At 59.3% G+C, this 55,254-nt stretch carries 58 protein-coding genes, 2 tRNA genes and 1 pseudogene (1 of these 61 only partly in view); 33 read left to right on the top strand and 28 right to left on the bottom strand.

The genetic code is table 11. The features are described 5' to 3' along the window. Positions 1 to 810 carry the 3' portion of a substrate-binding domain-containing protein gene (locus tag ACFORG_RS20105; protein ID WP_386737363.1) on the top strand. Its footprint begins 9 nt before the window's first position, so 810 of the gene's 819 nt are visible here — the last part of the coding sequence; its start codon lies beyond the left edge, outside the window; its stop codon occupies positions 808 to 810. Between the two features lie 27 nt (positions 811 to 837). Continuing rightward, positions 838 to 1,728, top strand: a complete 891-nt coding sequence (locus tag ACFORG_RS20100) for a substrate-binding domain-containing protein (protein WP_386737362.1) — start codon at positions 838 to 840, stop codon at positions 1,726 to 1,728. A 96-nt stretch (positions 1,729 to 1,824) separates the two neighbouring features. On the opposite strand, the gene ACFORG_RS20095 is transcribed toward ACFORG_RS20100, so the two are convergent. Beyond that, positions 1,825 to 2,412, bottom strand: a complete 588-nt coding sequence (locus ACFORG_RS20095) for a riboflavin synthase (RefSeq protein WP_386737361.1) — start codon at positions 2,410 to 2,412, stop codon at positions 1,825 to 1,827. Between the two features lie 164 nt (positions 2,413 to 2,576). On the opposite strand from ACFORG_RS20095, the gene ACFORG_RS20090 reads away from it, so the two are divergent. From ACFORG_RS20090 to ACFORG_RS20080, 3 genes are all read left to right on the top strand, one after another. Beyond that, positions 2,577 to 3,869 carry a capsule biosynthesis protein gene (locus tag ACFORG_RS20090; protein WP_386737360.1) on the top strand — a complete coding sequence of 431 codons (1,293 nt, stop codon included), beginning with the start codon at positions 2,577 to 2,579 and terminating at the stop codon, positions 3,867 to 3,869. A 97-nt stretch (positions 3,870 to 3,966) separates the two neighbouring features. Beyond that, a complete protein-coding gene (locus ACFORG_RS20085) occupies positions 3,967 to 5,100 on the top strand; it encodes a polysaccharide biosynthesis/export family protein (RefSeq protein WP_386737359.1) in 1,134 nt (377 codons plus the stop codon). Positions 5,101 to 5,103: 3 nt separating this feature from the next. After that, the gene (locus ACFORG_RS20080; protein WP_386737358.1) at positions 5,104 to 7,104 is read left to right on the top strand and encodes a capsular polysaccharide biosynthesis protein; all 2,001 of its coding nucleotides are present in this window, start codon (positions 5,104 to 5,106) and stop codon (positions 7,102 to 7,104) included. Here ACFORG_RS20080 and ribD read toward each other — a convergent pair whose 3' ends face one another. From ribD to ACFORG_RS20015, 13 genes are all read right to left on the bottom strand, one after another. Continuing rightward, on the bottom strand, positions 7,105 to 8,205 hold the full coding sequence (gene ribD / locus ACFORG_RS20075) for a bifunctional diaminohydroxyphosphoribosylaminopyrimidine deaminase/5-amino-6-(5-phosphoribosylamino)uracil reductase RibD (protein ID WP_386737357.1): 1,101 nt from the start codon (positions 8,203 to 8,205) through the stop codon (positions 7,105 to 7,107). A gap of 10 nt (positions 8,206 to 8,215) precedes the next feature. Next, on the bottom strand, positions 8,216 to 8,689 hold the full coding sequence (gene nrdR / locus ACFORG_RS20070) for a transcriptional regulator NrdR (protein WP_386737356.1): 474 nt from the start codon (positions 8,687 to 8,689) through the stop codon (positions 8,216 to 8,218). 120 nt (positions 8,690 to 8,809) lie between these two features. Then, positions 8,810 to 9,226, bottom strand: coding sequence for a secondary thiamine-phosphate synthase enzyme YjbQ (locus ACFORG_RS20065; RefSeq protein WP_386737355.1), 417 nt, complete (start codon positions 9,224 to 9,226; stop codon positions 8,810 to 8,812). A gap of 12 nt (positions 9,227 to 9,238) precedes the next feature. Continuing rightward, on the bottom strand, positions 9,239 to 9,649 hold the full coding sequence (locus tag ACFORG_RS20060) for a hypothetical protein (RefSeq protein ID WP_386737354.1): 411 nt from the start codon (positions 9,647 to 9,649) through the stop codon (positions 9,239 to 9,241). 28 nt (positions 9,650 to 9,677) lie between these two features. Next, complete coding sequence (locus ACFORG_RS20055) at positions 9,678 to 10,058, bottom strand: hypothetical protein (protein WP_386737353.1); 381 nt, start codon at positions 10,056 to 10,058, stop codon at positions 9,678 to 9,680. A gap of 161 nt (positions 10,059 to 10,219) precedes the next feature. Further along, the gene (gene rpoD, locus ACFORG_RS20050; protein WP_386737351.1) at positions 10,220 to 12,211 is read right to left on the bottom strand and encodes an RNA polymerase sigma factor RpoD; all 1,992 of its coding nucleotides are present in this window, start codon (positions 12,209 to 12,211) and stop codon (positions 10,220 to 10,222) included. 112 nt (positions 12,212 to 12,323) lie between these two features. Then, positions 12,324 to 14,276, bottom strand: a complete 1,953-nt coding sequence (dnaG, locus tag ACFORG_RS20045) for a DNA primase (protein WP_386737350.1) — start codon at positions 14,274 to 14,276, stop codon at positions 12,324 to 12,326. 77 nt (positions 14,277 to 14,353) lie between these two features. After that, complete coding sequence (locus tag ACFORG_RS20040; RefSeq protein WP_386737349.1) at positions 14,354 to 14,650, bottom strand: hypothetical protein; 297 nt, start codon at positions 14,648 to 14,650, stop codon at positions 14,354 to 14,356. Between the two features lie 37 nt (positions 14,651 to 14,687). Then, complete coding sequence (locus ACFORG_RS20035) at positions 14,688 to 15,233, bottom strand: sarcosine oxidase subunit gamma (RefSeq protein WP_386737348.1); 546 nt, start codon at positions 15,231 to 15,233, stop codon at positions 14,688 to 14,690. Further along, on the bottom strand, positions 15,226 to 18,159 hold the full coding sequence (locus tag ACFORG_RS20030) for a sarcosine oxidase subunit alpha family protein (protein WP_386737347.1): 2,934 nt from the start codon (positions 18,157 to 18,159) through the stop codon (positions 15,226 to 15,228). Before ACFORG_RS20030 ends, ACFORG_RS20035 begins: the two co-directional genes overlap by 8 nt. Continuing rightward, positions 18,156 to 18,419: a sarcosine oxidase subunit delta gene (locus ACFORG_RS20025; RefSeq protein ID WP_386737346.1), complete on the bottom strand. Its 264-nt coding sequence runs from the start codon at positions 18,417 to 18,419 to the stop codon at positions 18,156 to 18,158. The genes ACFORG_RS20030 and ACFORG_RS20025 overlap by 4 nt, the downstream gene beginning before the upstream one ends. 54 nt (positions 18,420 to 18,473) lie before the next feature. Next, the gene (locus ACFORG_RS20020; RefSeq protein ID WP_386737345.1) at positions 18,474 to 19,727 is read right to left on the bottom strand and encodes a sarcosine oxidase subunit beta family protein; all 1,254 of its coding nucleotides are present in this window, start codon (positions 19,725 to 19,727) and stop codon (positions 18,474 to 18,476) included. Between the two features lie 239 nt (positions 19,728 to 19,966). Further along, entirely contained in the window at positions 19,967 to 21,397 is a 1,431-nt protein-coding gene (locus ACFORG_RS20015) for a Glu/Leu/Phe/Val family dehydrogenase (protein ID WP_386737344.1), read from the bottom strand. Between the two features lie 342 nt (positions 21,398 to 21,739). Between ACFORG_RS20015 and ACFORG_RS20010 the strand changes: the two genes are divergently transcribed. From ACFORG_RS20010 to ACFORG_RS20000, 3 genes are read left to right on the top strand one after another with little or no spacing between them, the layout of a single operon-like run. After that, entirely contained in the window at positions 21,740 to 23,317 is a 1,578-nt protein-coding gene (locus tag ACFORG_RS20010; RefSeq protein WP_386737343.1) for a TadE/TadG family type IV pilus assembly protein, read from the top strand. Further along, entirely contained in the window at positions 23,314 to 23,850 is a 537-nt protein-coding gene (locus ACFORG_RS20005; RefSeq protein ID WP_386737342.1) for a TadE/TadG family type IV pilus assembly protein, read from the top strand. Before ACFORG_RS20010 ends, ACFORG_RS20005 begins: the two co-directional genes overlap by 4 nt. Then, positions 23,850 to 24,404, top strand: a complete 555-nt coding sequence (locus ACFORG_RS20000; RefSeq protein WP_386737341.1) for a TadE/TadG family type IV pilus assembly protein — start codon at positions 23,850 to 23,852, stop codon at positions 24,402 to 24,404. The genes ACFORG_RS20005 and ACFORG_RS20000 overlap by 1 nt, the downstream gene beginning before the upstream one ends. Here ACFORG_RS20000 and ACFORG_RS19995 read toward each other — a convergent pair. Continuing rightward, positions 24,401 to 24,880, bottom strand: coding sequence for a hypothetical protein (locus ACFORG_RS19995; RefSeq protein ID WP_386737340.1), 480 nt, complete (start codon positions 24,878 to 24,880; stop codon positions 24,401 to 24,403). The genes ACFORG_RS20000 and ACFORG_RS19995 overlap by 4 nt on opposite strands. Positions 24,881 to 24,980: 100 nt before the next feature. On the opposite strand from ACFORG_RS19995, the gene ACFORG_RS19990 reads away from it, so the two are divergent. The 3 genes from ACFORG_RS19990 to ACFORG_RS19980 all read left to right on the top strand — a co-directional run bounded on the left by ACFORG_RS19990 (position 24,981) and on the right by ACFORG_RS19980 (position 27,518). Then, positions 24,981 to 26,150 (top strand): 4Fe-4S double cluster binding domain-containing protein, encoded by a 1,170-nt coding sequence (locus ACFORG_RS19990; protein ID WP_386737339.1) that lies wholly within the window; start codon positions 24,981 to 24,983, stop codon positions 26,148 to 26,150. A gap of 104 nt (positions 26,151 to 26,254) precedes the next feature. Beyond that, complete coding sequence (locus ACFORG_RS19985) at positions 26,255 to 27,166, top strand: pirin family protein (protein ID WP_386737338.1); 912 nt, start codon at positions 26,255 to 26,257, stop codon at positions 27,164 to 27,166. Positions 27,167 to 27,218: 52 nt separating this feature from the next. Beyond that, on the top strand, positions 27,219 to 27,518 hold the full coding sequence (locus ACFORG_RS19980; RefSeq protein ID WP_386737336.1) for an antibiotic biosynthesis monooxygenase family protein: 300 nt from the start codon (positions 27,219 to 27,221) through the stop codon (positions 27,516 to 27,518). Here ACFORG_RS19980 and ACFORG_RS19975 read toward each other — a convergent pair whose 3' ends face one another. After that, positions 27,519 to 28,106: a TetR/AcrR family transcriptional regulator gene (locus ACFORG_RS19975; RefSeq protein ID WP_386737334.1), complete on the bottom strand. Its 588-nt coding sequence runs from the start codon at positions 28,104 to 28,106 to the stop codon at positions 27,519 to 27,521. A 191-nt stretch (positions 28,107 to 28,297) separates the two neighbouring features. On the opposite strand from ACFORG_RS19975, the gene ACFORG_RS19970 reads away from it, so the two are divergent. The 7 genes from ACFORG_RS19970 to ACFORG_RS19940 all read left to right on the top strand — a co-directional run bounded on the left by ACFORG_RS19970 (position 28,298) and on the right by ACFORG_RS19940 (position 34,262). Next, positions 28,298 to 28,540 carry a hypothetical protein gene (locus tag ACFORG_RS19970; protein ID WP_386737333.1) on the top strand — a complete coding sequence of 81 codons (243 nt, stop codon included), beginning with the start codon at positions 28,298 to 28,300 and terminating at the stop codon, positions 28,538 to 28,540. 86 nt (positions 28,541 to 28,626) lie between these two features. Then, positions 28,627 to 29,913 carry a homoserine dehydrogenase gene (locus tag ACFORG_RS19965; RefSeq protein WP_386737332.1) on the top strand — a complete coding sequence of 429 codons (1,287 nt, stop codon included), beginning with the start codon at positions 28,627 to 28,629 and terminating at the stop codon, positions 29,911 to 29,913. A gap of 81 nt (positions 29,914 to 29,994) precedes the next feature. Beyond that, the gene (gene glpX / locus ACFORG_RS19960; RefSeq protein WP_386737330.1) at positions 29,995 to 30,960 is read left to right on the top strand and encodes a class II fructose-bisphosphatase; all 966 of its coding nucleotides are present in this window, start codon (positions 29,995 to 29,997) and stop codon (positions 30,958 to 30,960) included. Between the two features lie 115 nt (positions 30,961 to 31,075). Then, positions 31,076 to 32,824, top strand: coding sequence for a single-stranded-DNA-specific exonuclease RecJ (gene recJ / locus ACFORG_RS19955; RefSeq protein WP_386737329.1), 1,749 nt, complete (start codon positions 31,076 to 31,078; stop codon positions 32,822 to 32,824). Between the two features lie 101 nt (positions 32,825 to 32,925). Further along, positions 32,926 to 33,000, top strand: a tRNA-Glu gene (locus tag ACFORG_RS19950). A 25-nt stretch (positions 33,001 to 33,025) separates the two neighbouring features. Then, a tRNA-Glu gene (locus tag ACFORG_RS19945) sits at positions 33,026 to 33,100 on the top strand. 76 nt (positions 33,101 to 33,176) lie between these two features. Next, on the top strand, positions 33,177 to 34,262 hold the full coding sequence (locus tag ACFORG_RS19940; RefSeq protein ID WP_386737328.1) for an AI-2E family transporter: 1,086 nt from the start codon (positions 33,177 to 33,179) through the stop codon (positions 34,260 to 34,262). Positions 34,263 to 34,265: 3 nt separating this feature from the next. Here the strand turns inward: ACFORG_RS19940 and ACFORG_RS19935 are convergent, their stop codons facing one another. The 5 genes from ACFORG_RS19935 to ACFORG_RS19915 form a co-directional block, all read right to left on the bottom strand. Continuing rightward, positions 34,266 to 35,246 (bottom strand): YihY/virulence factor BrkB family protein, encoded by a 981-nt coding sequence (locus ACFORG_RS19935; RefSeq protein ID WP_386737327.1) that lies wholly within the window; start codon positions 35,244 to 35,246, stop codon positions 34,266 to 34,268. Between the two features lie 105 nt (positions 35,247 to 35,351). Further along, positions 35,352 to 36,335, bottom strand: coding sequence for a hypothetical protein (locus tag ACFORG_RS19930; protein ID WP_386737326.1), 984 nt, complete (start codon positions 36,333 to 36,335; stop codon positions 35,352 to 35,354). Further along, on the bottom strand, positions 36,325 to 36,726 hold the full coding sequence (locus tag ACFORG_RS19925; protein WP_386737325.1) for a phage holin family protein: 402 nt from the start codon (positions 36,724 to 36,726) through the stop codon (positions 36,325 to 36,327). Before ACFORG_RS19925 ends, ACFORG_RS19930 begins: the two co-directional genes overlap by 11 nt. Beyond that, a complete protein-coding gene (locus ACFORG_RS19920; RefSeq protein ID WP_386737324.1) occupies positions 36,723 to 37,205 on the bottom strand; it encodes a hypothetical protein in 483 nt (160 codons plus the stop codon). The genes ACFORG_RS19925 and ACFORG_RS19920 overlap by 4 nt, the downstream gene beginning before the upstream one ends. Before the next feature lie 182 nt (positions 37,206 to 37,387). After that, positions 37,388 to 38,581, bottom strand: a complete 1,194-nt coding sequence (locus ACFORG_RS19915; RefSeq protein ID WP_386737323.1) for a DUF2254 domain-containing protein — start codon at positions 38,579 to 38,581, stop codon at positions 37,388 to 37,390. Between the two features lie 103 nt (positions 38,582 to 38,684). Here ACFORG_RS19915 and ACFORG_RS19910 point away from each other — a divergent pair, with 103 nt between their 5' ends. Beyond that, the gene (locus tag ACFORG_RS19910) at positions 38,685 to 38,945 is read left to right on the top strand and encodes a DUF7218 family protein (protein WP_386737322.1); all 261 of its coding nucleotides are present in this window, start codon (positions 38,685 to 38,687) and stop codon (positions 38,943 to 38,945) included. A gap of 1 nt (position 38,946) precedes the next feature. Here ACFORG_RS19910 and ACFORG_RS19905 read toward each other — a convergent pair whose 3' ends face one another. After that, the gene (locus ACFORG_RS19905) at positions 38,947 to 39,609 is read right to left on the bottom strand and encodes a flavodoxin reductase (protein ID WP_386737321.1); all 663 of its coding nucleotides are present in this window, start codon (positions 39,607 to 39,609) and stop codon (positions 38,947 to 38,949) included. A gap of 102 nt (positions 39,610 to 39,711) precedes the next feature. Here ACFORG_RS19905 and ACFORG_RS19900 point away from each other — a divergent pair, with 102 nt between their 5' ends. The 4 genes from ACFORG_RS19900 (at position 39,712) to ACFORG_RS19885 (ending at position 43,698) form a co-directional block, all read left to right on the top strand. Beyond that, positions 39,712 to 40,695, top strand: coding sequence for a DNA topoisomerase IB (locus tag ACFORG_RS19900; RefSeq protein ID WP_386737320.1), 984 nt, complete (start codon positions 39,712 to 39,714; stop codon positions 40,693 to 40,695). A gap of 36 nt (positions 40,696 to 40,731) precedes the next feature. Beyond that, on the top strand, positions 40,732 to 41,670 hold the full coding sequence (locus ACFORG_RS19895; RefSeq protein ID WP_386737319.1) for an amidoligase family protein: 939 nt from the start codon (positions 40,732 to 40,734) through the stop codon (positions 41,668 to 41,670). Then, positions 41,670 to 42,386 carry a gamma-glutamyl-gamma-aminobutyrate hydrolase family protein gene (locus ACFORG_RS19890; RefSeq protein ID WP_386737318.1) on the top strand — a complete coding sequence of 239 codons (717 nt, stop codon included), beginning with the start codon at positions 41,670 to 41,672 and terminating at the stop codon, positions 42,384 to 42,386. The genes ACFORG_RS19895 and ACFORG_RS19890 overlap by 1 nt, the downstream gene beginning before the upstream one ends. 280 nt (positions 42,387 to 42,666) lie before the next feature. Then, entirely contained in the window at positions 42,667 to 43,698 is a 1,032-nt protein-coding gene (locus ACFORG_RS19885) for a PRC-barrel domain-containing protein (protein WP_386737317.1), read from the top strand. Between the two features lie 60 nt (positions 43,699 to 43,758). Here ACFORG_RS19885 and ACFORG_RS19880 read toward each other — a convergent pair whose 3' ends face one another. The 4 genes from ACFORG_RS19880 to ACFORG_RS19865 are packed head-to-tail and all read right to left on the bottom strand — an operon-like array spanning position 43,759 to position 47,746. Beyond that, the gene (locus ACFORG_RS19880; RefSeq protein ID WP_386737316.1) at positions 43,759 to 45,267 is read right to left on the bottom strand and encodes a phospholipase D family protein; all 1,509 of its coding nucleotides are present in this window, start codon (positions 45,265 to 45,267) and stop codon (positions 43,759 to 43,761) included. Positions 45,268 to 45,292: 25 nt separating this feature from the next. Then, complete coding sequence (locus tag ACFORG_RS19875; protein WP_386737315.1) at positions 45,293 to 47,044, bottom strand: sensor histidine kinase; 1,752 nt, start codon at positions 47,042 to 47,044, stop codon at positions 45,293 to 45,295. Then, complete coding sequence (locus ACFORG_RS19870; RefSeq protein WP_386737314.1) at positions 47,041 to 47,598, bottom strand: RNA polymerase sigma factor; 558 nt, start codon at positions 47,596 to 47,598, stop codon at positions 47,041 to 47,043. The genes ACFORG_RS19875 and ACFORG_RS19870 overlap by 4 nt, the downstream gene beginning before the upstream one ends. Beyond that, the gene (locus ACFORG_RS19865; RefSeq protein WP_386737313.1) at positions 47,588 to 47,746 is read right to left on the bottom strand and encodes a NepR family anti-sigma factor; all 159 of its coding nucleotides are present in this window, start codon (positions 47,744 to 47,746) and stop codon (positions 47,588 to 47,590) included. The genes ACFORG_RS19870 and ACFORG_RS19865 overlap by 11 nt, the downstream gene beginning before the upstream one ends. Positions 47,747 to 47,836: 90 nt before the next feature. On the opposite strand from ACFORG_RS19865, the gene ACFORG_RS19860 reads away from it, so the two are divergent. Then, a complete protein-coding gene (locus ACFORG_RS19860) occupies positions 47,837 to 48,661 on the top strand; it encodes a response regulator (RefSeq protein WP_386737312.1) in 825 nt (274 codons plus the stop codon). A gap of 71 nt (positions 48,662 to 48,732) precedes the next feature. On the opposite strand, the gene ACFORG_RS19855 is transcribed toward ACFORG_RS19860, so the two are convergent. Continuing rightward, entirely contained in the window at positions 48,733 to 49,230 is a 498-nt protein-coding gene (locus tag ACFORG_RS19855) for a Dps family protein (RefSeq protein WP_386737311.1), read from the bottom strand. Positions 49,231 to 49,349: 119 nt separating this feature from the next. Here ACFORG_RS19855 and ACFORG_RS19850 point away from each other — a divergent pair, with 119 nt between their 5' ends. From ACFORG_RS19850 to ACFORG_RS19840, 3 genes are read left to right on the top strand one after another with little or no spacing between them, the layout of a single operon-like run. After that, positions 49,350 to 50,201 (top strand): formate/nitrite transporter family protein, encoded by an 852-nt coding sequence (locus ACFORG_RS19850; protein WP_386737310.1) that lies wholly within the window; start codon positions 49,350 to 49,352, stop codon positions 50,199 to 50,201. Between the two features lie 21 nt (positions 50,202 to 50,222). Further along, positions 50,223 to 50,405, top strand: a complete 183-nt coding sequence (locus ACFORG_RS19845) for a hypothetical protein (RefSeq protein ID WP_386737309.1) — start codon at positions 50,223 to 50,225, stop codon at positions 50,403 to 50,405. Continuing rightward, positions 50,405 to 50,617 (top strand): hypervirulence associated TUDOR domain-containing protein, encoded by a 213-nt coding sequence (locus tag ACFORG_RS19840; RefSeq protein WP_386737308.1) that lies wholly within the window; start codon positions 50,405 to 50,407, stop codon positions 50,615 to 50,617. The genes ACFORG_RS19845 and ACFORG_RS19840 overlap by 1 nt, the downstream gene beginning before the upstream one ends. Positions 50,618 to 50,675: 58 nt before the next feature. Here the strand turns inward: ACFORG_RS19840 and ACFORG_RS19835 are convergent, their stop codons facing one another. After that, positions 50,676 to 51,404, bottom strand: coding sequence for a Crp/Fnr family transcriptional regulator (locus ACFORG_RS19835; RefSeq protein ID WP_386737377.1), 729 nt, complete (start codon positions 51,402 to 51,404; stop codon positions 50,676 to 50,678). 101 nt (positions 51,405 to 51,505) lie between these two features. On the opposite strand from ACFORG_RS19835, the gene ACFORG_RS19830 reads away from it, so the two are divergent. The 6 genes and pseudogenes from ACFORG_RS19830 to ACFORG_RS19805 all read left to right on the top strand — a co-directional run. Continuing rightward, entirely contained in the window at positions 51,506 to 51,868 is a 363-nt protein-coding gene (locus ACFORG_RS19830; RefSeq protein ID WP_386737307.1) for a hypothetical protein, read from the top strand. A 65-nt stretch (positions 51,869 to 51,933) separates the two neighbouring features. Continuing rightward, entirely contained in the window at positions 51,934 to 52,104 is a 171-nt protein-coding gene (locus tag ACFORG_RS19825; protein WP_386737306.1) for a DUF1328 domain-containing protein, read from the top strand. Between the two features lie 91 nt (positions 52,105 to 52,195). Beyond that, on the top strand, positions 52,196 to 53,536 hold the full coding sequence (gdhA, locus tag ACFORG_RS19820; protein ID WP_386737305.1) for an NADP-specific glutamate dehydrogenase: 1,341 nt from the start codon (positions 52,196 to 52,198) through the stop codon (positions 53,534 to 53,536). 323 nt (positions 53,537 to 53,859) lie between these two features. Continuing rightward, positions 53,860 to 54,054: a hypothetical protein gene (locus tag ACFORG_RS19815; protein ID WP_386737304.1), complete on the top strand. Its 195-nt coding sequence runs from the start codon at positions 53,860 to 53,862 to the stop codon at positions 54,052 to 54,054. Positions 54,055 to 54,115: 61 nt separating this feature from the next. Next, positions 54,116 to 54,313 carry a CsbD family protein gene (locus ACFORG_RS19810; protein ID WP_386737303.1) on the top strand — a complete coding sequence of 66 codons (198 nt, stop codon included), beginning with the start codon at positions 54,116 to 54,118 and terminating at the stop codon, positions 54,311 to 54,313. A 588-nt stretch (positions 54,314 to 54,901) separates the two neighbouring features. Then, a pseudogene (locus ACFORG_RS19805) lies at positions 54,902 to 55,254 on the top strand (transposase); the annotation flags it as partial.

Here is a 55,254-nt window from a genome sequence, read left to right as displayed (position 1 = left end):
AAGATCCTCGGCACGGTTGCTTTCAGCCTTCTGCTGGCCGGTACTGCAACCGCGCAGGACAAATCGATCATCGTACAGTCCACGACCTCGACTGCAAATTCAGGTCTCTACGACCATATCCTGCCATTGTTCGAGCAAAAGACCGGTATTCGCGTCAACGTCGTCGCAGTCGGCACCGGCCAAGCCATCCGAAACGCGCGCAACTGCGATGGGGACCTGCTGCTTGTACATGCAAAAAGCGCCGAGGAAGCTTTTGTGGCGGAAGGGTTCGGAACGGCGCGTACCGATCTGATGTATAACGATTTTATTCTTGTCGGACCCGAGGCCGACCCCGCCAGCATTGACGGGATGGATGAGGCCGCGGCTGCCCTTGCGCGAATATCGGAAAGCGAAGCGCTCTTCGCATCGCGTGGGGACGACAGCGGCACCCACAAGAAGGAAGTTGCGCTGTGGACCCGAGCGGGCATAGATCCCACAAAAGCCAGTGGCACCTGGTACCGCGAAACAGGCTCTGGCATGGGTGCGACGCTTAACGCCGCGATCGGCATGGGCGCGTACGCAATGACGGACCGGGCAACCTGGATCAGCTTTGCCAACAAGCAGGACTACGCGATCCGGGTCGAGGGCGACAGCGACCTGTTCAATCAGTATGGCGTGATCCCCGTGAATCCCAAGAAATGCCCGAACGTGAATGCAGAGGCCGCGCTGACCTTTGCCGACTGGTTGATGTCGGATGAAGGTCAAGGCGCCATTGCCAGCCATGAAGTCGGCGGACAACAATTGTTTTTTCCAAATGCGCCCCAAGAGTGAACCAGTTCAAGGAAGGCTCTGACCATCATGACCGACACCGGCTTTCCCGATCACGAATACCTGACCGTCAAGGAATTGGCTGAACTGCTGCGCCTGAAAGAACGAAAGGTTTATGACCTGGCCGCTTCGGGCGCCGTCCCCTGCTCTCGTGCGACAGGCAAACTGCTCTTTCCGGCGGAAGAGATACGCGCCTGGATCGCGGGCGCAAAAACCGGCGGTGTCGGCAGTGCGCCCGTCAAGCTTCCGCCCATCGTACTGGGCAGCCACGATCCGCTTCTCGATTGGGCAATCCGGCAATCACGCTGCGGCTTGGCCACGTTTTTCGATGGCTCGCTCGACGGGTTGGACAGGTTCTTGCGCGGAGAGGGAATGTCGGCCGGGCTGCATGTTCATGACCCGGAAAACGACAGTTGGAACACGTCACTGGTTGCGCAGGCCGCAGCGCAGCGTAACTCGGTGCTGATCTCCTTCGCTGTACGCCGACGGGGCCTTGTCTTCCGCCCCGACGCAGGACCGTTCCGCGAATTGGCGGATGTTGCAGGCTGCCGAATCGTCCCACGACAGCCTGAATCAGGGACAGACAGGCTTTTCCGTCACCTTGCCGAGCGTGCGGGGGTCGACATCGGGCAGTTGGAGTTTGCCGAAACAGCACGGACCGAGGATACGGCGGTCGAGGCCGTGCGAAGGGGCACCGCGGATGTGGCATTCGGCCTGGAAGCGGTGGCGCAAAGTTATGGCCTTTCATTTCTGCCGATTATCGACGAACAGTTCGGCTTGCTTGTCGACAGGAAAGCCTGGTTCGAACCGCCGTTCCAGACGCTGCTTCAGTTTCTCAAAGGTGACGCCTTCGCGCGACGCGCAACTGAAACCGGCGGCTATGACGTTGGCGAACTAGGCACTGTCCTCTGGAACGGATAGCCTAGAACCACCTATGCCTTTGGTCTCGCGAACGCGTCTTCGAACTCGTACCGGGGTGTGCCAGCAACCGACGCAGGCCTGGCCGGAAAGGAAACCTCAGCCGATCTCGGCCAATCGTGCGACGTAGCGGGCAAGTGTATCGATCTCCAGATTGATCCGATCACCTGTTTTGGCATCACCCCAAGTGGTGACTTCCTTGGTGTGCGGAATGAAATTGATACCGAACTCCGTTCCATTCACCTCGTTCACGGTCAGCGACGTCCCGTTCAATGCAACCGACCCTTTAGGAGCGATAAATCGTGCGAGCGCATCCGGGGCGCGCAAGGTCACCCGTGTGCTGTCGCCTTCATCCTTCATACCAACGATTTCGGCCACGCCGTCGACATGCCCCGAAACGATATGGCCGCCCAGCTCATCCCCGACCTTGAGCGCGCGCTCGAGGTTCACGCGCTTTCCAGGCGTCCAAGTGTCAAGATTCGTCTTGGAGACCGTTTCAGCGCTTATCTCTACGTCGTACCAATCGGGTCCCAGATCCACCACGGTCAGACACACACCGTCGCTCGCGATCGACGCACCTATGTCAATCGTCGCGGTGTCATAGCTCGTCCGGATCCGGGCGCGCAGATCGCCTGCCTGCTCGGTTTCGACGACGGTGCCGATATCGGTGACGATGCCAGTGAACATGATGCGGACTCCCTTACCGGTTCAGAGCTCTGCCCCACGAGGTAAACAGCCACCCGGCCCTCGGCAAGCCCGGCTTGCAGCGCCGCCCGTATGGAGCCATAGTTTTGCCGGATTGACGCGTTACCACTGGCCGGATCACAGCAATGAGACGACAAGGAAGGATCATGCCCGGCTCGGCGACCCGAAAACGGGTCTTCTTATTCCTGCAAGGCCCCCATGGACCGTTTTTTAACGGGCTCGCCAAGATGCTTCGCAGGGCGGGAACCGAAGTATGGCGCGTCGGCTTCAATGCTGGAGACCGCGCATTCTGGTTTGATCGGGAAAGTTATATTCCGTACCTTGGCACCTCCGACGACTGGCCCGCAACGTTGGAGAATCTGCTGAACGCCAAGGGCGTGACGGATCTGGTTCTTTATGGCGATACGCGTCCCGTTCATGCCAAGGCAGTCAAGATCGCCCGATCCCGTGGCCTGAAAATCCATGTGTTCGAGGAGGGGTACCTGCGCCCTTGGTGGGTCACCTATGAACGCGATGGCTCGAATGGCAATTCGCGCCTGATGGACATGAACGTAGCCGACATGCAGACGGCGCTGGAGTTGTCCGACATGGAAGCCCCCTTGCCGCCGTCTCACTGGGGCGACATGCGCCAGCATGTGTTCTATGGCGCGCTTTATCATTGGTTCGTGATGTTTCGAAATGGCAGGTATCGCAATTTTCGTCCTCATCGCAGCCTGACGGTTGCCAAGGAATTTCAGCTCTACCTGACACGCCTGCTGCTCATGCCTGCCCACTGGGCCGAACGCCAATTCGAAACGATGCGCATCCGGAACGGCGGTTTCCCCTACCATCTCGCCTTGCTGCAACTGGAGCATGACAGTTCTTTCCAGGCCCATTCGCCGTTTTCTTCGATGACCGAATTTCTCGAAGAGGTTTTCGAGGGCTTTGCTGGCAGTGCCCCAAAACACCATCACCTGGTGGTCAAGGCTCATCCGCTGGAAGATGGGCGCGTCCCGATCCGGCGCGAAGTCAGACGGTTGGCGAAGCTGCACGGCCTCAAGGGACGCGTCCATTACGTGCGCGGCGGTAAACTTGCCCAACTTCTCAACGATACGCGCACGGCCGTGACGGTCAATTCGACCGCAGGCCAGCAAGTGCTGTGGCGCGGCATCCCGATCCGCGTCTTCGGTCGCGCCGTCTATGCCAAACCGGAATTCGTCTCGTCCCAGCCTATCCGAGATTTCTTTGCGGCAGCCCAGCGGCCTGATGCCCGCGCGTACAAGGATTATCGCCGGTTCTTGCTGGAAACGAGCCAGGTGCCGGGCGGGTTCTATTCCCGAAAGGGCCGCCGCCAATTGCTGCGTCAGGTGGTCGACATGATGCTGTCGCCGGAAGATCCTTATGACGCGCTGAAATCCGGCACAGCGGCCCCAAGGCAACAGTTGCGGCTGGTGAACTGACGGCTTCTGCCCGCGGGACTGGATTTTTCATCCGGATTCCGATAGCTTGACCCAAAAAACCGAGGCAGAAACATAACAAGGTCGAGGAGACCGAGCAGTGAAATCCCTTACCGTTCAATGGGCAAAGCCCATTGCCCTGCTTGCTGCGTTGGGCATCGTGGGCGCGTGCTCACTGCCCAAAGTGGGCCCAAACAAGCGCGAAATCTTTGCCGGCTCCGTCCAACGCGAAGGCGATGCATTCATCGTGTCAGTGAACGACCGCGTTACACGCGCCACCGCCGTCGTACCCGCCTTTGGCTTCTCTGATACGTTCAAGAATGCCGGAACCCTGACGTCGGACACGATCCGACCAGGTGATGTGCTTGGCTTGACGATCTGGGAAAACGTCGATGACGGGCTTCTGGCGGGAGAAGCCACCAATGCAACCGTCCTCGAAGAAGTGCAAGTCGACAGCGCTGGCTTTATCTTCGTTCCTTACGCCGGTCGCGTTCGCGCCTCTGGCAACACTCCCGACCAATTGCGCGAAATGATTACCTCCAAGCTCGAGGATCAGACCCCGGACCCGCAGGTCCAGGTGCGACGCCTTGCAGGGGACGGATCTACCGTTTCACTGACAGGTGCAATCGGTGCGCAAGGCGTCTACCCAATTGAACGCCCGACCCGTACCTTGGCAACGATGCTGGCACAGGCCGGCGGTGTCACGATCGAACCCGAAATCGCCGAGGTTACCGTGATCCGCGGTCATGAACAGGGCAAGATCTGGTATCAGGATCTTTTCAACCACCCCGAACTCGATATCGCGCTGCGTGGCGGTGACAAGATTCTCGTCGAACAGGACACGAGGTCCTTTACCGCGCTCGGCGCGATGTCCAGCCAGTCCCGCGTACCGTTCGAAACGCAGGACCTGTCAGCGCTTGAGGCCATTGCACAGGTCGGTGGTTTGCTCTCGCTTTCGTCGGATCCCACTGGGGTTTTCGTGTTCCGCAACGAACCTGCGGAGATCGCAGGCCAGGTGCTTGGCCGTACCGACCTTCAAGGAGCGCAGCGCATGGTCTACGTGCTCAACCTGACCGAACCAAACGGGCTGTTCATGGCGCGTGATTTCGTTGTCCGCGACGAAGACACCATCTACGTCACCGAAGCGCCTTATGCGCAGTGGACCAAAACGATCTCGCTCATTTCGGGCGGCCTGACGCCGCTTGCCAACATCGCGTCTATCACCGGAGGCTGATAGGTGCGGTCAGTCCCGCAAGGTTCAGCCGAGGGCAATCGCTCTCGGCTGTTCGTTTACAACGGCGGTTTCCTGACCCAAAAGCGCGTTCGCCGGATCCTGAGCCTGTCCGGCTACGACATCCGGCTCGGCCTTCCCGGACCCGGGGACGCAGTAGCGATATGGGGCGCCAGCCCCACCGCGTCTCGAGGACGTGCCATCGCAGCGAAATACGACGTGCCGGTCATTACAGTCGAAGATGCGTTTCTGCGATCCCTTCATCCCGGACGGGCGGGGGAACCGCCGCTTGGCCTCAGCATTGATCATGCCGGGGTTCATTTCGACGCGCGTCATCCTTCGGATCTCGAAACCTTGCTCGCCACCCATCCCCTCGACGACACCGCCCTCCTTGACGCGGCACGCGCAGCAATGGCGAGGATTGCAGAGCTTGAACTCAGCAAGTACAGCGGGTTCGACCCCTCAGCGCTGGCCCCTGACCCCGGTTATGTATTGGTAATCGACCAGACACGCGGCGACGCCTCCGTAACTGCGAGCAACGGGGACGACGCCCTTTTCCGCGAAATGCTGGTTTTCGCGCAAGAGGAAAACCCCGGCGCCCGCGTGATCATCAAGAGCCACCCTGAAACGCTCAAGGGCTACCGTGCTGGTTACTTCGGACCTGAGCATACCAACGACCGCATCGCATTGCTCACGGAGAATGTCAGCCCGCGCGCCCTGCTCGAGGGCGCGGTAGGTGTCTATACGCTGTCCTCCCAAATGGGGTTCGAGGCTATTCTTGCCGGGCACAAACCACGAGTGTTCGGCCAACCTTTCTATGCCGGATGGGGGCTGACGCAGGATCAAAATCCCGTCCCCCGGCGCGAACGTCGTTTGACCCGCGCGCAATTGGTTGCCGCCGCGCTGATCATCTACCCGCGCTGGTATGATCCCTATCGTGACAGGTTGTGCGAGTTGGAACAGGTTCTGGACACTCTGGAGTCGCAGGTTCGAGCGTGGCGGCAGGATCATGCAGGCTGGACAGCATCAGGCATGCGCCTATGGAAACGGAACCACCTACGAAACTTCTTTGGCGGGCATGGAAAACTGAGTTTTGTTCCAGATAAACCCCAAGACGATGCTCGCCCGCATATGTGTTGGGCAAACCGGGCCCCACCCGACACATCGGTCACGCGCGTCGAAGACGGTTTTCTGCGGTCCAGAGGATTGGGAGCAGAGCTGGTCCCGCCGCTATCTCTGGTCACGGACGAGTTGGGCATCTACTACGACCCAACGCGGCCAAGCCGGTTGGAACAGCTGATCGCCACGCGCGAGACACTGCGCCCTGATCAGGAACGGCGCGCCGAACGGCTGATCGCGAAGATCGTCGATCTCGGGATGAGCAAGTACAATCTTGGCGGCGAGCAGCCCAATTTGCCCGCGGGCTACCGCGTCCTTGTTCCCGGACAGGTCGAGGACGATGCGTCGATCCTGAAAGGCGCAGGAGACGTTTGCGATAACCTCGCCCTTCTACGTGCAGTTCGGACCGCGCATCCCGAGGCCGTGATCGTCTACAAACCTCATCCGGATGTCGAAGCCGGGCTCAGGGATGGCAAGATCGAGGCCGAAGGTTTGGCCGATGTCGTTGCCAAACACTCAGACCCGGTAGGTTTGTTGGCGCAGGTGGATGAACTGTGGACGATGACGTCACTCATGGGGTTCGAGGCACTATTGCGGGGCGTAAAGGTCACAACCCTGGGAGCGCCCTTTTATGCAGGATGGGGTTTGACAGACGATCGCGGACCGGTCCCGGCGCGTCGCGGAGCACGTCCCTCGCTGGCGGGGCTGGCCCACGCAACCTTGATCGATTACCCGCGGTATCGTGATCCGGTAACCGGTCTGCCCTGCCCTGCCGAAGTGGCCATCGACCGGCTGAGTCGCGGAGAGATTCCGCATCCCGGCCTTGCCAACCGTACAGTCTCAAAACTCCAGGGGTTGCTGGCAACCTACGCGCATATATGGCGCTGATCAGCGCAGCGAACGACGCCAGCGATGCATCACGTCGCGACCTGCGGGCCGGGTTTCAACAAGGTCAAAGCGTGCCGCTGCATCCAGACTGTCCAGCCCCAATGCACCAATCGCGGGCAGGCCTTCGGCACCAATTGCGAACCCCGCCGAGAACCCCACCAACTCATCCACCAGATCTTCTGCGAGCAACGACGCAGCAAGAGCCGAGCCGCCCTCGCAAAACACGCTGGTCAACCCGGCACTTCCAAGTTGCCGCAGCAGATCGGCTGCATCCAATTGCACGCCGTGGACGGCGCAAGGCAACAGTCGCGCCCCCAATCCCTCCCAGGCTCGCAGCCGTTCGGCATCCGCTCCGGCGCCGTGACATAGCCATACAGGCACTTTCCGTGCGGTTCTCGCAAGTTGTCCCATCAGCGGCAAGTCCAGATGACGGGAGGCAACTACCCTTACCGGCTGATGCTTGTAACCCAAATCCCGGACCGTCAGGGCGGGATCGTCGGAACGGGCCGTCCCGGCCCCGACCATCACTGCATCATGGCGTGCTCGTTCCCCGTGAACAATCCGTCGCGCCTCGGGACCCGTGATCCATTTGCTCTGCCCCGTCGCCGTTGCGATACGGCCATCGAAACTCCCTGCGATTTTCAGCGTCACCGATGGCCGGCCCTGCTCGGTCTTTAGGAAGAACCCCGCATGTTCGCGCTCGGCCTCGGCCCTTAGAACCCCTGTCGTCACCTCGATCCCGGCGGCGCGCAGCATGGCAAAGCCCTGACCCGAAACTCTCGGGTCGCTATCCTCGACCGCACAGACGACGCGACCAACGCGAGACTTGATCAGCGCCTCGGCACAGGGCGGCGTCTGACCATGATGTGCGCAGGGCTCGAGGCTGACATATGCGGTCGCCCCTCTTGCTTGCGATCCGGCCTGCGCCAATGCCTCGGTCTCGGCGTGGGGTCTGCCACCCGGCTTGGTCCACCCCCGCCCGACAATCCGAGCGTCACGCACGATTACGCAACCGACAGCCGGGTTAGGCCAGCAAGTTCCTTGGCCGCGCCTTCCCAATGACAGGGCAAGCGCCATGTATCGTGTGTCAGTATCGGTCACGCTGGCTCGTTCAGCTTTCGTCTGTCGGAGGCTTGGGCGGGCGCAACTCGTGGACGAAATCCTCGAAATCGTCGGCCGCCTGGAAATTCTTGTAGACGCTTGCAAAACGGACATAAGCAACCGTGTCGATCCGCGCCAGCGCTTCCATCACGATCTCACCGATTTTTTTCGACGGAATGTCCGTCTCGCCCATGCTTTCCAGCCGCCGCACGATGCCCGAGATCATCTGATCGATACGTTCAGGTTCGATTGGGCGTTTCTGCATCGAGATACGGATGGAACGCTCCAGTTTGTCACGATCGAAATCTTCGCGTTTGCCCGAAGACTTGATCACCACCAGATCGCGCAACTGAACCCGCTCGTAAGTGGTAAACCTACCCCCACAGGCCGGGCAGAACCGTCTTCTGCGGATTGAAACATGATCCTCGGCGGGCCGAGAATCCTTTACCTGAGTGTCGATATTTCCGCAAAACGGGCAGCGCATCCGCCGTCTCCTCGTCCCTGATCCGCCTCTGTTGTGAGCGCTTCGTCCCACTTATCCACAACTATAGGGGAGCCGCCAAGTTTTGGGTAGACGGAAATTCATGCCGCTAGATAAAGCGGCTCACCCAATATGTGCGACGATTCTGCGCGACTGCGGCGCCGACCGGTGTTCGAATAGGTAAACGCCCTGCCATGTACCCAGGAGCATTCGCCCAGCCTGCACCGGAATGGACAAAGAAACAGGCAAAAGCGCCGACTTAATATGTGCCGGCATGTCATCAGGCCCCTCGTAGGTATGGCGCAGGTATGACATTGCGGGGTGGTCTGATGGTGGCACCAACCTCTCGAAAAAGGCCGAAAGATCCGTCTGAACCTCCGGGTCGGCATTCTCTTGAACGAGAAGAGAGCAAGAGGTGTGTCGCACGAAAAGGGTCAGTAACCCGTCAGCATTGAACTGTGCCAACCAATTTGCCACGGTCCCTGTAACCTCAATCAAGCCGGGTCCGTATGTTTCGAAGACGAACTGGTTTAGCGCCACGATGTCGAGACTTCAGAAAGATCGCGGCATCGGCTCGCAAAACCCGTTGGCCTGCGAAATCGACATGCTGTCGCCCGGTTTCAGTCCCGTGCGGATACCACCAGGCGGAAGCGGTGCTACCCCCGCCCTGTCCGGATACAGTGTGAACTGGACAGCGGTGCGCCGCCCAGTCGCTACGCTTGGCCCATATCCCCTTACGATGTAGACCCGATCCCTCCAGCCTGCACCCAGCGCACGACGGGCAAATTCCGAAGCGGAACACCAATAGTCCGTCGTCCTGGAGCGTCCGCGAGGGACAACCTCGAACACGTTCTCGTTGAGCTGATACACTCTTTGGCCGACGATCGACGTGAAGGCGAATGCCGGCATCGCTCCGAGCGACAGCGCGGCAACCGCAATCACCTTTCCAATCCGAAGAGACATCAACCTCGCTCCTTTTCCAACAGTCGGTTCATTGACAGGACGCCACCGCCACACCCGCAGTCATATAGTCGCCCTCAACAAGAACATGCATATTTGCGCCGGCCCCGATCGGCAGAATCCCATGGCGCCGGGGATTTACGATGAAGCGTGCACGGATGGCGTCGGTCAATATCTCCTGCCGACCCTCGACATCCAGCAACAGTATCTGTGTTCCGGTGGAATAGCCCAGCGTATTCAGTGCATACCGCCCAGCGGCACACCAGAAGGCCGCACGGTTTGGGACGCCAGCTATGACGACGTCATCGCCGGCTATCGAAGCAGGCTCAACCGTATAGACCGTCGCTGCATGCGCTGAACCCGCAAAGACCGCGGCGATAAGTGCAAGATGACGCGTGATCTTGGATACCATGCCAAACCTCCCTATCGTTGCCTGATCTTATTCCAACCGCGCGCTTGGGCAAGATGTTCCAGCCACACGGTAGTTCACAACCGATGCGCCGCCGAAAAACGGCAAAAACAAAAGGCGGCCACGCCGGGCCGCCTTGGTGTTTTCCATAGCAACGAGGATCGTCACTGATCGAGGAAAGAACGTAGCTTGCGCGAGCGGCTAGGATGCTTGAGCTTGCGAAGCGCTTTGGCTTCGATCTGCCGGATACGTTCACGGGTCACGCTGAATTGCTGGCCGACCTCTTCCAGAGTGTGGTCAGTGTTCATCCCGATACCAAATCGCATCCGCAATACCCGTTCTTCGCGAGGCGTGAGCGATGCAAGAACGCGTGTCGTCGTCTCCTTGAGATTTTCTTGAATGGCGCTGTCCAATGGCAGCACGGCATTCTTGTCCTCGATGAAATCGCCAAGCTGGCTGTCTTCCTCGTCCCCGATGGGCGTTTCGAGAGAGATCGGTTCCTTGGCGATCTTCATCACCTTGCGGACCTTTTCCAGCGGCATCTGCAGCTTTTCTGCCAATTCTTCCGGCGTCGGCTCGCGACCGATTTCGTGCAGCATTTGGCGACCGGTGCGTACCAGTTTGTTGATCGTTTCGATCATGTGCACAGGAATGCGGATCGTGCGCGCCTGATCTGCGATCGACCGCGTTATCGCCTGGCGGATCCACCAAGTCGCGTAGGTCGAGAACTTGTAGCCCCGACGATACTCGAACTTGTCCACCGCCTTCATAAGGCCGATGTTCCCTTCCTGAATAAGATCAAGGAATTGCAGGCCGCGGTTAGTGTATTTCTTGGCGATGGAAATCACCAGGCGCAGGTTCGCCTCGACCATTTCCTTCTTGGCCTGACGTGCCTCTTTCTCACCCTTCTGGACCTGCTGAACGATCCGGCGGAATTCGCTGATGTCCAGGCCAACATACTGGCCCACCTGCGCCATGTCGGCACGCAGTTCCTCGACCTTGTCCGACGACCGTTCGATGAACGCCTGCCAGCCGCGTCCGGGCTTCTCGGACATTTCAGCCAGCCAGTTCGGATCAAGCTCGCGCCCGCGATAGGCCTCGACGAATTCGCGACGATTGATGCGTGCCTGGTCCGCAAGCTTCACCATCGCGCTGTCGATCTGCATCACGCGGCGATTGATGCCATAGAGCTGGTCAATCAAGGCTTCGATGCGGTTGTTGTGCAGATGCAGCCCATTCACGAGCACGACGATTTCGGAGCGCAGCGCTTGATACTTCGCCTCATCATCGGAGCTGAACGTCCCATCCTCGTTCAAGGTTGCCGAGATTCGACTGTCCTGCATCTCGCTCAGTTGGGCAAAATCGTTCGAAATCCGCTCAAGCGTGGTAAGCACCTGATCCTTGAGCGCGGCCTCCATCGCAGCAAGCGACATGTTTGCCTGATCGTCATCCTCGTCATCGTCTTCCTTGGCGATCGGGTTGCCGTCAGCATCCAGTTCCGGGCCTTCGTCCTTGTTGGCGGGCTTGGCTGTCTGCACGGCGGACGGATCGACCACCGGTTCGTCGACGTCGCCGTCTTCATCCAGTTGGTTGCCGAACGTCGCTTCAAGGTCGATGACATCGCGCAGCAGGATCTCTTCGGACAAGAGTTCGTCATGCCAGATGGTAATCGCCTGGAATGTCAGGGGGCTTTCGCAAAGCCCCGCGATCATCGTGTTCCGGCCTGCCTCGATCCGCTTGGCGATGGCAATTTCGCCCTCGCGGCTGAGGAGTTCAACGGACCCCATCTCGCGCAGGTACATACGCACCGGGTCATCGGTGCGGTCCAGTTTCTCGGTCTGCTGACCCGCAACCGCAACCTCCCGTGCGCCTTCCGTGGTCACAAGGTCGGTCGTGCCTTTCTGCTCTTCTTCCTCGGCCTCTTCATCTTCGATGATATTGATGCCCATTTCGGACAGCATCGACATCACGTCTTCGATCTGCTCGGAGCTGACCTGATCGGGCGGCAGAACCTGATTGAGCTGATCGTAGGTGATGTATCCTTTCTCGCGAGCCTCGGCGATCATCTTCTTGACCTGAGCCTGGCTCATGTCTAGCGAGATTTCCTGCTCCTGATCCTCAGGTTTGCGTTCCTCGGTGTTATCCTTGGCGGCCATTCAGTGCTCCTGCAGGGATGGGGCGATTCGTTGCGTCCGAATCATTAGCGCTCTGAGCTGATTCGGCCACCCGTGTACCCAAATTTCTCTACCTATTCCTTAGGAAAACGCCCTACGGGCGCTTCCGCGCGAAGTTGATTCCGGCCATGATCGCCTCGAATGCCTCGCGTTCGCTACGGTCGATTCGGGCCCCGTTTTCGGCAACCTCGAATACCGCGCGATCCTCGTTCTGGCTGCGATGCGCGCGGTTGCGTGCCTCGGCCGCCTCCTTGAGACGCCAGGTCACAGCTTCGTCCGTCGACCCGTCCAAGTCCTCCTCGGCTTCGGCGATCTCTGCCGTCAGCCCCCGTTGCGCGTTTAGTTTTGCGAGTTCCTCCGCCAGCGTCATTTCGGCCAGCTCTACATCGCCTGGTCTGCGCACACACGGGCTGATAGCCACATGGCGAAGCGACATCAGCTTTTCAAGGGGACCATCGCCATGTGTTTCGCGAATGCGTTCTTGCAGTGACAGTGGATCATCGATCCCGTGTCGGAGGATCACATCGCGCAGAGCTGCGAAATCCGCGTCTCGGCATTCCAGCTCCTCAATCTGATGTTCAAAATGCACAATGACCTGCGGGGTCAATATGGCCGTCGCGAGAATGACCGCCTCACGGACCCGGACGAGCGTGTCCTCGCCCTTGCTGGCCAAGATCGACGCGCGAGTTTCAGGGCTGGCAACAGGTGGCGGCGCCCATTTCCCGCGCTTACCCTGTGGCGTCCATTGTGACTGATTGCGCTGCGGGCGGAATAGCTGCCAGCGCAGATCCTTTATTTCCTGACCGTAGTGGGCCCGGATAGACGGGTCCTTGATCTGCTTGATCCGTTCCCGCAAAGCTTTATCCAGGGCAGCTTTTCGCTCCGGGCTGTCAAAGACCTTGTCTGCGGTCTCTCGCTGCCAAAGCAAACGCACCATCGGGATTGCCGCATCAAGGACTGCCTCGACCGCTTTGGCCCCTTCGGCCCGCAGCAAATCGTCCGGGTCCTTGCCTTCAGGCATGAGAGCGAAGCGGATCGACTTGCCAGCCTCGAGCATAGGCAGAGCGAGGTCGATCACACGCATCGCGGCCCGCATACCCGCCGTGTCGCCATCTAGGGCTATGATGGGTTCATCCGCGATCCGCCACAGCAACTGCAACTGGTGTTCGGTAATCGCGGTTCCCAATGGAGCCACCGAAGCGCCAAAGCCCGCCTCGGCCAAAGCAATGACATCCATGTAGCCTTCGGCCACGATGAGCGGCTGGCCTTGACCCGCTGCCTGCCGGGCCGGGCCGTGGTTGTACAGGCTCCGGCCCTTATCGAACAACAGCGTTTCCGGAGAGTTGAGGTATTTTGCGTTGTCGTCCGGGTCCATCGCCCGACCGCCAAAGGCGATACACCGTCCTCGCACGTCCCGAATGGGAAACATGATGCGGTTGCGGAACGTGTCATATGGCCTTCCACCCTTGGACGATGGCTTGCCAAGGCCCGCGTCAATTATCAGGTCCTCTGCCACGCCCTTGGCACGCAGGTGATCCCACAAGTTCTGCCATCCGGACGGGGCGAACCCGATCTCCCACCGGTCCAGAGCGGCGGTATCTAGGCCGCGCCGCGCCACATAGTCCCGTGCCGCACTGCCAGCCACGGTCTTGAACTGCAGGCGAAAGAACTGAACCGCCTGCTCCATGATTTCGGCCAGCTGAGCGCGGCGATCCAGTTTTTCCTGCGCCTTCGGATCGCGTTGAGGCATCTCCATGCCAGCTTCGCGGGCTAGGATCTCTACCGCCTCCATGAACGAGACATTCTCTGTCTCCTTCACGAAGGAAAGCGCGTCACCCTTGGCGTGGCAACCGAAGCAATAATAGAATCCCTTACGATCATCGACGTGAAAAGACGCCGTTTTTTCGTGGTGAAAGGGACAAGGCGCCCATAGGTCACCTTTTCCCTGGTTCGATTTCCGCGCATCCCACATGACCTTGCGGCCCACGACGGAGGCAAGGCTGGTCCTGCTGTGCAGCTCATCAAGAAACCCGGGTGGTAGGGACATGACCTGAACTTGTCACAAAGAGCGGCGCGCGCCAAGCAGGAGCGACGCCTGCCCACGCCCGCAAAGCCGCAATCGGATTATTGCTTCATGCAGAGGTCAAGCCAAGCTGCCGACAGGTCCTTGGTGCGGATCGTCTTCATTTTCTGCTCATAGACCCAAGGCGCGATCAGCGGAATCGCTGCGTTGTAGTTTTCGGGCCATGTCGGGTTGGTCGCAGCCACGGCCGCCGGCACGTCACGTTCCTTTACACGGTCAAGCCGCGCCTGCTGGATGGCGGCGACGACCTGCGACTGGTAGGCACAACTCTCGCTCTTGGTGTCGGCGGCAAGCGCGGGGCTGGTCAGCAAGGCGGCAACAAGGGCAAGGCGGATCATGCGGCATCTCCTGAATCGGTCTGGTGCGAGCCGCACCTTACCCTCGCGCTGCCACGGCTTCCATCGCCGTTTTCAAGTCGTGAACCAGACTGGCCGCCATCGAACGGAAAGCGAGGATCAAAAAAGCATCGTCAGGCAATCGCGTGATCGAAACCGAAATATGAAAAAGCTGCGTTCGGGCGGTCTGACCACGAGAGAATGCAGCTGGACGAAGATCCATGGGTACAAGTCTGGCCAGCACGTCCTCGCACTGGTCTCCCTCCATGCGAACTACTGCCCAGGCATCGGATTGATCCACGAGAAAGCATTCTTTTTTCAGATGCTTGTCGGGTGCCTCGCCTTTTATCAGGACTTCGTCATGCCCGAACCAGATGGCAGAAATCCTAGACCCGAAATTCGCGCGCCCCGGCTTCGGCCATTTGACGCCATGGGATATCTCCAGGGCCGTCGCGGCATCGGTGGCGCGACCTTTTCGCGAGGTCAGTACCGTCAGAACGGATTGCGGCTCCTCAGTCAGCGTGACGTCGCCGATGCTGAGAGGCAGCAACCCGGCGCAGGCGGCCTTTGCTGTCAGCTTATCCACGGACACGCCCTCCCTCGGGGTCGAAGAAGACAGGTTCGACGACCTCGCACAGTGTGGTGACCCCGCGCAGACCATCAACCATTTTTACGATCTCTCCTTTGCGCGCCATTCCCTGACGCAAGAAACCCAAACCGATCATGCTGCCCAATGCAGGAGAATTCGCGACCGAGGTCACGTATCCCTGATCGTTCATTCGCTTGGCCGCATCCTTTTCGCCATAAAGATGCGCTCCGCACAAAAGCTGTCCGTTGGAATCAACCGGCTTCAACCCGACCAAGCGCTCGCGCCCCTCCTCCAGCAGTCCCGGCCGATGCGCCATGGTCTTGCCAATGCAGTCCTTTTTCGCGGACACCATCCGCTCCATACCGACATCGAACGCCGTAACGCGGCCATGTATCTCCGCATGAGTGATGAAGCCCTTCTCGATGCGCAGCACGTTCAGGGCCTCCATGCCGTAGAGCCCGCCACCCAGTTTTTCGGCACGTTTGGTAAGGATATCGAAAAGGCTGGCACCATAGCGCGCAGGTACGGCGATCTCGTAGGCATGTTCACCGGAGAAGGAGATCCGGAACAACCGTCCCGCCACGCCGAGAACCGAAACTTCTCCGCAAGCCATGAAGGGCCAATCGGCATCTGTCAGCGGTCTTTCCAAAATCCCGTTGAGCAATTCGCGTGACTTCGGACCAGCGACGGCGAACTGGGCCCATTGCTCCGTGACGGAGGTGAAAGCCACGTCCAGATCGGGTCGCAGCCCCTGATGCACGAACTCCAGATGCCGCATCACTTCGCCGGCAGCGGCGGTCGTCGTGGTCATCAAGTAGTGCTCGTCACCCAACCGCGCGGTTGTGCCGTCATCCATGACATGACCGTCCTCGCGCAGCATGAGGCCATATCGTACCCGGCCGGGTTTCAGGGTTGAAAACATGTTCGTATAGACGAAATCCAGAAATTTCCCCGCGTCTGCCCCCTGGATGTCGATCTTGCCCAATGTTGAAACATCGCAGACGCCGACGCTTTCCCGAACCATGCGCACCTCGCGGTCGCAGGCCTCGCGCCAAGTCGGTTCACCATCGCGCGGGAAATAGCTTGGGCGATACCACAAACCCGCCTCGATCATTGGCGCGCCACGAGCGACCGATGCCTCGTGCGAGGTCGTGAAGCGTTGGGGTTTGAACCCCATGCCATCAGCGCCGGCACCCATGGCCGAAATAGCAACGGGTGAATATGGCGGGCGAAATGTCGTTGTCCCCGTCTCGGGAATATCACGTCCTGTTGCGTCCGCCAGGATTGCCAGGGCCGCGACGTTGGAGTTCTTGCCCTGGTCCGTCGCCATACCCTGCGTCGTGTAGCGCTTCATGTGCTCGACGGAACGGAAATTCTCTCGTGCGGCCTGCCGAACATCTTTCACAGTGACATCATTCTGGAAATCGAGCCACGCGCGCCCTTTGCCCGGAACCGTCCAGAGAGGTGTGATATCGTACGAGCCGTCCTCGGCGCGCGGTGCCTCCATATCCGGAGACTCGCGACCAAGATCCGATGCAACCTCCTTGGCAGCGGCGAGACCCTCTTGCAAACAGCCGAACGTCGAAAAGCGCCCGTTCGCAGCACCGACTGCCCGCAATCCCGGTACGGCATCTGGCGATGGCACAAAGGCCGCAATGTCGCGGCGCCATTCGGGTCGCCCGTTCATGTGGCAAGTCAGATGCACCGACGGGTTCCACCCACCTGTCATTGCGAGGCAGTCGGTTTGAATGCTTTCTTCCCGACCCGGCAGCCGGATTTTCACACTTTCAAGCCCTTTTCGCCCGGTGCTGCCACACACCATGGCCCCGCGCCAGACCGGGTATTCCTTTGCCTCGGGTCCATCATGGCGAGAGTCTATGACCCCAGCCACGTGAACGCCCGCCGCCATTAGATCGCGCGCTGTCCGGTGGATATCGTCCGTGTTCCCGAAAACGGTCACACGCTCTCCTGCGCTAACACCCCAGCGGTTGAGGTAAGCCCGCAGCGCGCCAGCCGTCATGATCCCCGGGCGGTCGTTATCCCGAAACGCGACCGGACGCTCCAAAGCGCCTGCCGCCAGAATCGCGCGCTTTGCCACGATCCGCCAAAACGTCTCGACCGGGGCGCCCTTGGGACGCTCGCCGGTATGGTGCAGGACACGCTCGACACCGGCATAGGTACCCTGGTCATAGGCCCCGACCACGGTTGTTCTGGTCATGAGCCGAACGTTATCCATCCCTGCAAGTTCGGACAAAACATCGTCCGCCCAGACATGCCCGGGCTTGCCATCGACCTCTTCGACCTCGGCCAAAAGGCGCCCCCCCATCCGGGAGCCTTCATCGGCAAGGATCACATCCAACCCGGCCCGCCCCGCAGCGAGCGCAGCCATGAGCCCCGCGGGTCCCGCCCCTATCACCAGCAGGTCGCAGAACGCCCAAGCTCTTTCATAAGTGTCCGGGTCAGGTTGTCCCGAAAGCGCTCCCAGTCCAGCAGCGCGACGTATCGCCGGTTCATACAGCTTTTCCCAGAACGCCCGAGGCCACATGAAAGTCTTGTAGTAAAAGCCCGCCCCCAAAAACGGCGCGAACAGATCATTGACCGACAGCAGATCCAGGTCGAGCGATGGCCAGCGATTTTGGCTGCGCGCTACAAGGCCGGGAAAGATCTCCTGCACCGTGGCGCGAATGTTCGGATCCCGTGCCGCGCCCTCACCTATGGTGACAAGAGCGTTCGGCTCTTCACTTCCAGCAGTCAGAACGCCACGCGGGCGGTGATACTTGAAGGATCGGCCCATGACACGCACTTCATTGGCCAGCAGGGCTGACGCCAGTGTATCGCCAGCAAATCCTTGGAGTTTACGACCGTCGAAACTGAAATTGACCGGCTGCGACCGGTCGATCAGGCCTTTGCCCTCGATCCTCATCGCGCTGTCTCCCTCGCCAGTTCGGTTTCAATGACCTCATGCGTTACGGTATCGCGGGTGACGACGAGCCAAGCGCCGCATCCACCTTCGTGGTACCAAAGGTCACGGGTTGTGCCTGCCGGGTTCTCGCGAGTGTGGACATAGGCATCCCATGCATCTTCACCCGCGTCCGGAGAAGGCCGGTTCAGTTCAATGGCATGACCCTTGTAGGTGAACTCGCGTCGATCGCGCTCACCGCAGAGCGGACAGGTAATTCTCATGCCAGCACCCCCTGCATCTCGCCTTTGAAATTCGTCATCGCCGCTCTCCGCCGATCAATGCAGGTTGTGTTGAGAGCCCTTGCCCTCTTCGTCGAGAATGCCACGCCCGGTGCGAAACCGGTCGAGACGAAAGCCGGTGGCATTCTCGTGATACTGTCCGGTCGCGATCAGGTGGGCAAAGACGTGACCCGAGCCCGGCACAGCCTTGAACCCGCCATAGTTCCACCCACAATTGAGATAGAGCCCGTCGATATGCGTCTTGTCGATAACCGGCGAGCCGTCAGGCGACATGTCCATGATGCCGCCCCAACTGCGAAGAACCCTGGCCTTTCCGATCATCGGCATCAAGGCCACACCTGCCTCCATCACACTTTCAACTCCGGGAAGGTTTCCGCGTGCGGCATAGGACGCATAAAAGTCGATGTCACCGCCAAACACGAGACCGCCCTTGTCGGACTGGCTGATGTAGAAATGGCCCATGCCAAAGGTCACGACATGATCGATGCAAGGTTTCAGCCCCTCGGTGACAAACGCCTGCAGGACATGGCTTTCGATCGGTAGGTGCATCCCCGCCATCGCCGCGACCTGGCTGGACCGGCCCGCGACGACCATCGCAACCTTCTTGGCCCGGATCGCTCCGCGTGTGGTCTGAACGCCTGTGACACGACCATCTGAAATATCGATCCCGGTCACTTCGCAATTCTGGATAAGGTCGACACCGCGGCTGTCGGCGCCGCGTGCATAACCCCATGCCACCGCGTCATGACGGGCCGTACCGCCGCGTGGATGGTACAGGCCACCGTAAATGGGGAACCGCAGATTGTCATAATTCAGATAGAGCAGCATATCGCGAAGCTCATCCCGGCCCAAAAGCACCGCGTCGTCGCCTTGGCTTAGCATCATGTTGCCTCGCCGCGCCGCCGCATCGCGCTGACCGTCGGAGTGGAACAGGTTGATAATGCCCCGCTGCGAATGCATCACATTGTAATTCAGGTCTTCTTCGAGCCCTTCCCACAGCTTGAGAGAATGCGAGTAGAACTGCGAATTGCCATCCAGAAAGTAATTGGCCCGCACGATCGTCGTATTGCGCCCTACATTTCCGCCGCCGAGATACCCCTTTTCAAGGACAGCCACGTTCGTCAGGCCATGTTCCTTGGCAAGGTAGTAAGCGGTCGATAAGCCATGACCGCCGCCGCCGATGATGATGATGTCATAGTCCGCCTTGGGTTCCGGATCGCGCCAGTGCGGCGTCCAGCCCCGGTTGCCGGTCAAACCTTCCTTGAGAACCCTAAGGCCCGAAAACCGCATTACACTCTCCCCGTCAACCGCATGGCACGCATGCTGCGACCCTCGGCACTATCGTCCGGCAAAGCGCATCGGAAATCGACGAAAACTGTCGCACGCGCGACAGACATGACCACCCTGCCCGTTGCTTGTGTTGATCATGTCAAGTGCAAAGGTGTCAAACCCAAAGCAGTGCGCTTGAGATCCAGGACGCGAGAGGACCAATCGAACCTCCCGCACCCGGGCTTTTCGTAACTTTGGGGTCAGAGTCCCTTTGCGCGATAGCTCTTGGCGACCCGGTCAATTGAGACGATGTAGGCCGCCGTGCGCAGATCCTCTACATCCGAACGGTCGTGCCAGACTTCGCTCATCGATTGGTATGCAATGCGCATCGTGTCATCGAGGCCAGAGCGAACCAGTTCAAGCTCGTCAGCCCCTTTGAGGTACTTCGTCTTGAAGTTCGGCGACATCGACCAGGCATCGCCAAGATATCTGTCCAGCCGCTCCAACTCCTTCACGATCAGTTCGTGCCGTGCCTCTTCCTGGCGACGCTGCATCCGACCAAACCGAATATGGCTGAGGTTCTTTACCCATTCGAAATAGGAAACCGTAACGCCGCCGGCATTGGCATACATGTCAGGGATGATGACTGCGCCCTTCTTGCGCAGGATCTCATCGGCCCCGGCGGTGATCGGTCCATTCGCCGCCTCGATTATGAGCGGTGCCTTGATCCGTTCGGCATTGGTCAGGTTGATGACCCCCTCCAACGCAGCCGGTACAAGGATGTCGCAATCCTGCTCCAACACGGCCGGCCCTTCTGCCGTGTGCGTGGCATCGGGATATCCGGTCACGCCGCCATGCTTGGCGATCCACTGATGAACTGCGTCGACGTCGAGTCCCTCGGGATCGAACAGGGCGCCATCGCGTTCGATGATACCGGTGACAATGGCGCCATCCTCTTCCGACAGGAACTTGGCCGCGTGGTACCCCACATTTCCGAGTCCCTGAACAATGACGCGCTTTCCTTCAAGGCTACCTGTCAGGTTGGCCTTGGCGGCATCCTCAGGGTGGCGAAAGAACTCGCGCAAGGCGTACTGGACCCCCCGACCGGTCGCCTCGACACGCCCGGCAATACCGCCGGCGTTCAACGGCTTGCCGGTCACACAGGCCCGCGCATTGATGTCGGTGGTGTTCATGCGCGCATATTGGTCCGCGATCCAGGCCATTTCACGCTCGCCAGTTCCCATATCCGGAGCGGGCACGTTCTGAGCAGGGTTAATCAGGTCGCGCTTGGCCAACTCATAGGCGAAACGGCGGGTGATACGCTCCAACTCGTCCTCTTCGTATTCGCGCGGATCAAGGCAAAGCCCGCCCTTGGAGCCGCCGAACGGCGTTTCGACTAGCGCGCATTTGTACGTCATGAGCGCCGCGAGCGCCTCGACTTCGTCCTGGTTCACCGAAGGCGCGTAGCGGATCCCTCCCTTGACGGGCTCCATATGCTCGGAATGAACGGAGCGATAGCCGGTGAATGTATGAACCTGCCCACGCAGCCGTACCCCGAACCGCACGGTGTAGGTCGCGTTGCAGACGCGTATCTTTTCCTCAAGCCCGGGCGGAAGATCCATCAGGGCGACCGCCCGGTTGAACATGAGGTCGACGCTTTCGCGGAAACTCGGTTCGTTCATCGGTATCATCTGTGCCTCCAACAGCTTGGCGACTCGGTGCCGCTCATGACGCTTTGTCGCAGCCCGACAATAACGGTTAGATGAAGAACTGCGAGAATTTTCAGCAGCTTGCAAAACCGAATAAACACCTGTGAAGGGAATCGTTCCGGATTGTGGCGAAATTCGGGCATTGTCCGCTCGAAAGAGACAAACAGCCCCGCCCCTTCAGAACTGTCGAACGAAAACCCCGTCATATTCGACATTTAGCGCTTTTCTCGCCGCCTTTTCGCCATTTTCGTGCAGGATAAATCGGGGGTCGAAATCTCGTGTGGCGCCAATATCACCCGGCGCTGCCCATCGGGGAACGGTTTTATGAGTAGACCCAGTCTTGTCCGGTTAGGTTCAAAAAGCGGTGCGTGCCGACGCGCCCGGTCTCGCCTGTCGCGCTTTGCCGGTGGCGAAGACGGAACGCTGACCGTGCTCGCCCTCTTCTTCTTGCTGATCATGATGGGGATTGCGGGGATCGGCATCGACCTCATGCGGTATGAGCGCAATCGAGCCTCGCTGCAGTACACGCTCGACCGCGCAGTCCTTGCGGCTGCCGATCTTGACCAGTCGGCCGAACCCGAGGAAGTCGTTCGTGATTACCTCGATCAGGCGGGATTGCTGCAATACCTGACCGGCATCACGGTCGAAGAAGGCCTCGGCTTCAGAAAGGTTGATGCTTCAGCAGAGTCTGCCTTTCCAACCCAGTTCATGCACATGAGTGGCATCGACACCTTGTCAGCACCGGCAAAAAGTGTTGCCGAAGAAAGTATCGGCGTGGTTGAGATTTCGCTTATTCTCGACGTGTCAGGGTCAATGGCCTGGAATAACCGCCTCTACAATCTCAAGATCGCGGCAAAAGACTTTGTCGACGTGATGTTGGCGAACACCGAGCCTGGCGCCTTGTCGATTTCGATCATCCCATACGCCACGCAGGTCAATGCGGGCGAAAGCCTGCTATCACTCTACCCCAACGTGACTCAGGAGCACAATTACTCGCATTGCGTGAACTTCAATGACGACCAGTTTAGCAAGAGCACAATTGACCGGTACGACATATTTGAGCGAACTGGACATTTCGATCCCTGGTCGTGGAATCGCTACGGAATTACGATTCCGGTTTGCCCAACCCGCAATGGCACGGAAATCCTGCCGCTTACAGACGACAGGAATGTCCTGCATGCCCACATCGATGCGATGACCGCGCAAGGCAACACCTCCATCGACATTGGCACAAAATGGGGGGTGGGACTGTTGGACCCGTCCACAAGAAGCGTCGTTTCCGACCTGATCGGCCAAGGCAAGGTACACCCGAAGTTCGAAGGGCGGCCGACTGACTACAACACCGACGTTCTAAAAATCGCTGTTATAATGTCAGACGGCCAGAATACCGATCAATACATGCTGAACCCGTCGCTACGTGACACCATGTCGGACGTCTGGTTTAACGCCGAAGCCAACACTTACTCTGTACGTCACTCGGAAGGTGCCTATTATTGGCCGGACTGGGACATTTGGCGCGCGCATCCCTACGGCGAAGGCGACGGAGAAATTGGTGAACCGGAACGCGTGCGGTACACCGATTTGTTCGACAGAGTCTCAATCCGCTATTTCGCTAACTATCTCTACAGCTACACCAACAGCAGTTGGGGACGCGAGTCGTCCAGCTACTCCAAGAAAGAAACCAGCGCCAAAGACCAGCGGAGCAAGCATGTCTGCGATGCTGCCAAGGACAATGGAGTAATCGTGTACGGTGTCGCCTTTGAAGCGCCCCGTGCGGGATATCGTCTCCTGAAAAAATGCGCGAGTTCCGACAGCCACATGTACGACGTCGACGGCCTTGAGATCTCCGACGCCTTCTCTTCCATTGCATCCTCCATCCGCAAGCTGAGGTTGACCCAATGATATCCCGGCTCGTGTCCATCTGGCGCCGTTTCCGGAAGCAGGAAGACGGCAACGCGACGATCGAATTCGTCATCATCTTCCCGGCTTTGCTGGTCCTGATGTTGTCCGGCATCGAACTGGCGTTTGTTTCGCTTCATCATGCGATGCTGGAGCGGGCTGTGGACATGACCGTCCGCGACATTCGCCTGGGTACCGGCAAGGCGCACACACATACCGACATCAAGCAGGTCGTTTGCGAGCGTGCGGGTTTCATCGACGATTGCGGAAGCAACCTTAAACTCGAGATGATCCGCCTCGACCCCTACGGAATTGTCTCGATCCCGGCCCAGCCCGACTGCACCGACAAGTCCGACGAGGTCAAACCGGTACGCAGTTTCGTCAACGGCCAGAGCAACGAACTCATGGTGCTGCGTGCTTGCGCCAAGATCGACCCGGTATTCCCGACCTCGGGCCTCGGCAAGAAACTGGGTGACAATACCGACGGACAGTACGCGCTGACCGCGACCACCGTATTCGTGCAGGAGCCGATCTGATGCTGCGAAAAACCGTATCGAACCTGTTTGGTCGCTTTCGCGCAGATGAAAGCGGCTCCTACTCGGTCGAGGCCGCGATTGTCACGCCCATGCTCTTCATGGCGATCATGGCAGGCTACACCTATTTCGACGGCTACCGGCAGAGCGCGTCCAACCTGAAGGCGGCATACACGATTGGTGACCTGATTTCGCGGGAAACGCGGACGATCAACAACGCTTACATCGACTCGATGCGTGACCTGATGACTTTGATGGTCACATCGGGCGATCCCGTCGACATCCGTGTATCGCTGATCAGTTGGGACGAGGATAACAACCGCCATCATGTCCTGTGGTCCGCGCCGCGAGGCTTCCCCGAGGCTCTGACCGACTCGAACATCGGTCTGTTCCGGGATGAACTTCCCCCGATGCCCGACAACGATACACTGATCGTCGTGGAAACCTCGAACCATTACGTGCCGCCATTCAAGGTCGGCATCGATCCCTTGAGGCTTGAGAACTTCATCTTCACGCGGCCACGTTTCACCAGCTTCATCGCCGGCAACGTTTCCTAGGATTTGCCTTCGCGCTCCATGACGAGCGCGGCCAACGCTTCGGACATGAACTTGGCCTGCCCTCCCGGGGTAACGCCTCCTATGCCGATCCGGCGGCCCATTCGCCACCACAGGCCCGGATGCCATGCGTTGGCTGCGGGCGTACGAGTGCGGATCAGGAACCCGTTCGACGGTTTGAAGGCAAAAACGCCTCGGTCCATCGCCTCGACATCTTCAACCTTTGCAATCACTTCGCCGGTGCTGGAGCGCAGTTCAGTCTCGGTCAGTTCGATCCGATGCGCCGTTGCTTGCATCATGCGCTGTGCAAGCCACAAGGACAGCCCTCCAACAATCAGCAGAAATACCTGAAAAGCCAGCGCAGGTGGGGTGGCGAACGCAACATAGATCAGCAGTGCCCCCATCAGCACGAGCATCCCGACACCCAACCAGCGCCGCGGCGCCGAGGCTTCGACCGTCGCCAGAACCTCTCCGTTCATCCCCAACAACCCTTTCGCTTGTCCGAAGTGGCATTACCCTGATTCAAGCGGCAGCAACAAGCGCGTTGCGCCACACTTCACCCCTCGCTAGCGTTTCAACATGAACAGGATCGCCAATCGCACACCTTTGCAGCGGCCCGAAGACAAGGCAGCCGGAATCGAGGTGACCGAAGATTTCGAGCGCTTCAGCCAACGCAACGACGTCTTCAGCAGGGCCATGTGGGACGACCGTGTTCGCACGACGCGATCCGACGCCTTCTTCGCATCCTACAGGATGGAGGCGACCCCGCGGCGCGGCGATGGCTTTTCCCAACGCGATTTCGCGTTGCGCAACGCAGCTTGGTTGATTTCCGACATGGTGTCGGAGCGATCGGCTTCGGAAGGACGTCGTGAAGGCTTCCAATCGCCTATCACGGTCGACACGCCAGTCGCACCCGTGAAAGCCGAAATTGATGACACCACCCGAATGACGGCTGAAATCAAGAAAGTTGCCCGTTTCTTCGGTGCCGATCTTTGCGGTGTCACGGACATGGACGAACGGTGGCTCTACACTGGTCGTGTCGATACCCGCGACATGACCGAAGTCCCCTTGGGACTGCCTGAAGGGCTGAGCAGCGTTATCGTTCTGGGCCATGAGATGGAACACGAACTTGTGGCCACCTACCCGTCTGCATTGGCCGGGGCGGCCACCGGCAGGGAATACAGTCATGAGGCGGCAATCGTTATGCAATTGGCCGCCTACATCCGAAATCTCGGCTACGAGGCCATACCGTCCATGAACGATACGGGGCTTGTGATCCCCTATGCCGTCAAGGCCGGACTGGGCGAATATGCGCGCAACCAGATGGTGATAACGCCCGAATTCGGGCCGCGCCTTCGCTTTTCCAAGATTTTCACGAACCTGCCGCTCTCTCACGACGTACCAAGACCCCTTGGGGTTCGCGCTTTTTGCGACATCTGTACACGCTGCGCAGATGCCTGCCCGGTCAAGGCTCTGCCCTACGGACCGCCATCGACCGATGTTCCGAACCTTTCCGCCATACGAGGCGTTCGGAAGTGGACGTCTGACGCCGAGAAGTGCTTTGGCTTCTGGGCAAAGTTGGCCACGGATTGCGCGATCTGCATGCGCGTCTGCCCTTTCAACCGCGATTTCTCCAAGCTTCGCGACAAAATCTGGATGAAACTCGCGCTTTCACCCTTGCGCAAGCTCGCCTTGCGTCTTTCGCGCGGACATGGGGCCCGTTTGAAACCTTCGGATTGGTGGGGCTGATCTCGTCCTTGTGCGTTCTTGCACAGAGTCGGTGAGATCGGGGCGATTTGCGGCGGTTCCTCGCGGCCCTATCTTGCCGTCAAGTTGTCACAGCGGAGGCTTCCATGTCCCTCAGACCCACACTCGAGACACGCAGAGCGGTTCCCACGATGGAGGGTGCGGGCGTAAAACTGCACCGTGCCTTCGGCTTTCAGGATCCATCGGAGTTGGATCCTTTCCTGCTCTTCGACGATTTCCGCAACGAGCGTCCCGATGATTTCCTGAAGGGGTTCCCTTGGCATCCTCATCGGGGGATCGAGACGATCACCTATGTTCTTTCCGGTACGGTCGAACACGGCGACAGCCTCGGGAACACGGGCACCTTGGGTGCGGGGGACGTTCAATGGATGACGGCAGGGTCGGGTATCCTCCATCAGGAGATGCCCAAGGGCAATGCGACCGGGCAGATGCACGGTTTCCAGTTGTGGGGAAATCTGCCTTCGAGCCAGAAAATGACCGCGCCCCGGTATCAGGACGTGAAAGGGAGCGATATCCCCGAGGTCATCGACGATGACGGCACACGGGTAAAGGTCATAGTGGGCGAATTCTGGGGCAAGACCGGCCCGGTGGATGGTATCGCCGCAGATCCCCAATATCTTGACGTGTTCGTTCCGGCCGGTGTGAAAAAGACCTTCAGGATTGATACCTACCGTCGGGCCTTTGCCTATGTTTTCGAGGGAAGCGCGGCTTTCGCCGATGCCAGCCAGCCGACCGGCGTTTTGCTGGAAAAGGAAATTGCGGGACAGGAAGTCAATATTCGTGACCTGTCGGGCGACCGAACGCTGATCCGCTTTGGCACCGGTGACGAGGTTACCGTCCAAGCCGGCCCGGAAGGTGTGCGCTTTCTACTGATATCGGGTGCGCCGATTGACGAACCGGTGGCCTGGCACGGGCCGATCGTCATGAACACGCAAGAAGAACTGATGCAGGCCTTTCGCGAACTGCGCAACGGCACCTTCATCCGCCCGGCCCACTGAGCCGGCAACCTTAAACCATGCTATGATGGCCCCCTGCCGAAAGGAGGCCATCATGATCGTTCGCATTTTTCGTGCCGTCATCTTTGATGAAAAGATCGACGAATTCCGCACTTTCATGCTCGAAACAGCCCTGCCCTTGATGAAAGCTCAGCCGGGACTTGTCTCTATCAGCCCATGCCTGCCTAGGAGGGAAAACCCTAACGAGTTTTGTCTGGTAATGGTCTGGGAGACAGTCGAGGCACTCGCGGCCTTTGCAGGCGAAGACTGGCAGAAGCCTCATGTGCACCCGGACGAGGCAGGTATCGTCAAGGAGAGATTTCTACATCACTACGACTTGGCCGAGGGAGCCTGATCAGGCTGCAACCGCTTTGCGAACCATGTCCCAATAAATCGTCTCGACCGCGTCGAGCGACAGCCTGCCCTCGCGCCGATACCAGGTGTTGACGCCATTTAGCATGGCGATCACAGCAAGTGTTGCGATTTTGGTATCGGGCACGCCGAAGACCCCCTCGGCAACACCGGCGCGCAGGATCGCCTCAAGCTGGTCCTCGTAGGCGCGTCGCAAGGCTTCGATCCGGGCGAAGTTTTCCGCGCTCAGATTGCGCAATTCCATGTATGCGATAAAGACTTCTTCGGGTCGTTCGAGATGGAACCGGATATGAAAGCCCACGAATTCCTGCAGTTGTCCAAGGGCATCAGCGGGTACGGCGCGTTCTGCCCGCGCATCCAACAGTTCTTCCATGTGGCTTTGCATGAGCCCAAACAGCAGGCTCTGCTTGTCCGGTACGTAATTATAGAGTGCTCCGGCCTGAACGCCGACTTCCTTGGCGATCTGCCGCATCGACACGGCGGCAAAGCCATACTGCGCAAACAACTTGAGCGCTGCCGTTCGAATGCGCGGGCCGGTTATGTCGGAATGCGAGCCTTGGGTGCGTGCCATGCAGTCACGTTATATGAACGCATGTTCAGAAAAAAGCCCTGATAACGGTGAGTTTCCTGAAGGGGCATACACGGCTTGATCCTACCGATGCAGCGAGGCATCAAGTAACCAGGCAACGGGCGGCAGGGGAAAACGGAATGAGGCGAACGGCATTGATTTGCTTTCTTCTGACCGCAGGGGCTTGCGTGCAAATGCCCGAACTCGACGAACGCGTGTCGCCTACGCTGCGCAACGCGCCTTATCCACAGCTGCAACCGCTGGACGAGACACTGGGACCCGCTGTCGATCCGCTGTCAGAAGCCGAAGAGCTCGAGAGCCGGCTTTCGCCGCGGGTACAATCGCTCCAGTCGCGAGCCCGAGGACTACAGACACCCGTGATTGATCCCGAAGCTCGGGACCGGCTCAAGCGCGGTATCGAACAACCAGAAATCTGACAGGTTGCTACCCTGCCCTGAACCGGCTAATCCACGCGCGATACGAAGTGCGGCGCAAGCCGGATCGAGCAGAAAGGACCCCGAACATGACTGAACCATTGCGCCTTGGCATAGCCGGGCTGGGGACCGTCGGCGCCGGGGTCGTCAAAATCGTTCGCAAACAGGCGAAACTGCTCGAAGCCCGCACTGGCCGCCGGATCGAAATTTCGGCCGTATCGGCCCGTGACCGGCAAAAAGATCGCGGCGTGAACCTGGCAAATTACGACTGGGAAGACGACGCCGTCGTACTGGCCAAACGCGACGATATCGACATCTTTGTCGAACTCATGGGTGGTTCGGACGGTCCTGCCAAGGCTGCCACCGAGGCCGCGCTGGCGGCCGGCAAGGACGTCGTCACCGCAAACAAGGCGCTGCTGGCCATCCACGGCCAGGCCCTTGCCGAAGCTGCCGAGGCCGCAGGCCGCGTCATCCGGTTCGAAGCGGCAGTCGCGGGCGGAATCCCGGTGATCAAGGCGCTGACCGAAGGTTTGGCAGGAAACGAGATCACCCGCGTAATGGGTGTCATGAACGGCACCTGCAATTACATCCTGACACGCATGGAATCCGAAGGGCTAGGCTACAACGCGTTGTTCGATGAATGCGCGCGCCTGGGCTTTCTCGAAGCTGATCCGCAGCTCGACGTGGGCGGAATCGATGCGGCCCACAAGCTGGCAATCCTCTCTGCTATCGCTTTTGGAACACAACCCGATTTCGACGGCGTCGAAATCGAGGGTATCGAGCGGATCAGCCTGGAAGATATTCGACAAGCCGCTGACATGGGATACCGGATCAAGCTTCTTGGCGTGGCAGCGCGCAGTCCGCGTGGACTTGTGCAGCGCATGCAGCCCTGCCTTGTGCCGGCCGGCTCGCCCATCGGTCAATTGGAGGGCGGCACGAACATGGTGGTGATCGAGGGCGATGCCGTCGACCAGATCGTGCTGCGCGGCCCTGGTGCGGGCGAAGGGCCAACCGCAAGTGCGGTGATGGGAGACATTTGCGACCTCGCGCGCGGCTTGCGCATTCCTACCTTCGGGATCCCAGCGACCCAGCTCGAGACGATGCCGGCCGCGCTGACGGGTATGCCCGCCCCATACTACCTTCGCATGGCATTGATGGATAAACCCGGCGCCTTGGCCAAGGTGGCCGCGATATTGGGCGATGCCGGTATTTCGATCGACCGGATGCGGCAATACGGGCACACGAACAACACGGCACCGATCCTGATCGTGACGCACAAGACAACGCGGGCAGCCCTGGACATGGCTTTGAGTGCCTTCGAAAAGACCGATGTTGTCGCGAGCGAACCGGTGACACTGCGGATCGAAGAAGTCTGAGCCGCCTTTCTACGTCTTGCCCGCCTGCCCGGCCACGGGCTATGCCGGGCCTAGCATATCGATGACCAGAGGATTTCAGCAATGAGCGCTGCCAACATGGATTTCAACGACCGGATGCTTTCGCTGGGCCTCGCCCGGGTTGCGGAGCAGGCGGCCATCGCATCGGCCTCGCTGATTGGGCGCGGTGACGAAAAGGCCGCCGACCAGGCCGCGGTCAATGCGATGCGCGAGCAGTTGAACCTGCTCGAAATCGCAGGCGTCGTTGTCATCGGCGAAGGCGAGCGTGACGAGGCGCCCATGCTGTATATCGGCGAAGAGGTTGGAACAGGTAACGGTCCCGGAGTGGATATTGCGCTCGACCCGCTCGAAGGCACGACTCTGACTGCCAAGGACATGCCCAACGCGCTCACCGTCATCGCGATGGGCCCTCGGGGGTCGATGTTGCACGCTCCGGATGTCTACATGGACAAGCTGGCCATCGGTCCGGGATACCCCGAAGGCGTCGTTTCGCTGGACATGAGCCCCGCGCAAAGGGTCGAAGCGCTGGCCGAAGCAAAGCAGTGCAAGACGACCGACATCACGGTCTGCATCCTGGAGCGCCCTCGCCACGAGCAGATGATCGCTGAGGTGCGTGGAACAGGTGCCTCAATCCGGTTGATCACCGATGGTGACGTGGCGGGCGTAATGCACTGCGCCGAAGCCGAGACCACCGGTATCGACATGTACATGGGCCAGGGCGGCGCGCCCGAAGGTGTTTTGGCGGCTGCCGCTCTGAAATGCATGGGCGGGCAGATTTTCGGCCGCCTCCTGTTCCGCAACGACGACGAGCGTGGCCGCGCAGAAAAGGCCGGCATCACCGATCTCGACCGTGTCTATACCCGCGACGAGATGGTGACGGCCGACGTTATCTTCGCCGCCACGGGCGTAACAGGTGGATCGCTTCTGCCGCGCATCAAGCGGGTGCCGGGATGGGTTGAAACCACGACCCTGCTGATGCGGTCCAAGACCGGCTCGGTGAGGCGGATGAGCTATCGCACACCGGTGTGAACCTTCGTCGCTGCCAGGCTGCTTGTACCACAGGCTCAGGTCGAAGTATTTCTAAAGACGGTGATGAGGCCGGGTCCGTATCGGATCCGGCCCAGTCATTTGAACGGAGGTCGGTTTGGACGCATTTCTGGGGGTAGAACGGTCCCTTACGGGTCGGCGCTGGATCGGACCAACGCCGGATATAGAGCGCGCTTGTGAAAAGCTTGAACAGCAGACCGGCCTGCCCCGCGCGGTCTGTTCGATCCTTGCGCGTCGGTCTGTACCTGTGGAAGAGGTTTCCGGGTTCCTGGAACCTAAGCTGAAGGAACTGCTGCCCGACCCTCGCTTGCTCAAAGACATGGAAATTGCAGCCGCGCGCTTTGTCTCTGCCGTAAAAGGGCGCGAGCGGATCGCCGTATTTGCCGATTACGACGTCGATGGCGGATCCTCGGCCGCACTCTTGCTTGTCTGGCTGCGCGAGGTAGGGATCGAAGCGACACTATACGTCCCGGACAGGATCGACGAGGGATATGGCCCCAACGTGCCGGCCATGCGCGCACTGGGCGCGCAGCATGACCTGATCATCTGCGTCGATTGCGGGACGCTGAGCCACGAACCCATCGCCGCCGCCGGGTGCGATGTGGTTGTGCTGGACCATCATCTGGGTGGCGAAACCCTGCCCGACTGTGTTGCGGTCGTGAATCCCAACCGGCAAGATGAAAACGGCGACCTTGGATATCTCTGCGCCGCCGGGGTCGTGTTCCTGATGCTTGTCGAAGCGACGCGGCTGATGCGCGCCGACGGGTGCGGAGTGCCCAACCTGATGGGGTTGCTCGACCTCGTGGCGCTGGCCACCGTTGCCGACGTGGCCCCGCTGATCGGGGTCAACAGGGCGCTGGTGCGCCAAGGTCTGCGGGTAATGGCACAGCGCCGACGTCCGGGGCTGGTTGCCCTGTCGGATGTCGCGCGTATGGACTGCGCACCAACTGCTTACCACCTTGGCTTTCTGCTTGGGCCAAGGGTCAATGCGGGCGGAAGGATCGGTCAGGCAGATATGGGCGCAAGACTGCTGGCAACTGCATCCGCTGTCGAGGCGGAAGTCCTCGCCCGACAACTCGACACATTGAACACCGAACGACGCGACATCGAGAACGCCGTTCGTACCGCCGCAATGGAACAAGCCGAGGCGCGCGGCCTTGACGCCCCATTGGTATGGGCGGCGGGCGATGGATGGCATCCCGGCGTAGTGGGCATCGTCGCCTCTCGGCTCAAAGAAGCCACCAACCGCCCCGCCGTCGTCATAGGTTTCGACGGGGACGAGGGTAAAGGCTCGGGCCGGTCGATCCCCGGCGTGGACCTTGGTGCCGCGATCCAGCGGCTCGCCGCCGAGGGCCTCCTGCTCAAGGGCGGCGGTCACCGGATGGCGGCGGGGTTGACGGTGATGCGCGACAAGCTGGAACCGGCAATGGAGCGTTTGGGCGCGTTGCTTGCCAAGCAAGGTGCAGGCGCCGGTGCGCCGGCGGACCTTCGTCTCGACGGGCTGATCATGCCCGGCGCGGCGACGGTGGATCTGATCGAAGCCTTGGACAAGGCGGGCCCCTATGGCGCCGGGGCGCCCGGACCGCGGTTTGCGGTTCCCGACCTTCAGGTTCGGTTCGCGAAGCGCGTCGGGGAGTCGCATCTGAAACTGTCGCTTTCCGACGGCATCGCCGCTGGGATCGACGCCATCGCCTTCAGAGCGTTCGAGAGTGAAATAGGGCCGAGGATGGCGGATCATGGCGGTGCACGTTTTCACGTGGCGGGCCGGCTTGAGGTCAACACCTGGGGCGGACGTCAAAGCGTACAGCTCCGACTGGAGGATGTGGCAGAGGCCAAAAGCACCTGAAAACAAGGCTTTTTGACCCACTTGAAAAAATGGAGACGAACCCCGATTTTTCGCTTGCGAGGGAGGCCCCCAATCCGTAAAAGCCCCCTCACGAGTTCCGTGGCCCGTTCGTCTATCGGTTAGGACGCCAGGTTTTCAACCTGGAAAGAGGGGTTCGATTCCCCTACGGGCTGCCACTCGGCCAAGGAGGCCACGCCTCATGGCCCGTTCGTCTATCGGTTAGGACGCCAGGTTTTCAACCTGGAAAGAGGGGTTCGATTCCCCTACGGGCTGCCATTTCCCACCTGTTGCAACTCGTTGTGTTTGCGCCGGCTTCAGGCGGAACCAAGCGTCGCGATAGGCGTTCGGCAGTATGACCACGCGCACCCCTATCGAAGCGACCTCCCGCAACATCCTCTCGCTTCTGGCGATTATCGTGGTATTCGCCGTACTTGAGGCTGGCCAGGTCGTCTTTGCCCCGATCCTGTGTGGCATCGTCTTTGGTGTGGTTTGCGGTCCGCTCGTCGACCTGGCGGAGCGGTTCAAACTGCCGCAGGCTGTGGCCGCCCTCGCCGCGTTATTCCTTTTCCTGGCGATTGTTCTTCTCTTGTACCTGTTTCTGGAACCAACGGTACGCGAAGCCATCCGCAACGCCCCTCTGATCTGGCGTGAACTGACCGCAATACTCGAAACCGTTCGCGACACCCTGCGCGGGGTCGAGGAAATCCAGAAATCCGTGAACGACGCATTGAACGAGGACGCCGGAGGTGCGGGCACCGTGAAGGTGACCGACGAGAAAGAGGGCCTGAACATGCCCGGCCTGAAAGAGGCTTTGGCCTACGGACCATCGCTTGTTGGTGGCATCCTGATCTTTGTCGGTACGCTGTATTTTTTCATGGCCACGCGGCGCGAAGTCTACGGGTACATCGCGAACTATTTCCCGCGCATGTCCTTCGAGTGTTTGCACGACGCGGAAAAGCGCGTGTCGCGCTATTTTCTGACCATCAGCATGGTAAATGCCGGTTTCGGGCTCGTGGTGATGCTGGCCATGACCGCTTATGGTGTGCCGCAGCCCGCACTTTGGGGTCTCGCGACCTTCCTGCTGAACTTCATTCTCTACCTGGGCCCGATCCTCGTTGCGACGGCTCTTTTGGTGACGGGTGTTGTGGTCTTCGACGGATTCTTCAGTTTCGTTCCGGCTTTGACCTTCTTGTTCTTCAACATGATCGAGGCGCAATTCGTGACGCCGTCGACCGTTGGCCGCGTGATGGCTCTCAACCCGCTCTTCGTCTTTTTGTCCCTGGTCCTGTGGATGTGGTTATGGGGACCGATCGGTGGACTTGTCGCAATTCCCTTACTGGTCTGGCTGATCTTCGTAACGACCGAATGCAACCTGTCGACTACCCAGCAGATTGGAGATCTCGAAGAACAGGAAGAGGAACCTTTGGCAGCAGAATAAGCCCTAGCCGCACTCCTCGGCTTCGCAGCTATCAGCCTTCACGGCACCCCTCTGTCCCATCGGGCGCGGTTCTCCGACCGTACTGTCGCGCGCAGTCTGCGCCTCGAGTTCCGCATCGATGACAGCTCCGACAAGGATGACAAAGGCGGAAAGGTAGAGCCACATGAGAAGCACGATAACCCCGGCCAAGGCACCAAACGTCTCGTTATAGCTGGCGAAGTTCGAAACGTACCAGGAGAAGCCCAAGTTCACGAAAGCCCACAGAAGAACCGCCACGACGCTACCGGGGGCCAACCAGCGCCAGCGAGCCTTACGACGCGAAGGTCCGAAGCGAAACAACACCGCCACCAAGACGATCGCGAGTCCGATCATCACGGGCCAGCGCAAGACACGTGCAGCAATTTCAACAGCCTGCCCTTCGCCAAACACGGCAAGAAGCGCCGGGACGGCAGCGGTCAGGAACACCATCGCCAACAGCACGACGATACCCACCAGGGTGAGTACCAGAACAACCGCCTGCAATTTGATGAACCCGCGCTTCTCCTCCTCCTCATACGCGATGTTGAGACCCGAAATGACGCTGGCCGTCCCGCGACTGGCCGAGTAGAGCGAAAGACTGAGCGCGAGAAGGGCGGCCAAACCAAGGCTGTTGTCACTCGTCGAGGCCAGATCCGTCAACTGTCCGACGATGATGGATCGTGCAGCTTCCGGCACGGCGGCAAGAACCGTATCGGCCTCGGCAACCACCTGCGCCGGGTCCGTCACGATACCGACCATCGCGACAAGCGCTGCCATGGCAGGGAACAACGCCAACAAGCCGTAAAACCCGACCCCGGCAGAGACAAGCGAGATGTTGTCCTGTGTCAAGCGGGTCCATATACGACCGGCGACCTGAAGCAGACCTGCTCGTGGAATACGGCCGGGTCGCTCTGCGGTGCTCCCGGTCGCGTTGACCTTCGCTTGACTGCCTGGCTTGCCGGTCATTTCCGATGCTCCTTCAAAACGGTATTCTTGATGCACCAACGGCCCCCATCGTTTCGGATGAGGGCCGCAGGTCTCTGTCTTGGCTTTCCGGCCAGAATGGACCGGTCATCCGGTCTTACCGACCGGGTCCTTCTTATCGGGAGTTTTCGAAGGGCTTTCCGCAGCGCCAGGGGTGTCGCCTTCGCTGCGCAAAGCGTCTTTTGCCGCTTCCTTGGCATCGATCGCAGCGGCATTGGCCCGGGCTTTCAGATTTTCCATCTCTTCGCGCATGACCCGGTCCGCCTCGTCGAACAAACGGTCGCGATGCGCGCCGAGATAGCGGTTCTCAGTGGTCGTTCGCGGCAATGCCGCTGCCAAGGCCGCACCGGCCGCAAAGGCCAGAGCCCCGATCAACAAGGGGTTTTCGTGGGCCGCGCTACGGGCACGACGTGCGGCTTCTGACGCCTGCTCCTCGATCCGAACCTGTGCATCTATCGCCGCTGCGCGAGCGCGGCGCACGCGCGCGCGCGCCTCCTCCGGCAGATCGCCAAGGCCGTCTTCTATTCGGGAGCGCAGGTTCGCCGCGCTATCGACTGCCCGGGCCTGGGCCGCCTGGAGCCTGTCGCGAAAACCTTGCGGTTCAGCATGGTGGCGGGGGTCGGTAGGATCAGCATATGTCGTCATTGGAGGTTCTCCTTTCAGTCGATCCGCATGCGCAGCGCCTTCGGCCGCGGCAACACGGGCATCAAAGTTTCCAACCGGCGCGTCGGGATCACGCAAACCTTGGACCGCCGGGGTTTCTCGTGTGTCGTAAGCTGCAGAAGGTCGCCGGGACGGCGGGGATATGGCTGCGCTTTTACGCGGCGGTGCCGACGCACTGATCGCAAGCCACGCAATGCCTGCCCCGATCAGCGCGGTTGCAGCCTTGTTGTTCCGCACCAACTCACCCGTCGCCTCGATTGCCTGCTCCCCGCGATTGGCGACCAGATCACCGGCTCGGTCGATAAGGCGCCCCGGCGACAGGCTGTTCTCCAACTCCTCAAGCTTCTGTCGCAGGCTGTCACGCTCGCGCTGCAAGTCTTTTTCCAATCGGTCGATCTCATCGCTCATCGAACTGCTCCGTAACGACCCTTACATCTTGTTTCAGGCTGTCCATTGCTCGCTTAGGCATCAAACGACGCGCTTTCAGGTCGTTGAGGCCTTTCCAAAGAAACACCCCTCCGAACAGCAGCAACAGGCCGCCCACCGCCAGCGCGGCCCAATGCGGCTGCAATCCTGCCTCGACAATGGCCGCCACCGCCGCGCCAGCAAGGATGTTGAAGGCCACGAGTGCGAACAAAAAGGCGACGGCCAACAGGATCAGCGCTATTGTCGCACGATGGGCGCTCTCCGACAGTTCCTCGGTCGCAAGGTGAATTTCCTTGCGAAAGATGCGCACGACCTGCGAGACAATTTCCGACACCAGGGACACGGGCCCCTGACTTGTTCGCGGATCGCTCATTGACCATACCTCCACGAAGTCTGTTCGGGATATCCGCCCTGCACTTCGGGTATGGCGCTGCGTGTCGCGACCTGCGGGGCGGCTGGTGCGTCAGGCTCCTTGTCGCCGTGGCGTTCCGACGCCTTCAGCGCTCTGGTTGCAACAAATCCCAGAAGAGCGGCCCCGCCGAAGAAAAGAAGCGGGTTGCGGCGTGCGAATGCGGTCAGATCTTCCTGCATGGATTGGAAATCCGCATCGCGCACCGCTGTCGCGGCATGAGTAAGGCTGTCGGCGAGTTGGTCGGCTGCCCCACGCGCGAAACTACCCGCCTCGAAAGCAGACCCAGCATCGCGAATCTGTTGCGCCTCGGACTCAGCCGCCATAGCGACCCGGTCCTGGGCGACCTGCGCCTCTGCCTCGGCGCGTTCGCGCGCAGCCTCACCCAGCTCTTGGGCGGTGGATTTGACGTTTCCGGTCGCGGACGTGTTCGAGGTGCTCATACTATCATCTCCTTGGTCGATCTCGACATTCGGCACCCTGTCATCCTGTCTCAGAACGACGGACCTGCCTATCTCTTTGCATAACCAGTGGCGAAGGCAGATGTTCCACTGCCCTGTCCTCATCCATGTACAATTCGGGCAATCGACTGCTTATCCGAGAGCCTTGTTCTTGGGCCGAAGGCTCAGCTCAAATCACGCCGGAACTCATCGACCGTACCGGCAACAGCGGGTGACGCACCATGGCACAATCGTTCAAGGCATTCGTCAAAGGCATTTCTGGCAAGCGGGTCGTCCGAGACATAGTGCCAGGCCGCGCCGAATGTTGCGTCAAGGAGGTCACGAAACGTCAACGCGCGAACACTCACATACTCTCTTGGTGCAACGCCGAACACGTTTCCCGCGGCGCCCGCCTCGGCCAACGCAGCCGTGAGCCAGTTCAAGCAATTGATCGCGGTATGCGGGTCGTTCACGCCGGGCGACAAGGCCCGTGCAATCATCTCCACCAATTGCTCGGCGAGAAAAAGAACGTTCTGGTCTTCGGTTTTGGACGGCCCAAGGGCAAAGCTCTGGCGCAACTCGTCCAAGGTGTCGTCGCTTGCTCCTCCCCTGACCTGCGCGACGAACCGGTCACGGTGAACGAAATCGCCCGGAAGGATGAGCAAATCGATCATCAGCCCATGAGTCTCGGCAACGCCGTTCATCGCGTCGAGGTCCATCTGCTGAACGTATCCCACCGCTTCCAACGTCAGGCGTGGAAGATCATTGCGGACACGCGGGTTCGCGGGTTCCGCAACCCGCCGGGCTGTCGCGGCAAGATCGTCACACAGTTGGCGCCCAAGGCGGGCGGCGATGTTCGATACGTTGATGGTTTCCGGCACGTGGTGGACGAAATAAATGACCACCATTACCGACAGGAAGGTAAGGCCCATCGCAACCACCAGCGACAACTGCGGAACGAAGGCTGCTTCGGACTCGAATTTCGATTGCACCGCCCTCAGCATGATGAGCGCGTAGACGAAGGTGGCAATCAGTATTCCAAGGCTCCACTGGTTGCCCCTGTCGCGCATGAAGTTTCCGATCAGCCTCGGGCCGAAATTGCCAGAGGCGAAGGATACGGCAACCATGGTGATGGAAAACATGACGCCGGCAAGTCCAATCACCGATTGGGCAATGACCGAAAGCGTTGCGCGTGCCCCGTCGATCTGGGTGTGTATCATGCTATCGGGCAGGACAGCGGCAATCCAGTCGGGATTCCCATCGACCCATAGTGTTAACTGCGCCAAAACGACCGAGAGTACCGCAAGGCACGTCGGTATAAACCAGTAGCTGGCTCGAATGTCACTGAGGGTCTTGAGCGCAAGCGCGCGATAAGCCATGTGCCGCCTCATTCGTCTTGCGCCCCTTGCTGCACCCTTCGCGTCAGGAACATAGCGTGGTGTTGCGGGTTTTGCCGACAGTCAACAACCTATCGGAGGCGACATGGCCAAGAACAGATCCAGCATCAAGGACGAAGAAAAGTACGAAGACCTGCGCGACGAAGGGATGAGCAAAGAAAAGGCTGCTCGCATCGCAAACGCGCAAGCCAATCCCGACCAGAAACCTTCTCAGAAAGGCGGCAAGCAGCCACCCTATGAGGAATGGACCAAGGACGAGTTGATGGACAGGGCGCGGGAGATTGGAATCGACGGTCGGTCCAAGATGGACAAAGACGAACTGATCTCGGCCCTGCGCAACCACTGACTCATTCCTCGTGGATGATCTGATCGTCCGTGACGCCCCTTGATTTCAGGTGGTCGATCACGGACTCTTCCATTGGCGGTGGGCCGCACACATAGAACCGCTGATCCCAGTCACCGATGATCCGGTCGAGTGTCGGGCCGTCGGGCTTCTGGCCTTCGCCGCCGGATTTCGGATCGGACAGCAGGTAATGCGTGGCCAAACCCTCCATGTCCTCCCACAAGGGTTTGAGAATGATGTCTTCCTCGGTCTTGTTGGAGAAGATGAGCGTCGATCCTTTCAAACCGCCGTCGCGGTGGCGTTGGGTCAGGATGTCGATGAAAGGGGTGATCCCCGCGCCACCTGCGATGAAAATGCCTGGGCCCCGGTCTTCGATTGCGCCCCAAGCATCACCGATCAGAACATGATCACCCGGTTGCAGTCCCCATAGCTGCTTTGTCACGCCGTCATGGTCGAAGTAGCTCTTGATCGTGAATGTCAGAACGTTGGCCTTTGGATCACCGGTAAAGGTAAAAGGGCGCCCCTCGTCCCGCCAGCCTTCGCGGTCCAGCTCCATCTCGGTGGCCTGTCCCGGAGAAAATGCAAAATCATTCGGTCGAGTAAAAACGTAGTGACGGGTGTCGTGGGTCAGCGGCACGACGGCCTGCAGGGTGATCTTATGCGTCATCTAGTGTCCTCCTTGAACAGGCAGCCAACGCCATGGCGGCTGCGAGGTTCCGTTTCCTTGCTGCTCGTGGGAACCTGCAGCCCGACAGGCTGTTCCGATTAAATGACACCGGCAGAGTTCAAAGCCGCAGGGTTGCGGTATTACCCCGACACCGAACCGGGAATCTCGCGGCTCCGTCGGGGCCGTGGTTTCAGCTATCGCGCGCCAGACGGGACAACGATCGCGGATCGCAAGAAACGCGCTGAAATCGAGGCGCTGGCGGTCCCGCCAGCTTACGAGGACGTATGGATCAGCCCTTATGGCGACGGCCATCTGCAGGCGACCGGTCGCGATAACCGGCGGCGCAAGCAGTATATGTACCATCCGGACTGGACGGCTTATCAGTCGCAGCGCAAATTCGACAGCCTTCCCGAACTTGCTGTCGCCCTTCCCCGGGTCCGGCGCTGGATCGGCCGGTGTTTGAGCGGGGCAAGGGAGGCCGAAGACAGCGCCCTCGCCAAATGCCTTGCCCTGATCGAGCGGATGTCATTGCGCGTCGGCAGTCCCGCATATCGGGATGAAAACGGCAGCCATGGCGTCACGACACTGGAAAACCGGCACTTTGTCGGGCTTTTAGGGCGACCGCACCTGGCCTTTCGTGCAAAGGGCGGGACCGTCTTTTGCCTGCCGGTCGCAGGTTCGGCACTGGCACGGGCGTTGCAGAACCGCATGGGCGCACCGCGCGATCCGTTGGTAAAATATCGGAACAAATCCAACGCGCCGCACGCCGTGCGGCCCGAGCAGGTGAATGAGCGGCTCAGTGCACTCTGCAACTCCGACGTCACGGCCCGCCAGATCAGAACATGGAACGGCACGCTCGCAGCCTTTCGAGTAGCGGCACGTCCCGGTCCGGTGAGCATTACCGAAATGGCAGAGGCCGCCGCGAACGTGTTGGGCAACACGCCCTCCGTGGCCCGTGAAAGCTACATCCATCCCGACGTTATCGCATTGAGTGAAAAGGAAACCCGGCCAGTCACGAAACCGCCCCAACGTTACTGGCGGCGCGGTGAGAAGGAACTGCTGGAGCTGCTCAACCAACGGGCATGACCGGGAACTTTTCCGATCCTCCCGCATTTGACAAACATGCAAACAGCCGCTTCCTCATCCGACGCCCGAAAACGCAAAATAGGTCTAGAACTTGAGTTCACAGGCCTGTCCGAATCCGACGCGGCGCAGGTGTTTGCCAGCGCAACGGCCGGTAGGGCCGAGCGTACCGAGGAACGCAGCTGGACCTGCGAAACCGACGACTTTGGAACCTGTAGGTTCTTTCTGGACACTGCTTTCGACAACGAGATCTCCGAAATTGGGGGGATGGCGGAACGGTTGATGCGACAGGTCATTCCTGTCGAACTCACCACTGAACCGTTCGACCCGACCAACTTGCCACGATTTGACCAGGCCATTGCAGAGTTGCGGCATGCCGGTGCCACCGGATCGCGCCACGGTTTGCTTTTGGGGTTTGGCCTGCATTTGAATGTCGATGCAGCTTCCGAGGACGCAGAATATCTTTCCCGGATCCTCACCTCTTATGCGCTGCTCGAGGCGTGGTTTCGTCAGGCAGCGCCAATCGACATATCGCGCCGCGTCCTGCCCTTTGTCACGCCCTGCCCCGATCACTTTGTCGACACGATGGCAATGCTAGACATCGCAAGCATGGACGATCTCATTTCAATTTATCTGAACCATGTTCCGTCGCGCAATTTCGGTTTGGACCTTCTGCCAATTTTGGCAGGTCACGAGCCGCATCGGATCGAAGACGCCGTTCATGGCGAGAAGGTGAAGCCGCGGCCAGCCTTCCACTTCAGGTTACCCGATTGCAGGATCGACGAACCCGATTGGTCGGTGATGGAGGCGTATGACCAGTGGTCGATGGTCGAAGCGGTTGCCGCGGACGCATCGCTCCTGGGTCAGTTACGGACAGCCAGAACCAATTGGGCGCAGCGACCACCTCTTTCACGACCGCCATGGTTCAGTGTTGTCGAGGAAGTGCTCTCACAACCAGATCGCCAAGCGAACGCCTGATGAGACCTCGGATCGGTGTCACGGTGTCCCAGCGCTCGGGTTGGCGCATCTTTCCGCTGATTGCGCTGAACCTATGGCTGGTTGGTGGGCGGGCGGTCAGATGGCAAGCCGCCCGCGAAATTGACCTCGAAAAGGTCGATGGTGTCATCATAGGCGGAGGGGACGATATTGCCCCTACGCTCTACGGCGGTGACGTAAAGCTGACGGCGCGGATCGACCTCGCTCGTGACAGGCTGGAAAAATCGGTTCTGGAGCATGCGTTTTCGACCGATCGCCCAATCCTGGGCATTTGTCGGGGGGCCCAGATGCTCAATGTCGTACTTGGCGGCACGCTTCACCAAGACGCATTCGCTCACTACACCTCACGCAAATATCGAACAATCCTTCCCCGCCGAACCGTCAGTGTGGCCCAAGGCAGCCGCCTTGCTTCGTTGGTGCGGCGACAAACGGTTCGGGTGAACGCATTGCATAGCCAGGCTGTAGATACACTCGGCCAAGGTCTTCGCATCTCGGCCCAGGATGAAAAGGGCATGGTCCAGGCTATCGAGCGCGTCTCCGACCCTTTTGCCATTGGCGTGCAGTGGCACCCGGAACATCTGTTCTACAAATCCGCCCATCGAAACCTGTTCCGGGCCCTAGTGGATGCTGCCCGCGCCTGGCGCGTAGATCGAAACCAGTTGCGCGCAGTCGATCGGGCTTTTTCTCATCCAGCGTGATTTTTTTCGGGAACCTATTCGGCAAAGTTGCGTTCTGTTAGTGTCACAGAGGTCTAGTCCCCCTCTCGGACATTCTCGGCGCGGTGGTCGTCCCTGTCCCCAACGCACTGCCCACCGCGCCGAGCATCCCCCTCACAGTTCATTCCGCCTGCGCACTAAAGTGCGATTTTTTTATTTATGTCAGCACCTTATTCCGGGAACCATTGGCTCGCCCGGAGGTTGAAACCGCGAGCGTCACAGCGCTTGAAGACCGTTACAAAGCTTTTTGGAGGCTTGCAAAATGAAACATCTTCTTACAACGACTGCGCTGATCGCCGGTATGGCGACCACTGCTGGGGCTGCAACCGGGTCCGGCGAAATGTTCACCGAAACTGCCAAGGCCGACGCGATCCATGCCTCGGAATTCATCGGCATGAATGTCTACGCCGCCAATCCGCCGGAGGACGCGGAAACCTGGTCAATCGACACGGTCGACGGCGTACAGGACACTTGGGAAAGCGTCGGAGAGATCCACGACTTCGTTATGGATCGCGAAGGCAACATCCAGTCGGTCCTCGTCGATATCGGCGGTTTCCTCGGTATCGGCGAACGTCAGGTCGCGCTGAACATGAACCAGGTCCGTTTCGTCTCTGACAGCGCGACCGAAGAAGCCGACGACTATTTCCTCGTCATCCCGGCTCAGGCGGCCAGCTTCGAGGACGCGCCAGAATACAACCGGGAAGCCAATGCAAACAAGATGTCCGACGGGAACGATGCCGCGGTTTCGTCGGAAACAGCCCAATCGGACGCGTCGGATATGACCTCGGAACCCGAACAGACGGCTGGTATTTCAGATGTCGCGAAAGAGACCGAGGCCGACGAAATGTCGGAAACGGCCGCAGCAGAACTGACAACCGAAGACCAGTCGACAGGAGAATCAGAGCGCGCTGAAGCCCTGACCAGCGACAACAACGACCCCGACGAGATGAACACGATGTCGGAGGTTTCGGACGATCACAGCGCACCGCTATTTGGCGAAGGTTACAAGCGCGCCGAAACCGACATGCTGACTGCCGAGGAACTCACAGGCGCCCGCGTCTATGATGCCCGTGGTGAATGGATCGGTGAAGTCGACCGCCTTCACCTGAATGACGACGGCAAGATTGCCGCCGCCATCGTCGATGTTGGTGGTTTCCTCGGGATCGGCGAGAAGCCCGTATCGCTCGACATGAGCGAGCTCAACATCATGCATAGCGCCGAAGCCGGAGACTTTCGCGTCAGCGTGAACTACTCCGAGGACGAACTCAAAGACATGCCGACCTGGAACGATTGATCGGCACCATCCCGGAAATGAAAGGGCCTGCATTCGCAGGCCCTTTTTCGTTTTTCAGTTTCAAACAAGCTCATCGGGAACAGCGGGTACATGCGCGGCCAGATTCTCGGCCCGAGTGCTGTCATAGGGCAGCAGGAAATGGTTTCGTCGCTCTGGCGGCCTGGAATGGTTATCCTCCAGCGCGGCCGCAACTTCGAGAACCGATTCCTGCGGTTCTTCGTCGGGATCGATGATCATGTCGCCAAACCAGTGCGTTATCGCGCGTTGCCAGAGCATAAGAACATGCGTCTCATCCGTCAGATGGATACCCGCTTCGGTATCCCAGCGCAGGCTCCGCCCGTTCAGGTTTGCCGACGACAGGATCGCCTGCTGCGTCCCGAACAGGGATAACTTTGAATGGACATAGATGATGGGCGCGTCATGCAGGATCGCGCCCGAAAACTCCTCTTTCGCACGCCGCTTCTGTGCGGGCGAGGCAACAACAACCCGCGGGCCGAACCCCTCTCGCAAGATGCGCATCGCCTCCAGTTCCTTTTGGGCAGCCATCCGGGCGTCCAGTTCGTCATTTCCGTCGAACGCGACGTCCTCGGGTGCCGCAGGCACGACCAGAATGCATCCCAAGTCGGGATTGCGCTGCGCAGCCTTGGCCAGCGCGTTTGCCAGTGGCGGGTAGCGGAAAAACTGCGTCTCGAGGTATATGAGTCCTTCCGCCTCTTCCAAGGCCGTTAGGTGCGCCTGCTCGATTTCATTGACGACGTTCCGCGGCGAGATGAATGTCAGCTCCTGCTGGCGCCTCATCGAGATCGTGCGCAGAAATGCCGGTGCCGTCGGTGGTGGGTCCACCACCCCGTCGCACACGTCAAGAAAGCTTTCGAGGTGTTGTTGTGCCGAAGCGACGATGGGACCGCGCAGTTTGGCCTGAATATCCTGCCACGTCTGTTCCGGTGCGCGTTCGTGATCACGCGAGTCATAGCGGCGTTTGTTTAGATCCAGCCCCCCGATCCACAAGATCTCGCTATCGATCACTGCCATCTTCTGATGATGGGTCGCAGGCACCATGGGCAGGTCCGCCTGATCCTCAAGCTCGCGCAGACCAGGGGTCAATTCGTCGGGATCACGGGCCTCGAACTCTTCGCGAACGCGTTTGCGCAGGGCGAGCCTCGGCACGAAACCCACGCGCGCCGGGTGCATGGCGACCCGGAAAGTGAAAGAGGCACCCTCGGACAACTCGTTGACGGCCGCCATCCGGCGCGCGGATTGCCATGAATACCTGTGTTCCGGCGTTGCGAGAATGGGGTCGAAGTCAGACAGGGTCACATCAAACGAAACCCCTTGGTTGAGCTTGTGCAAAACTAGGTCGAACCATGTCTTTCCGATCGCGCGGCCTTCACGGCTATATAGCGGCGTGTCCAGATCGAAGATCCGAAAGCTTGCACGCACGCTCGACCTCGCACCCAGGCAAAGCCTTTCGAACTCGGGAAACGCCTCTTGCGCTGTCCAGAACACGTGGAAATCGGTAATCGGGTTCGGATCGGCCATATCGCCTCTCGCGGTGTCTCTGTCAGTCATCGCTCTCTCTTTGCGAGAGCTTCACTCACGCAGTCGGTGGTTTCGTACCGGCAAGTTCGTGCCGCTCGACCGGCAAGGACAAGGCGTGAAAGACGATTTCGACAACATAGTGCTCGTTCTCTTCGCCTTGGCTCAACTCGCCGCCCAACTGGCTTACAAACGCTTCGATAAGGCGCGTCCCCAGCCCCGAGCCGTCCTCCGCTCCTGCGTCGTGAAGCTTGTCACCTAGTGTATTCTCTACATGCAACGTGACATTGCCAAGATCGTTGCATTGCAAGGTAACAATTATGCTGGCCTCACCGGACTGTGTGCGTCCGACATTCTTGATCGCATTGGTCACGCATTCATTCGCCAACAGTGCAAGCGGCACCGCCTGATCGGGGTCGAGTTGTAGCGGGTCGCTGCGAAACTCGGTCACGACATCGGAACCTGTGCTGACACCAAGGCGAAACGCCGAGCGTACAACCTCCTCAAGCAGCAGATCCGCACGGACCGCCGTGACGTCTTCGCCGGTATATAGCGCCTTATGGATACTGGCGATGCTCATGACCCGGTCTTGAACGCGACGCAAAACGTCTTTGGCCGGGCCTTGTGGCACCGTGCGCATCTGCATATTCAGGATCGAAGCGATCAGCTGAAGATTGTTTTTTACGCGGTGATGAACCTCGCGCAGCAAAAGCTCCTTCTGCCGCAGGTTATCTTCGAGCTCGGCCCGGTCGGTCATGATGCGTGCAACCATCAGGTTGTACGTTTCGGCGATATCGGCCACTTCTTGTGGCGGCCTGTCGAGCAAAGCGAAACTGTCGCGCGGTTCATCGACCGAAAAGGCGTTCATACTGCGCCGGAGGCGCTCGAGATGACGCAAGACGAGTCGTTCCTGCGCAAAAATCGCCACGCCAATCGCCACGACCCACATGAGGATCGGAAAGATCGCGGACCACAAACCAACGCTTTCGAAGCGCACCGTGTCGGTGTTCCAAAGACCCAAGGCATAGATGTCGCCTTCGACCATCGGAACCAATGCGGCCAGATAGGTGACATCATCGGGCAGCGTCACGTAGAAGGTCTGCCCGTTTGCATGCACATCCATCTCGCCCGGTTCCAGGCTCAGCCCATCAAAGATAAAGGTCGCGTCGATGCCGGTGCTTGCAGACAGAATATCGCCTTCGGGGTTGAGAAGGGCGAGGTGAAGGTCGTCGATCTGGACCGACAATAACGTGTCAGTCAAACTATGCGGAACAGAGACCGACGCGCCGCCCAACAGCTCGCCTCCAATGCGGTCAAAAACTGGTACCGTAACGATAAGTACGGATTGCTCTGACACGACGCCCCGCGTACTGGCAGCATAATTGACCTTCGGATTCTCGATGAACTCCTGCCATCCGGCGACCTGCGACATGTCCATCGGCGCATCACCGCTCGAACAATCCATCTGGCCATCGGTCGGAACGAAACCTGCGAACACATATTCGTGGCTCGACCCGACGAAATCCTTCATGATCCGGCTGCAGGTTGCCGGATCATCGGCCAGTTCGACGGCAGCGGCGCCCAGGCTGCTCGCCGCGCCCTGCGCACGCCGCAGCAAGGCCTGTTCAGTCCTGGCGGCCTGTGTCGTACGAAACAAGAAATCCTGTTCCTGCAGGGCTTGCGCATCCCGCACCACGTTGGAGGTCTGCTGGACGGCAATGAAGCCGACCGGCAGAATGGCGATGCTGAGAATGAGCGAAAGGTAGACCCTGAGGGACTGCAAAGCAGCCCGACGGCCTCCCCCTGTCATGCAGCGGGCTTTCCACTCACGACCGACACCGTTGCGCTATCGGTGATTTCAAGGCTTTCGCCTTCCTCCAGATGCATAAGCTCCGCCAAACGTTTCCGACCGCGGTTGGCACGGCTCTTGATCGTGCCTACTGCACAACCGCACATGTCCGCTGCCTCTTCGTAGGAGAAACCCGACGCGCCGACAAGAAGCAACGCCTCGCGCTGTTCGTCCGGCAACTGGGCGAATGCATTACGAAAGTCTGCCATGACAAGGCGACCGTCATGGGCGGGTTTCTCGGATAACCGGCCAGCCATGATCCCGTCTACATCCGCAACCTCGCGCGAGCGTTTGCGACGCAACGAATAGAACGTGTTGCGCAGGATCGTGAACAACCACGCCCGCATATTCGTGCCGGCCTGGAACTTGTCGATGTTCGACCATGCCTTGACCACCGTATCCTGAACCAGATCGTCGGCCGTGGCCGCGTTGTTGGTCAGGGATCGCGCGAAAGCGCGCAGCGATCCAAGGTGTTCGACGATCTCGTCGCGTGGATCGCTGGTTTCATTCGTCATTCTGAGGGACCTCTTCTCCAGCCTTGAGCTTTGCGATCAGGTCCAGGAACTTGTCGGGCAAAGCTTCCTTCGAAGTCTGCTCGTAGACCCTTTTCAAGTTCTTATCGATCTGTTCATCGATATCCGTCTTCTGCTTTTCTGACGCCATATTGTCCGCACTGCTTGAAAAATTTTGCCATATGGGGAACCAATCTCCCCGTCCGATGGTTCCACAAAAAGTTAGGACAGGAGAAAAAATATGTCATCACCTGACAGGCCGGCGGATCTTGCAACCGAACTGACAACGGAATTGCCTTATCTTCGTCGGTATGCCCGGGCTCTCACCGGGTCGCAGGACACCGGGGACCGCTACGCGCTTGCCACCCTCGAAGCCATCGTTGCCGATCCTTCCGCGATGGATTCGAGTCAGCCGACAAAGGTCAGGCTTTTCAATGCGTTCCACAAGATCTGGTCCACATCCGGAACACCTGTGGAACCGCAGGAGGACGTCACCGACCTGCTTGAAGCACGCGCACAATGGAGGCTTTCGCAGCTTACCCCCAACAGCCGCGAGGCACTGCTTTTGCACACGCTCGAAGAGTTCAGCTATGATGCGATCGGCACGATCATGGACCTCTCGCCTGACGAGGCCAAGGAGCTCGTAGACCGCGCGAAATCCGAGATGGCCGAAATGGTGACCGGAAAAGTGCTCATCATCGAGGATGAAGGCATCATCGCCATGGACCTGCGCGCCATCGTCTCTGACATGGGTCACGAGGTGACAGGCATAGCCCGCACACGCGACGAGGCGTTCGAGAAGGGCAAGGAAACCGTTCCTGACCTTATCCTCGCAGACATACAGCTTGCTGACAAATCCTCGGGCATCGATGCCGTCAATGCACTTCTGGCCGAGCTTGGCGACCGCCCTGTGATCTTCATCACCGCCTTCCCCGAACGCCTTTTGACCGGCGAACGCCCGGAACCTGCGTTCCTGATCACCAAACCTTATTCCGAGGATCAGGTGCGCGCTGCGGTGGGCCAAGGCATGTTCTTCGCAAGCTCGGAACGTATCGAACTTGCCTGATACCTGCAAATAGCCCCAAAAAAGAACCCCGGCCAAGTTGGCCGGGGTTTTTTCGTGAAAGGCTTTTCGCGTCAGCTTGCGACGATCGCGCGAAGCATCCAAGCCGCCTGCTCATGAAAGGCTGACCGCGCCGTCGCAAGGTCCTCGGTCACGGGGTCGTTGCGCTCGCCGGACATCTCGATCAGCGCGTGCAAGCGATGCGCCAAACGCTCGTGATCCTTGGCCAAGTCTTCAACCATCTCACCCGCGGAGGGGATCTTGTCGGGATCCTGGATACGCGAGCGCTCGAGGATATCAGTCATACGCATCGGGGCAAGTTTGCCCAGCGCGCGGATGCGCTCCGCTAGTTCGTCGGCCGCCCCGAACATGTTTTCGTACTGTTCCTCGGTCAGCTTGTGGATCGAGAAAAATGCAGGCCCCTCGACGTTCCAGTGATAGGCGTGCGTCTTGAACACAAGCCGATAGGTATCTGCCAGGATGTCTGCCAAGCCCTCGGCAATGCCTTCGATGTTACGGACACCGGTTTCGACTTTCTCGGCACTCGGTACGGTCTTCAGTTGATCTGTCATGGGATAACCCTCCGTTTGAATTCTCCCATTCAACGAGCGCGGCATGCCTAGGTTCCATGAAAATTGCCGGAACCCGCCCATCGGGCTGGCGTTGTAATTCTTTAAATGGAGAATCCGGTTTGAACGAACATATCAGGATCCGCCGGGCAGAGCGTCTGAGCTCCAAGGGCATTTACGAGGTCATTCGCCGCGACGGTGACGAAGAGTTGCACCGCCCCCTCAAATCACTTGTATGGTCAGGGGTTGCGGCCGGCATCCTGATCGCGTTTTCCGTAGTGGGTGAAGCCGTATTCCGCGTGAACCTGCCCGACACGCCGGGCCGCTACCTGATCGAGAACCTCGGATACAGTTTCGGTTTTCTCCTCGTCATTCTCGGACGCATGCAGCTGTTCACCGAGAACACGATCACCACGGTGTTACCGCTTGTCAAAGACCGCACGCGCACCTGCCTCATCGCGGTGTTGCGGCTGTGGAGTGTTGTTCTGACCGCCAATGTCGTCGGAGCAAGCTTGGCCGCCCTATTCATCGTGCATGGCAGCGCTTTTGACGGTGCTATGCTGGAGGCGGTCAACGAACTGTCGACCCATGCCACCGGCTTCCCGGCGGGCGAAGGCTTCGTTCGCGCGATACCCGCGGGCGTCCTCGTTGCTTCTATCGTCTGGATGATGCCCGGTCAGAACGGCAACGAAGTTTTGATGATCGTGCTGTTCACATGGCTGATAGCTGCCGGTGATTTCACCCATGTCATAGCGGGATCCGTGGAGATGTGGGTTCTGGTGTTTCAGGACATGCTCCAACCGCGCGAAGCGGTATTCTCCTTCTTCCTCCCTGTGCTGGCAGGCAATGTCGTTGGCGGTACAGCTGTCTTCGCCATGCTCGCCTGGGGGCAGGTTCAGGCCGAGGTAGAGCCTGATCCCGAGCGTGCGCAACCGCGCTCCCGGAACCCTGAAAGCCCTGAGGCGTTGGGTTGACAAGCAAGAGAGGAGAAAAACATGTCCGCACCCGAAACGAATGTCGAACGTCAGTCGCGCCGCCACAAACCATCGCTCTTCGGAATCGGCGCCGCCGTGCTCGCAGCTGCCGTCATCGGAGTCGTAATCTGGATGCTTGGCGACCTGTCCTCCGAAGAACAGTCAACCGCTGCACCAGTTGGCCAAGCTGCCGAGCAGGACTGATGGGGCTCAGTACCGGCGACCAGGTAGAATGGGAGTGGGGAAACGGAAAGGGAGAGGGCGAGATCGTAGAGCGGTTCACTCAAAAAGTGACTTGCAAGATCAAGGGAAACGAAGTGACCCGCGACGCCTCCCCCAAGGATCCTGCATTTCTCATCAAGCAAGAGGACGGCAGCAAGGTTCTGAAATCCGCTTCCGAGCTTTCACGTCAATGATCAGTTCAACAGCAGAGGCGCGACAGGTCGCGCCTCCTTTTTTGCATAGAGTGATCGATCAGATCAGAGGTCTTCTCTGCGGACGCTTGACTTCGAGCATGGCACTATCGGCCAGCGTGTCGTGGTCAAGTATGGTAAGACACCCATCCTGAACCGAAACAATCTGCCTCTGGCGCAACTTCATCAGGGTCTTGTTCGTGTGAACAAGGGACAAGCCCAGAGCGTCCGCCAAATCCTGTTGGCGATAGGGAAACGGACAGCGCGAGCCATCAGCAAGGCCGAGGTCACGGCATTTCGTGAAATAGCGCAACAAGCCCCAGCTTAACCTTTCCACCGCAGACATCTGGCCGATCGACGTCAAAGCATCGCCCAGAAAGTGCTCTTCCATCGCCGAGAGCCACGTCAGGTCAAAGGCACGCTCAGGTTCGTTCTTGAAGAGGGTCCACAGCTCGGCGCGATCGAACACGCACAGAACCATGGGTGTCGTCGCCTCAACGGAATGCTGCATCTCGCCCATCAGACCAGCCTGCAGCCCCAAAAAATCGCCCGGAAGTATGAAGTTGACCACCTGACGTTTTCCGTTTGGAAGGATCTTGTAACGCAGGCCCATCCCGCGAAGCGCGGTGTACAGTTGCGGGCTGTTCGATCCCTCCATCAGCAACGGCGTACCGGGGTCGACCTTCAACTCGCCATGCTTGAAGCGTCGCATGAATGCCGTCTCGTCTCGGTTGAGGGAGTCGAAGACCTCGAATTTGCGAAGCGGACAATTGGCGCAGTCGACCACGATGTTTTCCTCCTTTGGATTGTCACAGTTTAATGCGCCGGGATTGGACTTGTTCCATTTTGAGGCCGCCGGAGCGAACACCGAAACGAACGGAGCAAAGAAGAATGGACAGGAAACCGGCCGACACGCACGCGGTCTGCCTGGTTCTGCACCCGAACCCGATCATTGCAGCCGATCTGTCGGAAATCCTGATAGAGGGTGGCATTCCAGCCAACCAAACCAGCATCGCGACCTCGATAGACATACCGACCGGAGCCCCGGTCCGGCTGGTGATCGTTGACGCAAGGCTCTATCGACAGGCGGAACACGGCCTCTGGGACGCCATGATGCGGATGGGAACTCACCTTCTTGTCCTTGAAGACATGTCGGCCCGCGACCTGCCCGTAGCGCCCAATATGCGTACTCTTGAACAGCCGTTTCGAACCGACGAGGTGTTGAAAACGCTTAGGGACATGGGAACCATCTGAGCCCGATCACGGAACTTTGTCGCCGCTGAGCAGTTTTCTCTCCACATCAACAACGGAGAAGAACCATGCTTGGCTGGGCCATCGCATTTCTCGTAATCGCTCTCATCGCGGCACTTTTCGGCTTCGGCGGGATCGCAAGCGCGTCGGCAGGTATCGCACAGATCCTGTTTGTCGTTTTCCTGATCCTGTTCGTCGTGGCGCTCGTTATGCGGGCGGTTCGCGGCAAGACCCCCTGAGGCGAACAACATAAGACAAATGGGCGGACGCGCGATGTAATCAGCGCGTCCGCTCTGTTTAAATGACCCAGAAATCAACGAGGATTTCCATATGTCCCGCGACTCCCTTCTGGAGGAGTTCATGGAGGAAGTCGAAGCTCGCAACCCTGGTGAGCCCGAGTTTCTTCAGGCGCTGCGCCATGTCGCCCGCGACACCATCACGATCGAAAAGGCCCATGCCGAGTATGCACGCGCCCGTGTTCTAGCAAGGTTGGCAAAGCCCGACCGCATGGTGGAGTTCCGCGTGACGTGGCAAGACGACGATCATCGAATCCGGGTCAATCGCGGGTGGCGGGTACAGCACTCGAACGCAATCGGCCCCTACAAGGGCGGCTTGCGGTTTCACCCAAGTGTCACACCCTCGATCCTGAAATTCCTCGCGTTTGAACAGACCTTCAAGAATGCCCTGACGGGTCTGCCCCTCGGCGGCGGCAAGGGCGGGTCCGATTTTGATCCGCGTGGGCACAGCGACGCCGAGATCATGCGCTTTTGCCAAGCTTTCATGATGCAGCTGACGCCATTCATAGGTCCGGATCGTGATGTGCCCGCGGGCGATATCAACGTCGGCACGCGCGAGATTGGCTGGCTTTTTGCTGCCTACAAAGCGCAGGCCAATGAGTTCACCGGCGTCCTGACCGGCAAGGGTCGTTCCTTTGGCGGATCGGCCGTAAGGGTCGAGGCCACCGGCTGGGGCCTCGTCTATTTCACGCAAGCGATGCTGGCCGTGCAAGGCGAGGACATCGAAGGCAAGCGCATCGCGATCTCGGGCAAGGGCAACGTCGCCACCCACGCGGCCGAAAAGGCAATCGCATGCGGTGCTCGGGTCATTACGCTTTCGGACACCTCCGGTACACTGATCGCACCCGATGGGCTTACGTTTGAGGATGTCGCCTGGGTCCGGGCATGCAAGGAAGCGGGTTCGGACATTTCCGAGCCGCCCCGCACATGCAACGCCAAGTATCACGATGGGAACAATCCGTGGGAGCAGGAAGTGGACATCGCCCTGCCCTGTGCCACCCAGAACGAGATTGATGGACCGATGGCTCAGGCCCTTGTTGACGGGGGAACCCGCTACCTCGCCGAAGGCGCAAACATGCCGCTTGCGGACGAAGCCGTCGCCACAATTGCCAAGGCCAACATCACCCGCGCGCCCGGCAAGGCATCAAACGCAGGCGGTGTTGCCGTTTCGGGACTGGAAATGAGCCAAAACAGCCGCCGCCGCTTTGCAACCCCTGAAGAGGTGGATGCAGACCTGAAGGACATCATGCGCACAATTCACGCGCGCATTGCTGACGAAGGCCGCGACGATGACCGGATCGACTACAGCCGCGGCGCCAATGTCGCCAGCTTTCGCCGGGTCGCGGATGCAATAGCTTCCATGGGTGCTATCTGACGCGAAGTGTGCTGAACGCCGCATCCACTGACTGGAAAACGGTCGCGTCGCGACCGGCTGGGTCTTGCTGGACAGCCGGTTCTTTTCGTTTCTGCCAGACGCGTCACCCTTCCCTGAGCGGTATGGCTGACGCACCAAGGGACCGCGGTCGTTTCGACGGCGTCCGGACGGAGGGAAACACTGCGCCATTCAGCTCCCAAGGCACACAGTCGACAATCACTATCAACGTATTCGGTCATCAGCCCTAATAGCTCGCCTAAGCGTGGAATCCCGGGAACCGGCATAGGGCGATTTCGTTGTTCTAGCGAAAGGAGGCCAGACACATGAAGACGGGAATGCTTCTCGCCATCATCGTGGCCGCCATGTTCATTGCCGGAGGCATATTCATGATCGATTTCGAGGAAACGGACTCGCTGCGCTTACCTCACGTGATCGTCGATGAAGGCGAAATGACCAAAACCAAGGCCGGGATTACCGGCACGCAAAGCGGCGATGGTTCGCTTGATACCTCCGAATGAAGCCCGGTCGCCTTTTTGGCCACCCGGATACCCGAAGCTGTAAACAGATAGGAGCAAAGCAATGAATCGCGACCAGATCGAAGGCAAATGGACAGAAATCAAAGGACGCCTGCGCGAAGCGTATGGTGATCTAACGGACGATGACATCGAAGAGGCCCGCGGTGACCGCGAGCAGATGGAAGGCGTTCTGCAGCAGAAAACCGGCAACGCGAAGGAAGACATTCGTAGCACAGTAGACGACATCTTGGCGAATGTCTGACCCGCTCGGAACTTGATTGAACCCTAGGGACGGCGCGCGACGATCGCGCCGTTCATTACTATCGTTGAAAAATCGAAAGCCAGTAGAAATCTGCACAATGGTAGTCAACCCATACAAGCGCCCTTCCCGTTGGGGGTGTCCGCAAACCATGTGGGTCCGCTGTACGGAACTTACCCGCCGATCTCCGCATGAGTTCGAATTTCACTGTAACTGCATAGACCACCGAAAGTAGGACGGGAAGCCGACTTTCGGAGCAATCTGAACCGATATTCGTTGTGCTAGAAACCACACACCGTAAAGTTGCGAAACTATGCCAAGCAACAAAGCGTGGCTGGGTTCAACTTGCTAAATGCCACACATCGGTCCAATCTCGGAACAACAAAAATCGGTCCTACTCTACAAACCCGAGCCAACTGAGCCGCTGCCGACAAGCCGACATTCGAAGTCAGCTCGGATCGACGATTATTAAGCGCTACGGTGGGGCGGCATTGAGCCTACCCCGGACTTTGGACACACAGATGACCAGGGTCAGGACCAATTGATTTCCGCGTAGGGGCTTGATTCACGGTCCGAAAACGAGCGGTGACCATGTCTGATCTTTTCTGGCTGACGGATGCGCAGGTGACGCGTCTTGAGCCTTTCTTTCCAAAGTCTCATGGCAGATCTCGCGTCGATGATCGGCGTGTGTTGAGTGGGATTATTTTCATCAATCGCAATGGCTTACGATGGCGTGATGCGCCTTCGGCCTATGGCTTGCAACAGACGCTATACAATCGCTGGAAGCGGTGGAGCGATAAGGGCGTCTTCGCCCGGATGATGGCGGGTCTGGCTGCCGAGCACGGCGAGGAGAAGACCGTGATGATCGACGCCACCTATCTGAAGGCCCACCGGACAGCGACCAGTTTGGGCGTCAAAAAGGGGGGCGTGGACGCCTGATCGGT

This window comes from Lutimaribacter marinistellae, assembly GCF_042648365.1.
GTDB classification, from domain to species: Bacteria; Pseudomonadota; Alphaproteobacteria; order Rhodobacterales; family Rhodobacteraceae; genus Lutimaribacter_A; species Lutimaribacter_A marinistellae.
Note: the sequence above shows the minus strand (reverse complement) of the source record. Positions and strands in the feature narration are given on the sequence as shown.

Excerpts from the sequence above, each read along its gene's own strand:
- gdhA (WP_386737305.1), top strand. The coding sequence starts at position 52,196 with ATGTCCCGCGACTCCCTTCTGGAGGAGTTCATGGAGGAAGTCGAAGCT.
- ACFORG_RS19910 (WP_386737322.1), top strand. The coding sequence starts at position 38,685 with ATGGCCAAGAACAGATCCAGCATCAAGGACGAAGAAAAGTACGAAGAC.
- ACFORG_RS20020 (WP_386737345.1), bottom strand. The coding sequence starts at position 19,727 with ATGCGGTTTTCGGGCCTTAGGGTTCTCAAGGAAGGTTTGACCGGCAAC.
- ACFORG_RS20030 (WP_386737347.1), bottom strand. The coding sequence starts at position 18,159 with ATGAGGATCGAGGGCAAAGGCCTGATCGACCGGTCGCAGCCGGTCAAT.
- ACFORG_RS19810 (WP_386737303.1), top strand. The coding sequence starts at position 54,116 with ATGAATCGCGACCAGATCGAAGGCAAATGGACAGAAATCAAAGGACGC.
- ACFORG_RS19860 (WP_386737312.1), top strand. The coding sequence starts at position 47,837 with ATGTCATCACCTGACAGGCCGGCGGATCTTGCAACCGAACTGACAACG.
- ACFORG_RS20040 (WP_386737349.1), bottom strand. The coding sequence starts at position 14,650 with ATGATCCGCCTTGCCCTTGTTGCCGCCTTGCTGACCAGCCCCGCGCTT.
- ACFORG_RS20095 (WP_386737361.1), bottom strand. The coding sequence starts at position 2,412 with ATGTTCACTGGCATCGTCACCGATATCGGCACCGTCGTCGAAACCGAG.
- dnaG (WP_386737350.1), bottom strand. The coding sequence starts at position 14,276 with ATGTCCCTACCACCCGGGTTTCTTGATGAGCTGCACAGCAGGACCAGC.
- ACFORG_RS20010 (WP_386737343.1), top strand. The coding sequence starts at position 21,740 with ATGAGTAGACCCAGTCTTGTCCGGTTAGGTTCAAAAAGCGGTGCGTGC.
- ACFORG_RS20100 (WP_386737362.1), top strand. The coding sequence starts at position 838 with ATGACCGACACCGGCTTTCCCGATCACGAATACCTGACCGTCAAGGAA.
- ACFORG_RS19905 (WP_386737321.1), bottom strand. The coding sequence starts at position 39,609 with ATGACGCATAAGATCACCCTGCAGGCCGTCGTGCCGCTGACCCACGAC.
- rpoD (WP_386737351.1), bottom strand. The coding sequence starts at position 12,211 with ATGGCCGCCAAGGATAACACCGAGGAACGCAAACCTGAGGATCAGGAG.
- glpX (WP_386737330.1), top strand. The coding sequence starts at position 29,995 with ATGAGCGCTGCCAACATGGATTTCAACGACCGGATGCTTTCGCTGGGC.
- ACFORG_RS19875 (WP_386737315.1), bottom strand. The coding sequence starts at position 47,044 with ATGACAGGGGGAGGCCGTCGGGCTGCTTTGCAGTCCCTCAGGGTCTAC.
- ACFORG_RS19940 (WP_386737328.1), top strand. The coding sequence starts at position 33,177 with ATGACCACGCGCACCCCTATCGAAGCGACCTCCCGCAACATCCTCTCG.
- ACFORG_RS19865 (WP_386737313.1), bottom strand. The coding sequence starts at position 47,746 with ATGGCGTCAGAAAAGCAGAAGACGGATATCGATGAACAGATCGATAAG.
- ACFORG_RS19915 (WP_386737323.1), bottom strand. The coding sequence starts at position 38,581 with ATGGCTTATCGCGCGCTTGCGCTCAAGACCCTCAGTGACATTCGAGCC.
- ACFORG_RS19970 (WP_386737333.1), top strand. The coding sequence starts at position 28,298 with ATGCCCGAACTCGACGAACGCGTGTCGCCTACGCTGCGCAACGCGCCT.
- ACFORG_RS20015 (WP_386737344.1), bottom strand. The coding sequence starts at position 21,397 with ATGATACCGATGAACGAACCGAGTTTCCGCGAAAGCGTCGACCTCATG.
- ACFORG_RS20060 (WP_386737354.1), bottom strand. The coding sequence starts at position 9,649 with ATGTCTCTTCGGATTGGAAAGGTGATTGCGGTTGCCGCGCTGTCGCTC.
- ACFORG_RS19870 (WP_386737314.1), bottom strand. The coding sequence starts at position 47,598 with ATGACGAATGAAACCAGCGATCCACGCGACGAGATCGTCGAACACCTT.
- ACFORG_RS19990 (WP_386737339.1), top strand. The coding sequence starts at position 24,981 with ATGAACAGGATCGCCAATCGCACACCTTTGCAGCGGCCCGAAGACAAG.
- ACFORG_RS19845 (WP_386737309.1), top strand. The coding sequence starts at position 50,223 with ATGTCCGCACCCGAAACGAATGTCGAACGTCAGTCGCGCCGCCACAAA.
- ACFORG_RS19965 (WP_386737332.1), top strand. The coding sequence starts at position 28,627 with ATGACTGAACCATTGCGCCTTGGCATAGCCGGGCTGGGGACCGTCGGC.
- ACFORG_RS19930 (WP_386737326.1), bottom strand. The coding sequence starts at position 36,335 with ATGAGCGATGAGATCGACCGATTGGAAAAAGACTTGCAGCGCGAGCGT.
- ACFORG_RS19855 (WP_386737311.1), bottom strand. The coding sequence starts at position 49,230 with ATGACAGATCAACTGAAGACCGTACCGAGTGCCGAGAAAGTCGAAACC.
- ACFORG_RS20025 (WP_386737346.1), bottom strand. The coding sequence starts at position 18,419 with ATGAGAATTACCTGTCCGCTCTGCGGTGAGCGCGATCGACGCGAGTTC.
- ACFORG_RS19900 (WP_386737320.1), top strand. The coding sequence starts at position 39,712 with ATGACACCGGCAGAGTTCAAAGCCGCAGGGTTGCGGTATTACCCCGAC.
- nrdR (WP_386737356.1), bottom strand. The coding sequence starts at position 8,689 with ATGCGCTGCCCGTTTTGCGGAAATATCGACACTCAGGTAAAGGATTCT.
- ACFORG_RS19985 (WP_386737338.1), top strand. The coding sequence starts at position 26,255 with ATGTCCCTCAGACCCACACTCGAGACACGCAGAGCGGTTCCCACGATG.
- ACFORG_RS19840 (WP_386737308.1), top strand. The coding sequence starts at position 50,405 with ATGGGGCTCAGTACCGGCGACCAGGTAGAATGGGAGTGGGGAAACGGA.
- ACFORG_RS20005 (WP_386737342.1), top strand. The coding sequence starts at position 23,314 with ATGATATCCCGGCTCGTGTCCATCTGGCGCCGTTTCCGGAAGCAGGAA.
- ACFORG_RS19830 (WP_386737307.1), top strand. The coding sequence starts at position 51,506 with ATGGACAGGAAACCGGCCGACACGCACGCGGTCTGCCTGGTTCTGCAC.
- ACFORG_RS19825 (WP_386737306.1), top strand. The coding sequence starts at position 51,934 with ATGCTTGGCTGGGCCATCGCATTTCTCGTAATCGCTCTCATCGCGGCA.
- ACFORG_RS19935 (WP_386737327.1), bottom strand. The coding sequence starts at position 35,246 with ATGACCGGCAAGCCAGGCAGTCAAGCGAAGGTCAACGCGACCGGGAGC.
- ACFORG_RS19890 (WP_386737318.1), top strand. The coding sequence starts at position 41,670 with ATGAGACCTCGGATCGGTGTCACGGTGTCCCAGCGCTCGGGTTGGCGC.
- ACFORG_RS19885 (WP_386737317.1), top strand. The coding sequence starts at position 42,667 with ATGAAACATCTTCTTACAACGACTGCGCTGATCGCCGGTATGGCGACC.
- ACFORG_RS19980 (WP_386737336.1), top strand. The coding sequence starts at position 27,219 with ATGATCGTTCGCATTTTTCGTGCCGTCATCTTTGATGAAAAGATCGAC.
- ACFORG_RS19975 (WP_386737334.1), bottom strand. The coding sequence starts at position 28,106 with ATGGCACGCACCCAAGGCTCGCATTCCGACATAACCGGCCCGCGCATT.
- ACFORG_RS19880 (WP_386737316.1), bottom strand. The coding sequence starts at position 45,267 with ATGACTGACAGAGACACCGCGAGAGGCGATATGGCCGATCCGAACCCG.
- ACFORG_RS19925 (WP_386737325.1), bottom strand. The coding sequence starts at position 36,726 with ATGAGCGATCCGCGAACAAGTCAGGGGCCCGTGTCCCTGGTGTCGGAA.
- ACFORG_RS19895 (WP_386737319.1), top strand. The coding sequence starts at position 40,732 with ATGCAAACAGCCGCTTCCTCATCCGACGCCCGAAAACGCAAAATAGGT.
- ACFORG_RS20055 (WP_386737353.1), bottom strand. The coding sequence starts at position 10,058 with ATGGTATCCAAGATCACGCGTCATCTTGCACTTATCGCCGCGGTCTTT.
- ACFORG_RS20000 (WP_386737341.1), top strand. The coding sequence starts at position 23,850 with ATGCTGCGAAAAACCGTATCGAACCTGTTTGGTCGCTTTCGCGCAGAT.
- ACFORG_RS19995 (WP_386737340.1), bottom strand. The coding sequence starts at position 24,880 with ATGAACGGAGAGGTTCTGGCGACGGTCGAAGCCTCGGCGCCGCGGCGC.
- ACFORG_RS19815 (WP_386737304.1), top strand. The coding sequence starts at position 53,860 with ATGAAGACGGGAATGCTTCTCGCCATCATCGTGGCCGCCATGTTCATT.
- ACFORG_RS19920 (WP_386737324.1), bottom strand. The coding sequence starts at position 37,205 with ATGAGCACCTCGAACACGTCCGCGACCGGAAACGTCAAATCCACCGCC.
- ACFORG_RS20090 (WP_386737360.1), top strand. The coding sequence starts at position 2,577 with ATGCCCGGCTCGGCGACCCGAAAACGGGTCTTCTTATTCCTGCAAGGC.